52 protein-coding genes and 1 tRNA gene (2 of these 53 cut by a window edge) are annotated in these 57,015 nt (G+C 70.5%); 28 read left to right on the top strand and 25 right to left on the bottom strand.

Annotated elements, in window-relative coordinates; translation table 11 throughout:
* A protein-coding gene (locus KLK06_RS19905; protein WP_214637029.1) for a sugar kinase crosses the window boundary here: on the top strand, positions 1 to 414 show its end. The gene continues 531 nt to the left of window position 1, outside the view; only the last 414 of its 945 coding nucleotides appear in the window; the start codon falls outside the window, past its left edge; it ends in the stop codon at positions 412 to 414.
* Positions 415 to 495: 81 nt separating this feature from the next.
* Here KLK06_RS19905 and KLK06_RS19900 read toward each other — a convergent pair whose 3' ends face one another.
* Both KLK06_RS19900 and KLK06_RS19895 read right to left on the bottom strand, forming a co-directional pair.
* Positions 496 to 993, bottom strand: coding sequence for a DUF4232 domain-containing protein (locus KLK06_RS19900; RefSeq protein WP_214637028.1), 498 nt, complete (start codon positions 991 to 993; stop codon positions 496 to 498).
* Positions 990 to 1,676 (bottom strand): hemerythrin domain-containing protein, encoded by a 687-nt coding sequence (locus tag KLK06_RS19895; RefSeq protein ID WP_214637027.1) that lies wholly within the window; start codon positions 1,674 to 1,676, stop codon positions 990 to 992. Before KLK06_RS19895 ends, KLK06_RS19900 begins: the two co-directional genes overlap by 4 nt.
* 66 nt (positions 1,677 to 1,742) lie before the next feature.
* Here KLK06_RS19895 and KLK06_RS19890 point away from each other — a divergent pair, with 66 nt between their 5' ends.
* Positions 1,743 to 2,117 (top strand): BlaI/MecI/CopY family transcriptional regulator, encoded by a 375-nt coding sequence (locus KLK06_RS19890; protein WP_214637026.1) that lies wholly within the window; start codon positions 1,743 to 1,745, stop codon positions 2,115 to 2,117.
* A gap of 13 nt (positions 2,118 to 2,130) precedes the next feature.
* Here KLK06_RS19890 and KLK06_RS19885 read toward each other — a convergent pair whose 3' ends face one another.
* The 5 genes from KLK06_RS19885 to KLK06_RS19865 are packed head-to-tail and all read right to left on the bottom strand — an operon-like array spanning position 2,131 to position 8,536.
* Positions 2,131 to 3,054 (bottom strand): dihydrodipicolinate synthase family protein, encoded by a 924-nt coding sequence (locus KLK06_RS19885; protein ID WP_214637025.1) that lies wholly within the window; start codon positions 3,052 to 3,054, stop codon positions 2,131 to 2,133.
* Positions 3,051 to 4,040, bottom strand: coding sequence for an ABC transporter ATP-binding protein (locus KLK06_RS19880; RefSeq protein ID WP_214637024.1), 990 nt, complete (start codon positions 4,038 to 4,040; stop codon positions 3,051 to 3,053). Before KLK06_RS19880 ends, KLK06_RS19885 begins: the two co-directional genes overlap by 4 nt.
* Positions 4,033 to 5,967: a dipeptide/oligopeptide/nickel ABC transporter permease/ATP-binding protein gene (locus KLK06_RS19875; protein WP_214637023.1), complete on the bottom strand. Its 1,935-nt coding sequence runs from the start codon at positions 5,965 to 5,967 to the stop codon at positions 4,033 to 4,035. The genes KLK06_RS19880 and KLK06_RS19875 overlap by 8 nt, the downstream gene beginning before the upstream one ends.
* The gene (locus KLK06_RS19870) at positions 5,967 to 6,908 is read right to left on the bottom strand and encodes an ABC transporter permease (protein ID WP_250905728.1); all 942 of its coding nucleotides are present in this window, start codon (positions 6,906 to 6,908) and stop codon (positions 5,967 to 5,969) included. Before KLK06_RS19870 ends, KLK06_RS19875 begins: the two co-directional genes overlap by 1 nt.
* A gap of 20 nt (positions 6,909 to 6,928) precedes the next feature.
* Positions 6,929 to 8,536, bottom strand: coding sequence for an ABC transporter substrate-binding protein (locus tag KLK06_RS19865; protein WP_214637021.1), 1,608 nt, complete (start codon positions 8,534 to 8,536; stop codon positions 6,929 to 6,931).
* Between the two features lie 139 nt (positions 8,537 to 8,675).
* On the opposite strand from KLK06_RS19865, the gene KLK06_RS19860 reads away from it, so the two are divergent.
* A complete protein-coding gene (locus KLK06_RS19860) occupies positions 8,676 to 9,392 on the top strand; it encodes a FadR/GntR family transcriptional regulator (RefSeq protein WP_214637020.1) in 717 nt (238 codons plus the stop codon).
* A 7-nt stretch (positions 9,393 to 9,399) separates the two neighbouring features.
* Here KLK06_RS19860 and KLK06_RS19855 read toward each other — a convergent pair whose 3' ends face one another.
* Complete coding sequence (locus KLK06_RS19855; RefSeq protein ID WP_308168342.1) at positions 9,400 to 9,993, bottom strand: HD domain-containing protein; 594 nt, start codon at positions 9,991 to 9,993, stop codon at positions 9,400 to 9,402.
* A 123-nt stretch (positions 9,994 to 10,116) separates the two neighbouring features.
* Between KLK06_RS19855 and KLK06_RS19850 the strand changes: the two genes are divergently transcribed.
* Positions 10,117 to 11,322 (top strand): amidohydrolase family protein, encoded by a 1,206-nt coding sequence (locus KLK06_RS19850; RefSeq protein WP_214637018.1) that lies wholly within the window; start codon positions 10,117 to 10,119, stop codon positions 11,320 to 11,322.
* A gap of 94 nt (positions 11,323 to 11,416) precedes the next feature.
* On the opposite strand, the gene KLK06_RS19845 is transcribed toward KLK06_RS19850, so the two are convergent.
* Positions 11,417 to 12,169, bottom strand: coding sequence for a TetR/AcrR family transcriptional regulator (locus tag KLK06_RS19845; protein ID WP_214637017.1), 753 nt, complete (start codon positions 12,167 to 12,169; stop codon positions 11,417 to 11,419).
* Between the two features lie 90 nt (positions 12,170 to 12,259).
* Here KLK06_RS19845 and KLK06_RS19840 point away from each other — a divergent pair, with 90 nt between their 5' ends.
* The 3 genes from KLK06_RS19840 (at position 12,260) to KLK06_RS19830 (ending at position 17,581) form a co-directional block, all read left to right on the top strand.
* Positions 12,260 to 13,798, top strand: a complete 1,539-nt coding sequence (locus KLK06_RS19840; RefSeq protein ID WP_214637016.1) for an MFS transporter — start codon at positions 12,260 to 12,262, stop codon at positions 13,796 to 13,798.
* 30 nt (positions 13,799 to 13,828) lie between these two features.
* Positions 13,829 to 16,732, top strand: coding sequence for a BTAD domain-containing putative transcriptional regulator (locus tag KLK06_RS19835; protein ID WP_214637015.1), 2,904 nt, complete (start codon positions 13,829 to 13,831; stop codon positions 16,730 to 16,732).
* A gap of 84 nt (positions 16,733 to 16,816) precedes the next feature.
* Positions 16,817 to 17,581, top strand: a complete 765-nt coding sequence (locus KLK06_RS19830) for an SDR family NAD(P)-dependent oxidoreductase (RefSeq protein ID WP_214637014.1) — start codon at positions 16,817 to 16,819, stop codon at positions 17,579 to 17,581.
* A gap of 68 nt (positions 17,582 to 17,649) precedes the next feature.
* Here the strand turns inward: KLK06_RS19830 and KLK06_RS19825 are convergent.
* The 3 genes from KLK06_RS19825 to KLK06_RS19815 form a co-directional block, all read right to left on the bottom strand.
* Positions 17,650 to 17,723, bottom strand: a tRNA-Lys gene (locus tag KLK06_RS19825).
* Between the two features lie 46 nt (positions 17,724 to 17,769).
* Complete coding sequence (locus KLK06_RS19820) at positions 17,770 to 18,693, bottom strand: nucleoside hydrolase (protein WP_214637013.1); 924 nt, start codon at positions 18,691 to 18,693, stop codon at positions 17,770 to 17,772.
* Positions 18,694 to 18,941: 248 nt separating this feature from the next.
* Complete coding sequence (locus KLK06_RS19815; RefSeq protein WP_214637012.1) at positions 18,942 to 19,334, bottom strand: OsmC family protein; 393 nt, start codon at positions 19,332 to 19,334, stop codon at positions 18,942 to 18,944.
* 52 nt (positions 19,335 to 19,386) lie between these two features.
* Between KLK06_RS19815 and KLK06_RS19810 the strand changes: the two genes are divergently transcribed.
* On the top strand, positions 19,387 to 20,100 hold the full coding sequence (locus KLK06_RS19810; protein ID WP_214637011.1) for a hypothetical protein: 714 nt from the start codon (positions 19,387 to 19,389) through the stop codon (positions 20,098 to 20,100).
* 49 nt (positions 20,101 to 20,149) lie between these two features.
* Positions 20,150 to 20,926, top strand: coding sequence for an FAD:protein FMN transferase (locus tag KLK06_RS19805; RefSeq protein WP_214637010.1), 777 nt, complete (start codon positions 20,150 to 20,152; stop codon positions 20,924 to 20,926).
* Between the two features lie 20 nt (positions 20,927 to 20,946).
* Here the strand turns inward: KLK06_RS19805 and KLK06_RS19800 are convergent, their stop codons facing one another.
* Complete coding sequence (locus tag KLK06_RS19800) at positions 20,947 to 21,222, bottom strand: hypothetical protein (RefSeq protein WP_214637009.1); 276 nt, start codon at positions 21,220 to 21,222, stop codon at positions 20,947 to 20,949.
* Positions 21,223 to 21,363: 141 nt separating this feature from the next.
* Here KLK06_RS19800 and KLK06_RS19795 point away from each other — a divergent pair, with 141 nt between their 5' ends.
* Together KLK06_RS19795 and KLK06_RS19790 are read left to right on the top strand one after the other, a co-directional pair.
* Positions 21,364 to 21,744 (top strand): phage holin family protein, encoded by a 381-nt coding sequence (locus KLK06_RS19795; protein WP_214637008.1) that lies wholly within the window; start codon positions 21,364 to 21,366, stop codon positions 21,742 to 21,744.
* Between the two features lie 5 nt (positions 21,745 to 21,749).
* Entirely contained in the window at positions 21,750 to 23,108 is a 1,359-nt protein-coding gene (locus KLK06_RS19790) for an aromatic amino acid ammonia-lyase (RefSeq protein WP_214637007.1), read from the top strand.
* Positions 23,109 to 23,170: 62 nt separating this feature from the next.
* Here the strand turns inward: KLK06_RS19790 and KLK06_RS19785 are convergent, their stop codons facing one another.
* Positions 23,171 to 24,163: a LacI family DNA-binding transcriptional regulator gene (locus KLK06_RS19785; protein ID WP_214637006.1), complete on the bottom strand. Its 993-nt coding sequence runs from the start codon at positions 24,161 to 24,163 to the stop codon at positions 23,171 to 23,173.
* A 213-nt stretch (positions 24,164 to 24,376) separates the two neighbouring features.
* Between KLK06_RS19785 and KLK06_RS19780 the strand changes: the two genes are divergently transcribed.
* Both KLK06_RS19780 and KLK06_RS19775 read left to right on the top strand, forming a co-directional pair.
* The gene (locus KLK06_RS19780; protein ID WP_308168339.1) at positions 24,377 to 25,237 is read left to right on the top strand and encodes an amidohydrolase; all 861 of its coding nucleotides are present in this window, start codon (positions 24,377 to 24,379) and stop codon (positions 25,235 to 25,237) included.
* Positions 25,234 to 25,791 (top strand): cysteine dioxygenase family protein, encoded by a 558-nt coding sequence (locus KLK06_RS19775; protein ID WP_308168338.1) that lies wholly within the window; start codon positions 25,234 to 25,236, stop codon positions 25,789 to 25,791. Before KLK06_RS19780 ends, KLK06_RS19775 begins: the two co-directional genes overlap by 4 nt.
* Here KLK06_RS19775 and KLK06_RS19770 read toward each other — a convergent pair.
* Complete coding sequence (locus KLK06_RS19770; RefSeq protein WP_214637004.1) at positions 25,788 to 26,450, bottom strand: hypothetical protein; 663 nt, start codon at positions 26,448 to 26,450, stop codon at positions 25,788 to 25,790. The genes KLK06_RS19775 and KLK06_RS19770 overlap by 4 nt on opposite strands.
* Before the next feature lie 13 nt (positions 26,451 to 26,463).
* A complete protein-coding gene (locus KLK06_RS19765) occupies positions 26,464 to 27,636 on the bottom strand; it encodes an MFS transporter (protein ID WP_214637003.1) in 1,173 nt (390 codons plus the stop codon).
* 69 nt (positions 27,637 to 27,705) lie between these two features.
* Between KLK06_RS19765 and KLK06_RS19760 the strand changes: the two genes are divergently transcribed.
* Positions 27,706 to 28,686 carry a LacI family DNA-binding transcriptional regulator gene (locus KLK06_RS19760; protein ID WP_374197131.1) on the top strand — a complete coding sequence of 327 codons (981 nt, stop codon included), beginning with the start codon at positions 27,706 to 27,708 and terminating at the stop codon, positions 28,684 to 28,686.
* Here KLK06_RS19760 and KLK06_RS19755 read toward each other — a convergent pair.
* Positions 28,652 to 30,136, bottom strand: coding sequence for an MFS transporter (locus tag KLK06_RS19755; RefSeq protein WP_250905724.1), 1,485 nt, complete (start codon positions 30,134 to 30,136; stop codon positions 28,652 to 28,654). The two genes, KLK06_RS19760 and KLK06_RS19755, sit on opposite strands and share 35 nt — an antisense overlap.
* A gap of 111 nt (positions 30,137 to 30,247) precedes the next feature.
* Here KLK06_RS19755 and KLK06_RS19750 point away from each other — a divergent pair, with 111 nt between their 5' ends.
* The 9 genes from KLK06_RS19750 to KLK06_RS19710 all read left to right on the top strand — a co-directional run bounded on the left by KLK06_RS19750 (position 30,248) and on the right by KLK06_RS19710 (position 40,555).
* Entirely contained in the window at positions 30,248 to 31,231 is a 984-nt protein-coding gene (locus KLK06_RS19750; protein ID WP_214637001.1) for a helix-turn-helix transcriptional regulator, read from the top strand.
* A gap of 289 nt (positions 31,232 to 31,520) precedes the next feature.
* The gene (locus KLK06_RS19745) at positions 31,521 to 32,486 is read left to right on the top strand and encodes a sugar-binding transcriptional regulator (protein WP_214637000.1); all 966 of its coding nucleotides are present in this window, start codon (positions 31,521 to 31,523) and stop codon (positions 32,484 to 32,486) included.
* Positions 32,487 to 32,706: 220 nt separating this feature from the next.
* A complete protein-coding gene (locus tag KLK06_RS19740; RefSeq protein WP_214636999.1) occupies positions 32,707 to 33,804 on the top strand; it encodes a sugar ABC transporter substrate-binding protein in 1,098 nt (365 codons plus the stop codon).
* Between the two features lie 48 nt (positions 33,805 to 33,852).
* Positions 33,853 to 34,644: an ATP-binding cassette domain-containing protein gene (locus tag KLK06_RS19735; RefSeq protein WP_250905723.1), complete on the top strand. Its 792-nt coding sequence runs from the start codon at positions 33,853 to 33,855 to the stop codon at positions 34,642 to 34,644.
* Entirely contained in the window at positions 34,641 to 35,876 is a 1,236-nt protein-coding gene (locus tag KLK06_RS19730) for a sugar ABC transporter permease (protein ID WP_214636998.1), read from the top strand. Before KLK06_RS19735 ends, KLK06_RS19730 begins: the two co-directional genes overlap by 4 nt.
* Positions 35,876 to 37,351 (top strand): FGGY-family carbohydrate kinase, encoded by a 1,476-nt coding sequence (locus KLK06_RS19725; RefSeq protein ID WP_214636997.1) that lies wholly within the window; start codon positions 35,876 to 35,878, stop codon positions 37,349 to 37,351. Before KLK06_RS19730 ends, KLK06_RS19725 begins: the two co-directional genes overlap by 1 nt.
* Entirely contained in the window at positions 37,348 to 38,928 is a 1,581-nt protein-coding gene (locus KLK06_RS19720; RefSeq protein WP_308168337.1) for an FGGY family carbohydrate kinase, read from the top strand. Before KLK06_RS19725 ends, KLK06_RS19720 begins: the two co-directional genes overlap by 4 nt.
* A complete protein-coding gene (locus KLK06_RS19715; RefSeq protein WP_214636996.1) occupies positions 38,925 to 39,539 on the top strand; it encodes a histidine phosphatase family protein in 615 nt (204 codons plus the stop codon). Before KLK06_RS19720 ends, KLK06_RS19715 begins: the two co-directional genes overlap by 4 nt.
* Entirely contained in the window at positions 39,536 to 40,555 is a 1,020-nt protein-coding gene (locus tag KLK06_RS19710; protein ID WP_214636995.1) for a 2-hydroxyacid dehydrogenase, read from the top strand. Before KLK06_RS19715 ends, KLK06_RS19710 begins: the two co-directional genes overlap by 4 nt.
* On the opposite strand, the gene KLK06_RS19705 is transcribed toward KLK06_RS19710, so the two are convergent.
* Genes KLK06_RS19705 through KLK06_RS19695 form a run of 3 tightly spaced genes read right to left on the bottom strand, consistent with a single transcriptional unit; the run spans position 40,545 to position 43,635 of the window.
* Positions 40,545 to 41,402: a carbohydrate ABC transporter permease gene (locus tag KLK06_RS19705; RefSeq protein ID WP_214636994.1), complete on the bottom strand. Its 858-nt coding sequence runs from the start codon at positions 41,400 to 41,402 to the stop codon at positions 40,545 to 40,547. The two genes, KLK06_RS19710 and KLK06_RS19705, sit on opposite strands and share 11 nt — an antisense overlap.
* Positions 41,399 to 42,280, bottom strand: a complete 882-nt coding sequence (locus KLK06_RS19700; RefSeq protein WP_214636993.1) for a carbohydrate ABC transporter permease — start codon at positions 42,278 to 42,280, stop codon at positions 41,399 to 41,401. The genes KLK06_RS19705 and KLK06_RS19700 overlap by 4 nt, the downstream gene beginning before the upstream one ends.
* A gap of 59 nt (positions 42,281 to 42,339) precedes the next feature.
* Positions 42,340 to 43,635, bottom strand: a complete 1,296-nt coding sequence (locus tag KLK06_RS19695) for an ABC transporter substrate-binding protein (protein ID WP_214636992.1) — start codon at positions 43,633 to 43,635, stop codon at positions 42,340 to 42,342.
* Between the two features lie 494 nt (positions 43,636 to 44,129).
* On the opposite strand from KLK06_RS19695, the gene KLK06_RS19690 reads away from it, so the two are divergent.
* Positions 44,130 to 45,992, top strand: a complete 1,863-nt coding sequence (locus KLK06_RS19690) for an ABC transporter ATP-binding protein (RefSeq protein ID WP_214636991.1) — start codon at positions 44,130 to 44,132, stop codon at positions 45,990 to 45,992.
* Between the two features lie 7 nt (positions 45,993 to 45,999).
* Here the strand turns inward: KLK06_RS19690 and KLK06_RS19685 are convergent, their stop codons facing one another.
* A complete protein-coding gene (locus KLK06_RS19685; protein ID WP_214636990.1) occupies positions 46,000 to 47,430 on the bottom strand; it encodes a penicillin-binding transpeptidase domain-containing protein in 1,431 nt (476 codons plus the stop codon).
* A 35-nt stretch (positions 47,431 to 47,465) separates the two neighbouring features.
* Positions 47,466 to 47,825, bottom strand: coding sequence for a MerR family transcriptional regulator (locus KLK06_RS19680; protein WP_214636989.1), 360 nt, complete (start codon positions 47,823 to 47,825; stop codon positions 47,466 to 47,468).
* 88 nt (positions 47,826 to 47,913) lie between these two features.
* Here KLK06_RS19680 and KLK06_RS19675 point away from each other — a divergent pair, with 88 nt between their 5' ends.
* Positions 47,914 to 48,351: a hypothetical protein gene (locus tag KLK06_RS19675; RefSeq protein ID WP_214636988.1), complete on the top strand. Its 438-nt coding sequence runs from the start codon at positions 47,914 to 47,916 to the stop codon at positions 48,349 to 48,351.
* Positions 48,352 to 48,555: 204 nt separating this feature from the next.
* On the opposite strand, the gene KLK06_RS19670 is transcribed toward KLK06_RS19675, so the two are convergent.
* Positions 48,556 to 49,206: a TetR family transcriptional regulator gene (locus KLK06_RS19670; protein ID WP_214636987.1), complete on the bottom strand. Its 651-nt coding sequence runs from the start codon at positions 49,204 to 49,206 to the stop codon at positions 48,556 to 48,558.
* 93 nt (positions 49,207 to 49,299) lie between these two features.
* On the opposite strand from KLK06_RS19670, the gene KLK06_RS19665 reads away from it, so the two are divergent.
* Entirely contained in the window at positions 49,300 to 50,616 is a 1,317-nt protein-coding gene (locus KLK06_RS19665) for a GH1 family beta-glucosidase (protein ID WP_214636986.1), read from the top strand.
* Here KLK06_RS19665 and KLK06_RS19660 read toward each other — a convergent pair.
* The gene (locus KLK06_RS19660; protein ID WP_214636985.1) at positions 50,613 to 51,503 is read right to left on the bottom strand and encodes a DUF5082 domain-containing protein; all 891 of its coding nucleotides are present in this window, start codon (positions 51,501 to 51,503) and stop codon (positions 50,613 to 50,615) included. The genes KLK06_RS19665 and KLK06_RS19660 overlap by 4 nt on opposite strands.
* Before the next feature lie 201 nt (positions 51,504 to 51,704).
* Here KLK06_RS19660 and KLK06_RS19655 point away from each other — a divergent pair, with 201 nt between their 5' ends.
* On the top strand, positions 51,705 to 54,722 hold the full coding sequence (locus tag KLK06_RS19655; protein ID WP_308168336.1) for a M14 family zinc carboxypeptidase: 3,018 nt from the start codon (positions 51,705 to 51,707) through the stop codon (positions 54,720 to 54,722).
* 129 nt (positions 54,723 to 54,851) lie between these two features.
* Positions 54,852 to 56,285, top strand: coding sequence for an aldehyde dehydrogenase (locus KLK06_RS19650; RefSeq protein WP_214637444.1), 1,434 nt, complete (start codon positions 54,852 to 54,854; stop codon positions 56,283 to 56,285).
* 192 nt (positions 56,286 to 56,477) lie between these two features.
* On the opposite strand, the gene KLK06_RS19645 is transcribed toward KLK06_RS19650, so the two are convergent.
* Positions 56,478 to 57,015, bottom strand: the 3' portion of a protein-coding gene (locus KLK06_RS19645; protein ID WP_250905722.1) for an alpha/beta hydrolase. The gene runs 215 nt beyond the window's last position; 538 of the gene's 753 nt are visible here — the last part of the coding sequence; its start codon lies off the right edge, out of view — the gene reads right to left on this strand; the stop codon is at positions 56,478 to 56,480.

Raw genomic sequence — 57,015 nt, 5'->3', positions numbered from 1 at the left:
ACCTGGCTGCGCGAGACGATCGGCGATGTGGACGTGCTGTTCGCGACCGTGCCGGAAGGCCGGCTGATCATCGACGTCGAAGAGGCCGCCGACCTGGCCAAGGCGCTGGCCTCGCTCGGCCCCGAGCACGTGCTGGTCAAGTCGGGTGCCGAGGGGGCGCTGGAGTTCTCCGGCGGCTCGGTGCGGCAGGCTCGGCCGTACCAGGTGACGGAGGTCGACCCGGTCGGCGCCGGGGACGCGTTCGCGGCCGGGTGGCTGGCCGACTGGCTGGCCGGCGCGGACGCCGAGCAGCGGCTGCGCACGGCGTGCGCGGCGGGGGCGTTCGCGGTGACCTCGCAGGGCGACTGGGAGAGCCTGCCCAGCCGGGCCGACCTGAACCTGCTCCAGCGCCCCGCCGACGGCGTCAGCCGCTAGCCACCCCACCCCACCCCGGCACGGCCGCGCCTGCGCCGGTCGGTCACCTGACCGGCGTGACGACGAGCCGCCGCCGGTCGGTCACTTGATCGGTGTGACGTCGAGTCGGCCCTGGTCGCACACGCGGTCGACGGCGAACGCGATCTCCGTGTGCGCACGCTCGTCCGGCGGGATGACCATGAGCCGGGCCGCACCGGGACAGGCGGTCTCGGTGCCGGTCTCCACGACCGTCCAGTGGAGGGCGGCGCGGGCGCTGCCGCCGGGCCTGAGCGTCACCTTCGGCCGCGCTCCCGGCGTCCGGCGGACGCGGGTCCGCAGGGCGTCACCCTGCTTGTCGAACATCACCAGCCCCGGATAGCCCTGCAGGGTGCACGCGGCCCGCGACCGGTTGGTGAACACCAGCGGCGCGTTGCGGTTGCCCGCCCCGGCATCCACCCTGCCCAGCCGCACCTGGAGCTGCGGCGCGGAGCAGCGCCCCGGGGCCCCGGCCTGCTGCGCGGTCTCCTGCGCCAGCGCGGGGGCGGCACCGCCGGCCAGCAGCAGCCCGCCCACGAGTACGGCGATCCTGAACGTCATCATGTGTGCTTCGACGCGTGAAACACCCCAATAGTTCTCCGCCGAACCTTCTGGCATTCACGCCGGTATTGCCGTTGCCCGACCAGCCTCCACAGGACCCGGGCGGCCATCGGCATCAGGGCGAGAAACGCCTCCCGCTCCCACGGGGTGGCATCCTCCAGCAGCGCGCCGAGCTGGATCAGCATCCGGTCCTTGGGCAACTGCGCGCGGGCGTACTCCGAGAGCGTGTCCCACTCGGCCTTGGTCAGGTGCTCGGCCACGAGCGGCAGGATGCGCTCCTCCTCCTGGTCAAGGTGGACGAGCAGCTCCTCGTGCAGCTCGAGCAGCGTGTCGGCGAGCCGGTCCCTGCGGTCGGCGTCGGCCTCGGCGCGCCAGGCGGGCAGCAGCTCCTCCAGCGCGGAGATGTGCCCGGCGACGCGCTCGTGCTGCTCCTCCATCGTGTGGATGAGGTCGCTCTCCAGGCGTACCCGGCCGAGCAGCACCGGCCAGAGCAGTTTGTCCTCGGCCTCATGGTGGTGGTGCAGGCCGGTCAGCATCTCGCTCAGGTATGCGGCCAGCGTGGCGGCCCGCTCGGTGTCGCCGGGGGCCACCTGCCGGATGAGCTCGGGGGCCAGCCTGAACTCGCGGCGGAACACGCGGTGGACGACCACCATCTCCCAGATGGCAGGACTGCTGTCAGTATTCACGATGCCAGGATGCGAGACGCCGATTGCCAAACGATTGACCGCTGATCCAAGCCGTAGCATGTGCTCATGAACCGCGGCCTGGGAGAGCTCGAGTCCACCATCATGGACAGGATGTGGTCCTACCGCAGGCCCGCCTCCGTCCGGGAGGTGCTCGAAGATCTGCGCGGAGAGCGGGAGATCGCCTACACCACGGTGATGACCGTGATGGACAAGCTCCACACCAAGGGCCTGCTCAAGCGCAAGCCCGTCGGCCGGGCCTACGTCTACGAGCCGGTCGCCTCCAAGGAGGCCTACACCGCCGACCTGATGCGCCGCGCCCTGGCCGGCAGCGGCAACCAGGCCGCCACGCTCGTGCACTTCCTCGAACGCCTCACCCCGGAGGAGGCCACCGCGCTGGAGGCGGCGCTCCAGGTCTTCCCGCCCAAAGACCGGCGCGCGTAGGCCTACCGGATCGTCACAGCAGGCCCGCGGTGGCCAGGTGCTTGCCGATGCGGCCGGTCTCCTCGTCATTCAGCGGGACCTGCGGCAGCGCGGTGGCCGGGTGGTCGATGACGCCGCGCAGGTGCAGCGCGGCCTTGAAGGCGCCGAGCCCCGACGAGCTCCCGCCCATCCGGTCGCCGCCGACCGTGACGATCTCGAACAGCCGCACCAGCCGCTCCTGCTCCAGCCGGGCCGCCTCCCAGTCGCCCTGCCGGGCCGCCTGATAGAGCCGGACGTACCCGTGGGGATCCACATTGCCCAAGCCGGGCACCACACCGTCGGCGCCCATCCACAGGGCGGAGTCCACCGTCACCTCGGACCCGGTCAGCACGCTGAACGGCGCCTCGCGGCCGAGGATCACCTGCCGCAGGCCGCCGTCGTCCCCGCTCGAATCCTTGACCCCGGCCAGCACCCCCTCAGCGGCCAGCCCCAGCAGCAGGTCGGCGGTCAACTTGGTGTGTACGGCAACCGGCAGATCATAGGCATAGACCGGCAATCCACTCTCAGCACTGATGGTCCGGAAATGGGTCCGGATCTCGGTGGGATGGGTGCGCGTGTAGAACGGCGCCGTCGCCACCAACCCCGAGACCCCGGCCTCGACGGCGACCCGCACGTGTTCGAGGACCCGCGGCGTCGTCATGTCGATCACCCCCGCCAGCACCGGCACCCGCCCGCCCACATGGCCGACCACGGTGTCGAGCACCACCCGGCGCTGGGCGTCGGTCAAGTAGGCCACCTCCGACGACGACCCGAGCACGAACAGCCCGTCCACCCCACCCTCGAGCAGGTGGTCGACCAGCCGGATGAGCGACGCGGCGTCCACCTGACGGTCGGGGGTCAGCGGGGTGCAGACCGGAGGTATCACACCGGTCAGCTTCGTCACGGACTCTTTCGTCATGCACGCTCCTGGATCAGTTCGAGGTCGGTGGCTCCCGCCGCCACCGGGTGGTGGCAGTGGTAGAGGTGGTCGGCATCGCTCCGCGCCGCGGGCCAGGCGGCGCCGCACTCCTCGTCGGCCCGCCAGCACCGGGTGCGGAACGGGCAGCCGCTCGGCGGCCTGGTGGCCGAGGGCACGACGCCGACCAGCGGGATCGGGTTGATCGGCGAGATCAGCCCCGGCGTGGCGGAGAACAGCGCCCGCGTGTAGGGATGCCGGGCGTTCAGGGGTACGGCGTGCGCGGGTGTCTGCTCGACGATCCTGCCCAGGTACATGGTCACCACCCGGTCGCTCATCCGCCGGACGGTTTGGATGTCGTGCGAGACGAACACCAGCGCCAGCCCGAGCCGCTCCTTCAGATCGAGCAGCAGGTTGAGTATCTGCGCCCGCACCGAGACGTCAAGGGCGCTGGTCGGCTCGTCGGCGATGAGCAGGTCGGGTTCGAGGGCGAGCGCCCTGGCGATGGCCACGCGCTGCCGCTGCCCGCCAGAGAGCTGGCCCGGCAGCAGGTCCGCCGCGCCGGCGGGCAGGCCGACGAGGTCGAGGAGCTCGCGCACGCGGGCGTCCCGCTCGGCCGGGGTGCCGCGGCCGTGCACGTTGAGCGGGTCGCGGAGCACCTGCCTGATGGGCAGCCGCCGGTTGAGCGCCGTGGACGGGTCCTGAAATATCATCCCGACGCTCGACCCGATCATGCCCCGCCGCTCGGCGTCCTTGAGCGCCCACAGGTCCTTGCCGCGGAAGGTCACGGTGCCCGAGGTCGGCCGCTGCAGCGCCACCAGCACCTTGGCCAGCGTGGACTTGCCGCAGCCCGACTCCCCCACGACGCCGACCGTCTCGCCGGCGCTGATCGTGAGGTTCGCCGCGGTCAGCGCGTAGACGCGGTCCCGTGAGAACATCCCGCCCGAGCGGGCCTTGTGCACGACGTGCACGTCCTTGAGCTCAAGCATGCTGATCACTCCCCACGAGGACGACAGCGGGATGGTGACACGCCACGGCGTGCTGCCGGGCGTCCCCCTCCAACTCCGGTACGTCGGTACGGCACACGTCCGTGACCATCGGGCACCGGTCGGCGAAGCGGCAGCCGGCCGGGAAGTCCGCCGGCGCGGGCACCACGCCGGGAATCTGGGTGAGCCGCTCGGCCCCCGACTCCAGCGACAGCACGGAGCCGAGCAGCCCACGGGCGTAGTGGTGGGCGGGCGCGCCGACCAGCGTCGCCGTGGCGCCGGTCTCCACGATCTGCCCGCCGTACATGACGACCACGCGGTCGGTGACATCGGCGATCAGCGCGAGGTCGTGGGAGACGAGGATCAGCGCGAACCCGAGCTCCTCGCGCAGCTTCAGCAGCAGCTCGATGACCTGTGCCTGGACGGTCACGTCGAGCGCGGCGGTGGGCTCGTCGGCGACGATCAGCTTGGGCTCGCGCGACAGCGCCATCGCGATCAGCACCCGCTGCCGCTGCCCGCCGGACAGCTCGTGCGGGTAGGAGGACAGGGTACGGCGGGCGTCCAGGCCGACCAGTTCGAGCAGTTCGGCCGGTGTCCGGCGGCCACCACGGCGGGTGACCTGCTTGAGCTGGGACTTGATGGTCATGGCCGGGTTCAGCGAGGAGAGCGCGTCCTGGTAGATCATCGCCATCTCGTGGCCGAGCAGGCGGCGGCGGGCGCGGCGCGGCAGCGAGAGGAGCTCCTGCTGGTCGAAGCGGACCTGGCCGCTGACGCGGGCGTCGCGGGGCTGCAGGCCCATGATGGTCAGCGCGGTCAGCGACTTGCCGCAGCCGGACTCGCCGACCAGCCCGAGCACCTCGCCCGGCCGTACCTCGAAGGCGATGCCGTCGACGATGTCCACGCCCTCGGCGAAGCCGATCCGCAGCCGTTCCACCGAGAGGATCGGCGGGCCCTCGGGCAGCGGGCGGGCCCGTTCGGCCAGTCTGAGGGCAGCCTCGGCCAGTCCTGGCAGCTCGACGATCTCACCGGAGCCCGGCCGGGCCGCCTCGAACGCGTCGTCCTTCTTGATCACGGCCTTGCGGGCGGCAGGCGAAGCCCAGGCGTCGGAGATGCCCTCGGACAGGATGTTCAGGGCGAGCACGGTGATCAGGATGAGCAGGCCGGGGAAGACCGTGGCCCACCAGCCGCCGAGCAGCACCATGTTCTTGCCGTCGGCGATGACGCTGCCCCACGACGGGTTCGGCGGCCGTACCCCGGCGCCGATGAACGACAGCGACGCCTCGAAGACGATCGCGTCGGCCACCATCACCGTGCAGAACACCAGCACCGGCGCGGCGCAGTTGATGGCGATGTGCCGGATCAGGATGTGCGGGGTGCGCGCGCCGATGATCCGCTCGGCCGCGACGTAGTCCTCGCCGTACTGGGCGATCACGTTGGCCCGCACGACACGGGCCACCGACGGCATGTAGAGGAAGGCCATCGCCATCACCAGCACCGGGATGCTGCCACCGAACACCGCCACCAGCACGGCGGCCAGCGCGATGCCGGGGAAGGCCATGATCACGTCGAGCAGGCGCATGATCGTCTCGTCGACGGCCCGGCGGGAGGTGGCCGCGGCGGCGCCGATGACGGCCCCCACGACCAGGGCCAGGCCGGTCGCGCCGAGGCCGATGATCAGCGACCAGCGGGCGCCGTACAGGAGCCTGGACAGGATGTCGCGGTTGGCGCTGTCGAGTCCCATCCAGTGGCTCGCGGACGGGCCGCCGCCGGTGGCCTCCTGGAAGAGCGGCGAGTGCGGCGCGATCAGCGGCGCGAGCAGCGCGGCCAGGACGACCACGGCGACGACGCCCACGGCGACCCACGACATCGGCCGCAGCCGCTTGAAGGCGACGCCCGGCTTGGACAGGCGTTCCGTCAGTCCACGTCTCATCAGGCGGTGCTCCTGAGCCTGGGGTTGACCAGCAGGTACAGGACGTCGACCAGCAGGTTGACGACCATGAAGCCGACCGCGACGGTCAGCACGACGCCCTGCACGACCGCGGGGTCACCGTCGCGTACCGCGTTGATCATGAGCTGACCCATGCCCGGCAGGCCGTAGATCTGCTCGATGACCACCGCGCCGCCGATCAGGTAGCCGATGCGCAGGCCGAGCACGGTCAGCGGGTTGATCAGCGCGTTACGCAGCACGTTGCGGCCCACCACGACGATCGGCGGCAGCCCGCTGCCTATCGCGGTGCGTACGTAGTCGCGGTCGAGCTCCTCGACCATCGACGTGCGGATGATCCTGGTGAGCTGGGCCGCGACCGGCAGCGACAGCGACAGGGCGGGCAGCGTCATCGAGCGCAGCCAGCCGCTCGTCGAGTCGGCCGGATTGATGTAGCCGCCGGTCGGGAACAGGCCCTGCCCCACGGCCAGCCACTGGATCATCAGCAGCGCCAGCCAGAACGCCGGAGCCGCCACCCCGACCAGCGAGACGATGCGGATAACCTGGTCGGGCCAGCGGTCGCGGAACAGCGCCCCGGTGACGCCGAAGATCAGCGCCAGCACGACCGCGATGAGCAGGCCGAGCAGCGTGAGCTGGAGCGTCAGCGGCAGCGCGGTCGTGACCGATTCGAGCACCGGCTTCTTGGTGAGCACGCTGGTGCCCAGGTCGCCCCTGGCCAGGTCGCCGATGAAGCGCAGGTAGCGCAGCGGCAGCGGGTCGAGCAGGCCGTTCTCGACCTGGAACTGGTGGATCTGCTCGGGGGTCGGGTTCGCGCCCTGGAAGTAGGCGTACTCCGGCTTGCTGTTGGAGAAACGCATCACGATGAACACGAACGCGGCGACCCCGAGCACCAGCGGGACCAGGACGAGAATCCGCCGGAGGAGCATTCTGGCGATGAAGACCATGATCAGGTGCGCTTGGCCTGGAGCAGGTTGATGCCCGGGTAAGCCTGCGCGCGGATGCCGGACAGCTTCTTGGGGTCCCAGGCGGTCATCAGCTCGGTGTGGACGACGGGGTAGAGCACCGCCTGCTCGGCGATGAGATCCAGATATTTCTGGACCTTAGCGGCCTTGGCCGCCTTGTCGGGCTCTTTGGTGGCCTCGTCCATCTGGGCGAACAGCGACTTGGCGTCCTTGCTCTCGCCCCAGTGGCTGTACTTCATCCACAGGCCGCCGGCCACGAAGTTGTAGCGCAGGATCAGGTCGGCGTCCATGCCGAACTGGTTGGGGTTCGAGGCCGCCGCGACCACCTGGTAGTCCTGGAACTGGTCCATCTTGGCGAACAGCGCGGCCGTGTCCTGCGGCTCCAGCGTCGTCTTGACGCCGATCGCCTCCCAGGAGGCGGCGATGGTCGGCAGGCAGTCGGCGATCCAGCTCACGTTGACGGCCATCAGGTTGATCGTCAGGTTGCTCACGCCCGCCTCTTTGAGCAGGGCCTTGGCCTTCTCCTGGTCGTAGTCGTAGACGACCGAGGCCCGCTTGTGGTCGGGGTGGCCCTCGTTGAGGAAGGAGCTGGAGGCGGTGCCGTGCCCCTTGAGGGCCACGTCGATCAGCTTCTTCTTGTCGATCGCGTAGTGCAGCGCCTGCCGTACGCGGACGTCGTCGAACGGCTTGGTGCCGGTGTTGAACATCAGGAACATGTGGTTCATGCCCGCGCCGCCCTCGACGGTCAGCCCCTGCTGCTTGAGCTGCTCGACGTTGGCGTACGGGATGTTGTCGGCGATCTGCGCCTCGGCCGAGCCGCCGGAGATCTTCGCGACGCGGGCCGCCGCGTCCACGATCGTCAGCCAGTTCATCTTCTTGACGGTCGCCGGGCGCGGCCCGTTGTAGTCGGCGAACGCCTCGAAGGTGGTGTTGCTCTTGGGGTTGTGCGCCGTCTGCTTGTACGGTCCCGAGCCGACGGCCTTGCCGGTCTTGGCCGCGTCCCAGGCGCCGGCCTGGCTGAAGACGTGCTTGGGCATGATCTTGGCGATGGTCAGCCGGGGCGCCGCGTCGGGGAAGGCGAACTTGAAGACCAGCTCGACGTTCTTGTCGTCGATCTTCTTCACTTCCTGGAGCCAGGACTTGAAGAAGTTGCCCGTCAGCACGTTCGCCTGCGGGTCGAGGATGCGCTCGAAGGTGAAGACCACGTCGTCGGCGGTCACCGGCTGGCCGTCGTGCCACTTCGCGCCGTCGCGGAGGGTGAACTTCCACGAGGTGGCGTTCAGGTCCGTGGGCAGCGCGGTCGCCAGGGCCGGGAACGGCTCACGGGTGATCGGATCGGTGTCGAGCAGGCCCTCGTACACGTGCTGGATGCCGGCCATCGCGAAGGCGGAGGCCGTCTGCGTCGGATCCCAGCTCTGGTCGTTGCCATAGCCGATGACCGCGGTGATCAGGTCTTTGTTGGATCCGGCGCCGACCGAACCGGTCGAAGCCGGCCCGCCCGAGCAGGCGGACAGGGTGGACGCGATTAACGCCGCCGCACCCGTGGCCCCGCTGTAGCGCAGGAAGTCACGGCGGCTGAACTCAGAGCTCACGGATGCCTCCTGGAACTGGAACGTAGGACGTCCCATGTCCTATGTTGTGCGTAGGGTGGACGCTATGGGCCGGGCCCGGTTGAGGTCAACAGGAGATTTCCGGAATGTTACCTAAGCGCATACTTAGAAGGGATCCTTCATGACCACTGTCCCGCGCTCGCGGCCCAGCCGCGCCGTCGAGGCCCAGGAGGGCGTCAAAGAGCTCATCCTCCAGCGCGGGCTCGTGGCGGGTGATCCTCTGCCCACCGAATCCGAGCTCATGGAAGAGCTCCAGGTCAGCCGCAACTCCGTCCGGGAGGCGCTCAAGGCGCTGCAGGCGGTCGGGATCGTCGACATCCGCCACGGCTTCGGCATGTTCGTGGGCCGGATGTCGCTGGCCGGGCTGGTCGACGAGCTGGCCTTCCACAGCCGCATCACGCTCCAGGACGGCAAGAACCACCTCGCCCACCTCACCGAGATCCGCGAGATCCTGGAGGCCGGCCTGGTCCAGCGGCTCATCGACCTGGGCCCGGAGGCCGACCTGACGCCGGTCGCCGACGTGATGGCCCGCATGGAGAGCGAGGCGCTGGTCGGCGACGTGTCACCGGAGACGGACCGGCTCTTCCACGACCTGCTCTACCGGCCGCTCGGCAACCCGCTGGTCAGCCAGTTACTCGGGGCGTTCTGGGATGTGTACCACCAGCTTCGCGACCAGCTCGGCGCGCCGGACGAGCCGCCGGCGGACGTGGCGAAGCGGCACCGCGACATCTACGCGGCCGTACAGGCCGGGGACAAGAGCGCGGCGGTCGCGGCGGTCTTCGCCCACTTCGACGGCGTCCGCAACCGCCTGGCCCGCCTGCCTACCCGCTTCTCTTGACCGGCCTTTATTCGAACGCCCGATAGTCGTCCCTCCATCCGGCGAACCAGCGGGCGAACCACGGTGACGACGCCGCCAGCGGCACAATGTGCTCCACCGTCTCCCGGTGGTATCGCCGCTGGAACTCCACCGGCATCCGGTGCAGCTCCTGTACGTTGCTCACCCGGTCGGCCAGCTTGACCAGCACGGCCTGCGGCGGCGCGCTCGCCAGCGCCCGCAGGTAGGCCGCCTTCACCGCCGCTTTGCCCTGCCCGGCGGCCACGCCGGGCTTGGTCACCCACGCGACCAGCTCGGCGACGTGCTCCCCGAACCGCTCGGCGATCTCCGCGCGCGTGCACGGGGTGTCCTCGACCACGTCGTGCAGCACGATCGCCACCAGGACGTCGGGGTCGCGCACCTGCGCCCCGACCACCGCGATCTCCAGCGCCTCCAGCAGATGCTCCAGGTACGGCACACCGGTCGGCCGCAGCTGATCACCGTGCTGCAGTACGGCGAAGGCCACGGCCTCCTCCAGCACCTCGACCGCCTCCCCCGGCAGCGCCGCGGCGAGCGGCCGCGCGGCGTCCTGCCAGGACTTCCAGCTCGTGAAGACCTCAGTCACGCCCCAGATGCTAGTGGACATTGATAGTTAGACGTCGTACTATCCGATGGTGAATCATCGCTCCGGGGCCGTGCGGCTTTCCGCCCCGAGATAGTTCGACGTCAAATCAAATTCAGGAGTGACATGCGTACCCTGATCCATAACGTCCGCGTCTTCGACGGCGAGCGGACCCTTCCCGGCGCCGACGTCCTGATCGACGGCGACCGCATCGGCGAGCCGGGCGGCCCCGCCGACCTCGAACTCGACGGCACCGGGAAGACCCTGCTCCCCGGCCTGATCGACGCGCACGCGCACGCCTTCGACGGGGACCTCGCCGAGGCGCTGCGGTTCGGCGTGACCACCGAGCTCGACCTGAACAACCTGCCGCCCCTCCTGGCCGCCCAGCGCCGGCTGGCCGCCGACCGCGACGACGTCGCCGACCTGCGTAGCTCCAGCGTCATCGCCACCGCGCCCGGCGGGCACCCGACCCAGATCATGACCCCCGACGTGCTGAAGGTCCTGGGCACGGACGCCACGATCGACACCGTCGCCGACTCCGGCCAGGCCAAGGCGTTCGTCGAGGCCCGGCTGGCGGAGGGCGCCGACTACCTGAAGATCGCGGTCGACGACGGCGCGTCGGGCGGGACGCGGCTGCCCGTGCTCAGCCCGGAGCTGGCCGCCGTCCTGGTCGAAGCCGCGCACGCCGCCGGGCTCAAGGCCATCGCGCACACAATCACCGCGCGGGAGGCCATGATCGCCCTGGACGTGGGTGTCGACGGGCTGGCGCACCTGTACGCCGACACCGATCCCGCCGGGGCCGAGGAGATGGCCGCCCGGATCGCCGCGTACGACGCGTTCGTCATCAGCACGATCACGTACATGGAGGCCGTCACCGGCGATCCCGGCGGCACGGAGCTCCTGCGTGACCCGCGGGTCGCGGGCCGGATGTCGGAGCGGTCGAAGGCCACCTTCAACCGGGAGTTCAGCGACATCCCCCTGCATTCCGCAGGCGTGACGAACGCCTCGCACGCGGCCCTGGCCCTCTTCCGCGCCGGGGTTCCGCTGCTGGCAGGCACCGACTGCACCCCCTTCGGGCCGCCGCACGGCGCCGGCCTGCACCACGAGCTGTTGCTGCTGACCGAGGCCGGGCTGACGCCGGCGGAGGCGCTCGCGGCGGCCACCAGCCTCCCGGCCCGCCACTTCGGGCTCTCCGACCGCGGCCGGATCGCCCCGGGCCTCCGCGCGGACCTGCTCCTCGTCGACGGCGACCCGACCCGGGACATCACCGCCACCCGCGCCATCGCCGACATCTGGCGGCGCGGCGTACGCCAGACCCACACCCCGGCCTGACCCGGCCTGACCTGACCTGGTCCGATCTGACCCGGTCCGACCTGACCTGGCCTCGCTGACCGGACCGAGTCGGCCAACCCGGTGGAGCGCCCGGTTACTTCGAGCGGGCGGCGATCAGGAGCTCCAGGCCGTCGAAGATGCGGTTCAGCCCGAAGTCGAGCGCGTCGTCCTGGGCGGAGCCCGCGGCGGCGGACGCGACAGCAGTCGTGAGGGCGGGGAATCGCTCGCCATGCCGCACCAGCAGCCCGGCCAGAACCGAGATCAGCTCCCCCTCCGTGCTGCCCGCCCGCACCCCCGCCGGCGTCACCGTGGTCAGCACCTGCTGTGCGAGGTTGCGAACGTGACCCGTCACGAGGACGACCGCGTCCAGTTGCTCGGCCCCGTCGAGCCCGGTCGGGGCGAGCGCCTCGACGGCGCACTCCATCCAGCCGAGCTCGTTGGGGCCGACCGCCCTCTGGCCCACGGTGACCTGGAGCAGCCAGGGGTGTCGCTGGTAGACCACCCAGCACTGCCGCGCCCACTCCCCCAGCTTGGCCCGCCAGCCCCCCTCGCCCAGGGCGGGCGGCTCCCCCAGAGCCGTGTCGATCATGAAGGCGATCAGCTCGGTCTTGCCGGGAAAATACCGGTACAGCGACATCTTCGTGAAGTCGAGGTCGGCGGCGACCCGTTGCATGGAGACCATCGCGAGCCCTTCGGCGTCGGCGATGTCGATGGCCGCCCGGGCGATGCGCTCGGTGCTGAGAGCGGGCTTGGGCCCCCGGGTCGGCCGGCCGACCGCCCCCCACAGCAGCTCCATGGCGCTCGCCTGATCCTTGGGCCCGAACTCGCCGTCCTTCTTCGCCGCCATCTGAGCTCCCGTTCGCATTGCGCCACTCTGAAACTGCGTCTATCGTACACCAAGTGTCCGCCGGATACAGTTATCGAAAGGCGCCCCCCTATGCCCATCTCGAACGCCCGAAAGTGGGGCACGCTGGTCATCGCCTGCCTTGTCGCGGTGATCCCCAATATCGACATGACCGCCCTGAACCTGGCCATCCCCAACCTCAACCGCGCCCTGCACCCTTCGGCCACCCAGATCCTGTGGATCGCCGACGCGTACGGCTTCGCGCTGGCCGCCCTGCTGGTCACGATGGGCGGGATCGGCGACCGCATCGGCCACAAGAAGTTGCTGCTCATCGGCGCCGTGGGGTTCGCCGCCGCCTCCGCGCTGACCGCGTTCACCCCGAACGCGGAGCTGCTGATCGCGGCGCGGGCGCTGCTCGGCGTCGCGGGAGCCACGCTCATGCCGTCCGCGCTGTCCCTCATCCGCCGGGTGTTCACCGAGCCGAAGGAGCGTACGTCGGCGATCGGGATCTTCAGCGCGGTCGGCGGGCTCGCGGTCGGGCTCGGCCCGGTGCTCGGCGGCGCGCTGCTGACCCACTTCTGGTGGGGTGCGGTGTTCCTGATCAACGTGCCGATCATGGCCGTCGCGTTCGTCGCCGGGCTCGTCGTGCTGCCCGAGGCGCGCGGCCCCCGGCCCGGCCACCTCGACCTGCTCAGCGTGCCGCTGTCCGCCGTCGGCGTGCTGGGCATCGTGTACGGGGTCAAGGAGGCCGCCCAGCACGGCCTCGCCGAGGCGCATGTGGTGATCTCCGTCGTCGTGGGCGTCGCCGGGCTGGTCCTGTTCCTGGTGCGGCAGGCCAGGGTGGCGGACCCGCTCATCGATGTCAGCCTCTTCAGGCGGGCCGCGTTCACCGGTTCGATCAGCACGAACCTCTTCGCGATGTTCGCCCTGGTCGCCCAGTCGCTGATCTTCTCCCAGTACTTCCAGCTCGTCCTCGGCTGGACGCCGCTGGCCTCGGGCCTGGCCGGGCTGCCCGCCGCACTTGGCGCGATGGTCGGCGGGGGCGTGCTCGCGCCCGTCCTGATCAACGCGCTCGGCCGGGCCCGCGCCGTCGCCACCGGCCTGATCGTCGCCGCGGTGGCCTACGCGCTGTTCCTGCTGGCCGGCCTCGAGTCGAACTACCCGGTGCTGCTGATCCCGATGATCCTCTCCGGCAGCGCCATGGGCCTGGCCCTGACCATCACCGGTGACACGGTGCTGGCCTCGGTGCCGAAGGAACGTTCCGGAGCCGCCTCGGCCATCTCCGAGACCGCCACCGAGCTCGGCGGCGCGCTGGGCATGGCCGTACTCGGCAGCATCCTCAACGCCGTCTACCGCGGCACCCTCGAAGCGCCCGCCGGACTCACCGCCGGCGCCCGGAGCGCGGCCGGCGACTCCCTCGGCGCGGCGATGCAGGTCGCCACCGAGCTGCCCGGAGCGCTCGCCGGCCGGCTCACCACCGCCGCCAGGGACGCCTTCGTGAACGGCATGCACGTCGCCCTGCTCGGCAGCGCCGGCTTCGCCGCCCTGGTGGCGGTCGCGGCCCTCGTGACCCTGCGCCACGTACCCAAGGTCATCCCTACGGACGACGACCGCGAACTGGCCGCCGTCTGACCTCGTACAGAACAGTCGATAATCACTGCCATGTGGTTCGGTGTCCTGGGCGCGGTGGAGGTGCGGTCCGACGACGGCGGGCTGATAGCCGTCGGCGGCCCGCGCGTACGTTCGCTGCTGGCGATGCTGCTGCTGGACGCGGGCCAGGAGGTGAGCGTGCGGCTGCTCGTCGAGGGCCTGTACGGCCGGAGCGATTCCGCGCACGCGCTGCAGACCCAGGTGTCCCGCCTGCGCCGCGGGCTCCGGGCGGCGGGTGGCGAGCTTGTCGAGTTCGGTCCCGCCGGGTATCGGTTGGCGGTCGATCCCGAGGACGTCGACGTGCACCGGTTCGAGCGGCTCGCCGTCGAAGGACGGCGGGCGCTCGCGGCCGGGGACCATGTCAAGGCCGCGCCGTTGACGCGGGCGGCCCTGGACCTGTGGCGGGGACCGGCGTTGAACGACGTCATGACAGCGCCCTTCGCCGAACCGCAGGCCGCCCGCCTGGAGGAACTGCGGATCGCCACACTCGAAGATCACATCGAGGCGCGGCTGGGCCTGGGTGAGCACCACCACCTGGTGGCGGAGCTGCCGGGGATCATGGCCGCGCATCCGTTGCGGGAGCGCCTGCGCGGGCAGCTCATGCGTGCGCTGTACGGGAGCGGTCGCCAGGCCGAGGCGCTCGACGTGTACGAGGACGCACGGCGAACACTGGCCGGCGAGCTCGGCGTCGATCCTTCCCCGGAGCTCCAGAACGTCCACCTGGCGGTCCTCCGCGCCGAACGCACGCTCGCCGAGGTGCCACGAGCCAGAGTCCCCGCCCAGCTCACCAGCTTCGTCGGGCGCGGCGAAGATCTCGGACGGGTCGGCGAGCTCCTCAAGAAGGGCCGGCTGGTCACGCTCACCGGGCCCGGCGGAGTCGGGAAGACCCGGCTGGCGATCGAGGCGGCCGCGCGGGAGCCGGGAGAGGTCCGCTTCGTCGACCTGGCCCCGGTCGCCGACGTCCCGCAAGCCCTGATCGGCGCGCTGGGCCTGCGGGAAGCCGGGCTGGTGCCGTCGCTGTCCGGCCCGCTCGACGCCATCGACCGGCTGGTCGCGGGGTTGACCGGGCGGCCGCTGCTGCTCATTCTGGACAACTGCGAGCACGTCCTGGACGAAGTCGCCCGGCTCGCCCGCCACCTGCTGGCCGCCTGCCGTGGCCTGCGGATCCTGGTCACCAGCCGGGAGCGGCTCGATGTCACCGGTGAGACCCTGTGCCCGGTCGCGCCTCTCGCGACCCTGCGGCCCGAAACCGCGGCCTCGGAGGGGTTCGGCCTTCCGGCGGTGCGGCTGTTCGCCGACCGGGCCGTCGCCGTCCGTCCCGGTTTCGCGGTCGGCGACGCCAACATCTCCCTGGTGCTCCGCGTCTGCCGGACGCTCGACGGGCTGCCGCTGGCGATCGAGCTGGCCGCCGCGCGGCTCCGTTCGCTGACACTCGACGACGTCGCTGAACGGCTCGACGACCGGTTCGGGCTGCTGTCCCGCGGCGACCGTACGGCGGCGCCCCGGCATCAGACCCTCCGCTCGGTCGTGGCCTGGAGCTGGGACCTGCTGAGCCGGGACGAGCAGGCGCTGGCGGCGCGGCTCACGGTGTTCGGCGGCGGTGCCACCCTCCACGCGGCCTCGCGGGTCTGCGGGCTGCCCGATGCCGAGGTCGTCGAACGGCTGGCCGACCTCGTCGACAAATCCCTGGTCGAGACCGGCGACGGGCGCTACCGCATGCTGGAGACGGTCCGCGAGTTCTGCGCCGAACGGCTCGCGGGCACCGGGGAAGGCGAGCGGCTGCGGGCGGCGCACGCGGCGTACTTCCTCGACCTGGCCCGGACCGCCGAACCCCACCTGCGCGGCCCGGACCAGCTCCACTGGCTGGCCAGGCTCGACGCCGAACGCGGCAACCTCGACGCCGCGCTGCGCTGGGCCGTACGCGCCGACCCGATGCTCGCCGTCAAGCTGATCACCGCCCTGTCGTGGCACGGCCAACTGCGGGGACTGAGCGGCGGACGCGGCCCGATCGCCGCCGAACTCCTCAAGGCGATCGGCCCCGAGCCACCCGCCGGCCTGGAGGAGGAGTACACCCTGTGCCTCGCGCACGCGGCGGCGTCGAGCGCCGGCTACGACCGCGAACTACGCCTATGGCTGGAACGCCTGCCGTCGACCCTGACCGCGGCCGGGCCGCGCTACCCCTTCCTGGCCGTGCTCCGGCTCATGGTGCTCGGACCCCGCGAGGACAAGGTGTTCGGGGCCGATCCGTGGTCCCGGGCCTTCGCCCAGTTGGCAGTGGGCACCAGAGGGCTGCTCGACGGAGATCCGGCAGGGGCGGAGCGGGCGTTCCGCGCGGCGCTCGACGGCTTCCGCGCGGTCGGCGACCGGTGGGGAATCGCGACGGCACTGGACCACCTGGCCTGGCTCACCGGCGCGCAAGGGGACGAAGCGGCCTTCGTACCGCTGATGGCAGAGGCCCTCGACTTGGCGGGCCAGTTGGGAGCGGTGGAGGACATGACGCGGATGCTCGTCAGGAAGGCCGACGCGCTGGCCACCGCCGGCCGGCCCGCCGCCGCGCGGGCGGACTACGAGCGCGCCGCCGAGCTCGCCCGCGGAACCGGGCTGCCCGAGGCGCAGGCCGACGCGCACCGAGGGCTCGCCGACCTCGCCCGCCTGGACGGCGATCTCGCCCACGCCCGCGAGCTGTACGAACGGGCGCTGGGTGGGTGCGAGCGCGAGTCGATGAGCACCCGATGGACGCGGTGGCAGATCCTCATCGGCCTGAGCCGGATCGCCCAGAGCGAGAACGACGCCCGCCTGGCGCAGTCCTACTGCCACCAGGCCCTCATCGTCGCACTCGGTCACGGGAACCTGCCGGCCGCGACCATCGCGGCGGAGGGCATGGCCGCGGCCCTTCTCGGTCCGCCGCGAGCGTGACTGCCAGCGGTTGGTAAGCGTTTGGTGAGCGGCCGCATCGAGGGTTGGGGCACACACCCGATCACTGACTGACTGGAGTCCACCGTGCCGAACCTCACCGGAAAGACCGCACTGGTCACGGGCGCATCGCGAGGCATGGGCCGCGCCATCGCCCAGCGCCTGGCCGCCGACGGCGCGCGGGTGGCCGTCCACTACGCCACCAGCGTCGGCGCGGCCAAGGAGACGGTGTCCGCGATCGAACAGTCCGGCGGCAGTGCCTTCGCGATCCAGGCCGAGTTCGGCGTGGCGGGCGACGTGGACGCGCTCGTGACGGGCCTGGGCGGGCAGCCGCTGGACATCCTGGTCAACAACGCCGCCTGCGGGAACCTGGACACGCTGTTCGCCGGCTCGATCGACCGGCTGACGCCGCAGCAGTTCGACGAGGTCTTCGCGATCAACGTGAAGGCGCCCTTCTTCCTCGTCCAGGCCGTACTGCCGCTGCTGCGCGACGGCGGGCGCATCATCAACATCTCCTCGCTGTCCGCCCGGATCGCGCTATCCACCCAGATCGCCTACGCGATGAGCAAGGGCGCCGTGGAGATCATGACCCGAACCCTGGCCAACAACCTCGGCGCGCGCGGCATCACGGTGAACGCGGTGGCCCCGGGCGCGACCGACACCAACGTGAACGGCGTCCTGCACGCCCCGGAGACCAGGGCCGCCATAACCTCGGGCACCGCACTCGGCCGAATCGGCCAACCGGCCGACATCGCCGACGCCGTCGCCTTCCTCGCCTCGGACGACGCCCGCTGGATCACCGCGAACGTCCTGGACGCCACCGGCGGCATGTTCCTCGGCCCGCTCGGATAGCTCACGCATCGACATTTAACAAGAGAAAGCCCCAGCTCACAGGCGTGAGCTGAGGCTTCCTATCGAGGTGCGCCGCCAGGGACTCGAACCCCGGACCCGCTGATTAAGAGTCAGCTGCTCTAACCAACTGAGCTAGCGGCGCCCGCAACAGGTGTAACTGTAGCAGCCGCCGCACACCCCCCAGCACATCATCCGAGTCGCCCACCCAGCCCCTCATACGCCCCCAGCACCATCTCCCAGAACCGCTTCACGTCCAGCGAAGTCGCTACCAGGGCGTTGGGGCGGCCGTCGCGGAGTTTGAAGTCGGTGACGGTCATCCCCGACGTGTGCCGGCCGACCGTCTCCACGTTCACCCGGGCCGGTACGCAGGTGAACAGCGACGGGTCGATCACGTACGCCACAGCGCACGCGTCATGGATGGCCGGTCCGTCGTCCGCCGTGACCTTGCCATAGAACTGCGCGGCGGGCACCAGGAGCTCCGACAGCCGGCCGAGCGGGCGCATCCGGTCCAGGAGTTCGCTGGTCACCATGGCCGTCAGCGTCACGTCGAGGCCGAGCATCTTCACCGTCCAGCCGGCGTCGAAGGCGATCGCGGCCGCCTCCGGGTCGGCGAAGATGTTGAACTCCGCCGCGGGAGTGGTGTTGCCGCGGGTGAAGGCGCCGCCCATGATCACAAAATCGCGGGCCCATTCCACGACGCGTGGCTCCCGGCGTACGGCCAGCGCGATGTTGGTCAGTGGGCCGATGGCGACCAGCGTGATCTCACCCGGGGCGGCCCGCAACGTCTCCACGATGAAGTCCACCGCGTGGCCGTCGGAAACGGGGCGGGTGGCCGGTGGGAGGACGGCGTCACCCAGGCCGGACAGGCCGTGGATGTCGGCGGCGCGGACCGTGGGGCGTACCAGCGCGCCCGCGCTGCCCGGAATGACCGGAACGTCGCCGAGGTCGAGGAACTCCCTGAGCGCCAGCGCGTTGGCCGTGGTCAGCGCGAGGTCGACGTTGCCGCCGACCGTGGTTATGCCGACCAGTTCCAGGGCCGGGGTGCCCGCTACCAGCGCCAGGGCGAGCGCGTCGTCGATGCCGGGATCGCAGTCAATGAGGACCTTTGTCACAGAACCGAACAATACGCATGAATCGGGGCCGGACAGTCCCCCAACTGTCCGGCCCCGACCGAGGGCGGTCCAGGCCGACGATTTCCCCCAAAAACGTCGGCGGTCCCGCACTGCGAACGGCGGTCCCCCTCCGCGTCCGCTTCGGTAAAAGTCTGCAAGTCAGTCGCAGGACTCTTGACCTGCCTCGACACTACCGAGGCGAATGCAACGAACGTGCCATCGCGGGGTCGAATGTCCGCCTATTCCGGCTAAGGGATCTCCAAACGGACCTCCGTCCCCTCCTGGAGGGAACGACTGACCGTGCAGTACTTCGCGTGCACCCGCTCCGCCACCGCCCGAAAGACCTCGTCCGCCTGCTCGGAGGGCACTTCGACGTCGTAGGTCACCGTGACGGGACCCAGCAGGTTCGGCTCGATCTTCTCCGATTCGACGGTCATCGCCAGGCGGATCAGCCTTTGCCCGCGCTTGGCGGTAAGCGGCTCCACTGTCACGATGTTGCACCCGCCCACCGCCGCGAGCAGCAACTCGACGGGCGTGAACACGCCCTCCTCGTCGCCACCCCCGATCCGCACCTCCGCGCCACGGGCGTTCGTAGCCCGGAATCCGCCATCTTCGGTCCGCTCAACACGTACGTTAGCCATGTTTCAGACACTACTCAGATGGCTCTCATGTTCGGCGCGCATCGTCTATCCCATGGCTAGCGAGGCAAAGGCGAATCAGCCTCTCATCGTGTTCTGGTGCGGTGTCGCGGTCGCCGAGTTCGGTGCGATCCAGCCGGGGTTCGGGTACCCATGGCGTCCTTCCGCGTGGGCCGTCGCCGGGTTGCTGGTGGCGCTCGGGCTGCTGTCGGTCAAGGCGCCGGAACTCCTCCGGTCGGAGCAGGCCAGGCAGCGCCTGCGGCTGGCCGGGTACCTGGCGGGCACGCTGCTGGTGACCCACCAGCTCAGCTCCACCGCGTACGTGACCACGTCGAGCCGCACCGGCTCCCTCCTCCTGTACGGCATCGCGGCCGTGATGGCCGTCTGGCACTACGGCGTCCGGGCCACGACCAGAGGGTCCCTGCTCATCGTCGCCGACCTCGAACCCGCCGGGCTGCGCGACCTGCTCGCCACCCACACGGGCGACACGGTGACCGTCTACCGGACCGACCGGGTGACCGACGAGCTACGCGAGCTGGCGGCCGAGCACGGCCTGGTGGTCGTCGCCGGCCAGGAACACGACCCCCGGGCCAAGGAGCGGCTCAGCGCCTCGGGGCTGAGCCGTCAGGTGCCCGACATCGCCGAACGCACGGTGATCGTCGCCGGCCCGCGCCCCTTCCAGCGGTACGTCCGGGGCGCCCTGACCCGTCTGTCCGTACCGAAGGCGCAGGTCAAGACAACCAATTTCAAACGTAAGCCGTTGGTTTAACAAGGCATTACGCGCGCCGTGGGACGGTTGCTGCGAACAAGGAGGCAAGGTGACGACTTTCCCCGGAAGCGCCCGTGTCGAGATGGTCATGGGCATACCCGTCAGCGTGGATATCCGTACGGCCCTGCCGCGGCGGGAACTGGCTCCCGTACTCGACGACGCCTTCGCCTGGCTGCGCTGGGTGGACGAGACGTTCAACCCCGCCAGGGAGGACAGCCAGATCAGCCGGCTGAACCGCGGCGGGACCATCAGGCAGATCCCGGAGCTCATCGAGGTGCTGCACCGCTGCGACGAGCTCAGCGAGGCCACCGGCGGCTGGTTCGAATCCCGGATCAACGGCGTCATCGACACCTCGGGCTACATCAAGGGCTGGGCGCTCGAACGGCTCTCCCGCGCGCTGGCCAGTGCGGGTGCCGTCGATCACCGCATCACCGCCGGCGGGGACATCAGGGTGCGCGGCTCGGCCGCCCCCGGCAAGCGCTGGCACATCGGCGTCCGTGACCCGCGCACCGGCCTGGTGCGTAAAGTCGTCTTCACCCACGACATGGGCATCGCCACCTCGGGCGGCGCGAACGTCGTCGACCCGCGCACCGGCGTCAAGCAGGACAAGCTCGGCTCGGTCACCGTGCTCGGCCCCGACCTGGGCGCCGCCGACGCGTACGCCACCGGGATGTACGCCATGGGCCCGGTGCTGGCCAGGCGCTTCGCCATGGAACTCGCGGAGGCCGAGCAGTACCAGACCATGATCATCAGCCGTGACGGGCAGGAGATCAGCACGCCCGGCTTCGCCCACTACGGCGGCGCCGAAGCTCGACTGGCGGGCTGAAGCGCGGGGTCGGACGCGGGTCAGGCGTCGGGATGTTTGCTCAGGTATTCCAGGTAGACCGGTCGCAGCGCCTCGCCGAGCTCGCCTTCGCCCGCTGCGAGGGCATCGCTGAGCAGTGCGGACACCCGGCTGAGGTCGTTGGCGGTCTCCGTGTCGTGACCGCTGGCGGCCTCCGCCGCCGGGATCACCCTCAGCAGGTTCCACAGAAAACCCAGATCGCCGTGGCGTACGGCGTAACTGACCGCGCGGTCGTGCAATTCGCTGGCCGACAGCGATTCGAAACCCTCGGACTCCATCTCGCTCCCCTCCCCCGCACGTCTCTGCCCATCGTTGCCCATCGATAACGCCTATCACAGTGCGTGCCCGGAATGCACATATCCGGTCATCACGGTGATCCCCTATCGGAGCACCGATCGGTAATGGGAGGATCAACCAGCGTGAGATTCATCATCAGAACCCTGGCGGCCGCGGTCGCCCTCTGGGTGGCCATCCAGTTCGTCGCCGGCATCCAGATCACCGGCCCCCAGAACACCCCCACCTACTGGGGCACCCTGCTCGTCGTCGCCCTGATCTTCGGCATCATCAACGCCATCGTGAAGCCGATCATCAAGGGACTCGGCTGTGCCCTGATCGTCCTGACGCTGGGGCTGTTCCTCCTCGTCATCAACGCGGCCATGCTGCTGCTGACGAGCTGGATCTCCGATCAGCTCGACATCCCCTTCCACGTCAGCAACTTCTATCCGGCCGCCTTCTGGGGCGCCATCATCATCAGTGTCGTCAGCTGGCTGCTCGGCCTGTTCATCCCCGACAACGATTGAGCTCGATGGAACTCGACGGTGCCGGTCTGACCTGCGCGCAGGTCCATGCGGTGGCGTACGGCGCGGCCCGGGTCACGATCTCCTCACTGGATCGGGCCCGGGCGGCGTGGGGGGCGGCCCAGGAGCTGACCGGGCCCGTCTACGGGCGGAGCACCGGAGTCGGGGCCAACAAGGACGTGATTGTCGAGGGGGGCGGGCTCGACCTGCTGCGCAGTCACGCGGGCGGCGCGGGGCCACTCGTCGCGCCCGAACAGGCCAGGGCGATGCTGGTGGTGCGGCTCAACCAGTTGCTGGCGGGCGGCTCGGGCATCGATCCGGGCGTGCTGCCGGTGCTGGCGGAGGCGATCAACGACGGCTTCACTCCCCCGATCCGCACCTATGGCGCCATCGGCACCGGCGATCTGACCGCGCTCTCGGCCACCGCGCTCTGCCTGCTGGGGGAGATGCCCTGGCAGGGGCCGACGGCAAGCGGGCCCCGATATCCGCTGGCGTCCGGTGACGCGGTGCCATTCGTCAGCTCGGGGGCCGCGACGCTGGCCGACGCCGCCATCGCCGTACACCGGCTGCGCGTCCTGCTGGACGCCACCGTCGACGTGGCGGCGTTCAGCTTCGTCGCGGTGTCCGCCTCGGCCGAGCCGCTGGCCGCGGCCGTACAGGCGGCCCGACCGCACCACGGTCAGGCCGCCACGGCCGCCCGCCTGCGGGGGCTGCTCTCGCGGGAGTTCGCCGCCCGCATCCAGGACCCGTACGGCTACCGCGCCTTCGCCCAGGTGCACGGTGCCGCGCTGGACGCACTCGACCGCGCCGAGCGCGTCGTCGAGACCGACCTGAACGCCGCCGCCGAGAACCCGCTCATCGCCGACTCGCTGGCCTGGCACAACGGCAACTTCCACTCGGCCCCGGTCGCGCTGGCCCTCGACGCGCTGCGCGCGGCGCTGGTGCCGACGGCCCAGCTCAGCACGGCCCGGCTGGCCACGCTCATGGAGCCCGCCTACACGGGGCGGCTGCCGTTCCTGGCGGCGCGACCGGGCGGGTCGGGGGCGATGATCCTGGAGTACGTGGCCCAGGACGCGCTGGCCGAGCTACGCCACCTCGCGAACCCGGTCACGGCCGGGACCGCCGTCATCTCCCGGGGGACCGAGGACCACGCGGGGTTCGCGACGCAGGCCGCGCGCTATGCGCTGCGCTGCGTGGAGCCGCTGGAGATCGTGCTCGCCTGCGAGCGCCTCGCCGCCACCAGGGCCCCCGACGTCCCCGACCGTCCCCTCTCGGATGATCTCGACGCCGCGCGTGCGCTGATCTCCAAACAATTTCCTTCTTGTACGGCAAGCCGTGGGCACCCGCCACCCGCCGCACAGGGCTGAGGGCCTCCAGGAGGACGGCCGCTGACCCGCACGGGGATCCCGCCGCTACGGCCCGCCGGGCCTCACTTGGGCGCCCTGCCCACCGAGCCGCGTTCGCGGAGCGTCGGCTGTTGCACGACCCGGCGGCGCCGTGCCCCTCCGTCGGCCGCCGCCGACATGAGGCGTACGGCCGCCCGCACGATGCCGTCGATGTCCCAGTCCACCGTCGTGAGCCCGGGCGTGAGCAGGCCCGACATCGGGTGGTTGTCGTAGCCCATGACCGATACGTCGCCCGGGATCGACAACCCCAGCTCGGCCGCCGCCGCGTAGACGCCATAGGCGATCGAGTCGGCGAAGCAGAACACCGCGCTCGGCCGGTCGGCGTCCAGGGTGCGGTGGGCCGCCTCGGTGGCCGCCGCCAGGCTGTGGGGCGCGGTGGCCACCACGATGTCGAGGCCGAGGCGGTCGGCTTCGGAGGTGACGAGCACGTCGGCCGGACGGTCGGGGGTGCTGGTCATGGTCGGCGTCAGAACGGTGATCCGCCGGTGGCCCATGGCGTGCAGGTGTTCGAGGGCGAGGCTGACGCCGCGGCGGTTGTCGAAGACCACTTCGCCGGCCGTGCCGGCGAGTGAGTCGCCGATCGCCACCACCGGCAGCGACTCGCACAGGTCCGCCCAGAACGGCGCCGCCGGATCGACGGGCTGCACGATCATGCCGTCGACCCGCTGGTCGCGTAGTTGCTGGGCGAGGGCCCGCTCACGGGCCGGGTCGCCGACCGCGTCGAGGATCAGCGCGTAGCGGTCCTTCTCCCGCAGGCCCCTGCTGATGCCGACGGCCAGCGACTGCTGCCAGAGGTCTTCGAGGGAGCCGCAGAGCAGCCCGATCATGTTGGTGCGCCCGCTGGCCAGAGCCCTGGCGATGGGGTCGGCCTCGTAGCCCAGCTCGGCTGCGGCGGCGCGTACGCGCTCCATGGTCTCCTCCGAGACCTGCATGCCACGCAGCGCGTAGGACACAGCGGCCGGCGACAGACCGGTCGCCTGGGCCACTTCCCGGATTGTCGCTCTCTTCCGCGGCATCCAGCCAGCCTATTGCGTGCCACCGACAGAAGCTCGCATGCCGAAGGGGCCGCTGGCGTGGTTCATCCAGATCCGGGGGCTAGCGGCCTGCCGTTGACATTTGTCTTGTGAAGCGGTTCACTGAACCGTATCACTGAATCGCTTCACAAGCTCGTATCACCAGCGTGATAGGTTTACCCGTAATACTAGTAGGAAATAGAGGGAGGTGTGGTCGTGAGCATCGACATTCATCAGCATCTGTGGACCCGTTCGTTCGTCGAAGCGCTCCGCGGCCGGACCGTCCCTCCGTACCTCGACGGCTGGACATTGATCCTCGACGGCGAACCGCCCTACGAGGTCGACCCCGCCGACCACGAGAACCGGAACGTCACAGGGCTGGAGCTGGCCCTGGTCTCGCTGTCCAGCCCGCTCGGCATCGAGTTCCTGCCTCCGGAGGAGGCGTGGCCGCTGCTCGAGGCCTATCACGAGGGCGCGCTCGCGCTGCCCGCGCCGTTCGGCGCGTGGGCCTCGACCTGCCACAGCGAGCCCGACCCCGAGCGCCTGGCCAAGGACCTCGACCGCGGGTTCGCCGGGCTGCAGATCCCGGCGACGGCCCTGCCCGACGACCGCCTGCTGGACGTGCTCACGGAGCGGGACCTGCCGCTGTTCATCCATCCGGGCCCGGCCGCGCCCGAGCCCGGCACGCCGTCCTGGTGGCCCGCGCTGGTGCCGTACGTCCAGCAGATGCACGCTTCCTGGCACTACTTCCACGCGGTCGTCAGGCCGCGCCACCCCCGGCTGCGCGTGTGCTTCGCGCTGCTGGCCGGGCTGGCCCCGCTCCACTCGGAGCGACTGATCGCGAGGGGCGGCACGGGCCGGGGCCTGGTGGACCCCGGCTGCTTCGTGGAGACCTCCTCGTACGGCCCGCGCGCGATCGACGCGATCGTCCGCGAGCTCGGCGTCGACGTCGTCGTCAACGGCTCCGACGCCCCCTATGCCACCGCACCCGACCCGGGCCTCGGCGAGGCAGCCGCCCACGCCATCCGGGTCACCAATCCCCGTCGTCTACTCGGCCGAAAGGAGACCCGTAAGTGAGCGAGCAAATCCTCGAACACACCGGCACGAATCAAACCCAGGACGGGGGTGCCTGTGCTCGGCTCCCGGAACGCACACTGGACCGGCGAGAGCTGCGCGAGCTGGTGAACGAGCTGGCCGCCAACCCGGCCGAGTGGCGGGACCAGGTGGAGTTCCCCGCCGACGGCGGGCGGCACTACGCCTCGCTCTACCGTGACGCGTACGTCGACGTCTGGCTCCTGTGCTGGCGGCCCGAGGACGACACGGGCTGGCACGACCACGACATCTCCTCCGGCGCGGTCCACGTGGTGCAGGGCGCGCTGGCCGAATGCAACCCGCGCATCGGCGGCGAGCACCTGGAGACCGTGGTGACGGAGGGCCAGTCGTTCTCGTTCGGCCCGGACCACATCCACCGGCTCAACGGCGCCGTGGACAACAGCGTCTCGATCCACGCCTACTCGCCGCCGCTGTGGCGGCTGGGCCAGTACTCCATCGACGACACCGGCGTCATGCGCCGCGTCTCGGTCAGTTACGCCGACGAGCTGCGTCCCATGGACGACGCCGTGGTGGCCTAGGAACGGTGTGGTGGGGGCCTGAGCACGCAGCAGCTCGCGCAGGGCTCCACGTCGGGCAGCGCGATCCACAAGCAGCAGGTCCGGCGGAAGTAGCCGTCGTCGGCGGGCTCGATCAGCCCGTCGACCGGCTTGCCGATCTCGGCCAGCAGCGCCATGTAGTCACCCGCCACGAACTGCGTCAACGGGTGGGCGAACGCCTCCGCGGTCGAACCCCAGAGCGTCCGCTCACCCACCTTGACCATCCGGCTGATCACCCGTACGAGCGGCTCCTGCGACTCGGCCAGCGCGTCCCTGATCGGCGCGGCGCCGGACCCCCAGCTCACCCGCGTGGCCGCGATCGTCACGCCCGCCCCGGACACCTTGAAGTACGTGTCGGCCAGCCGCATGGTCGGCACCCGCCCGTCGAGCGCCCAGCCGAGCGCCATCGGCATCGTGTGCCAGTAGCCGTAGGTCTTCCAGAACAACGCGGCGCCGACGTGGCGAGGGGCCTTCCAGCGCGCCGCCGTCTCGTCGACCAGCTCCCCCAGCAGGGTGTACGGCGGGCGCAGCAGCTCCGAGGCGGCCGTCCAGGTCTCGTCGGGCTCGATGACCAGGCCCGGTTCGACCCCGATCACCCCGCCGCGCCCGTCGGCCAGACGCTGGAGCGCCTCGGTCAGCACGTGAGTCCCTCCGCTACAGGCAAGCCTTACTCAACGTAGCAGGACGCCCGGCGAACCAGCCAGCCAGCAGCTGCGCCCCCAGCGCGCCGAGCCCCGCCAGCAAGGGCACCGTCCACCCGCCGGACGCCTGCCTGAGCAGCCCGAACAGCACCGGCCCCAACGCGGCCACCGCGTACCCCACCGACTGCGCGACCGACGAGAGCGCGGTCACCGACGCCGGGTCGGGCGCACGCAGCGCGATCAGCAGCAGCGCCAGCGCGAACGAGGCGCCCTGCCCGATACCGAGCACGACCATCCACAGCCACGGCGCGGCGACCGGGGCCAGCAACATGCCGAGGTATCCGGCCACGGTCATCAGCCCGGCCCCGATCACGAACGGCACCTGCGACGGCCGCCGCCCGGCCAGGATCGGCACGGCGAGCGTGGCGCCCACCTGGACCAGGTTCGTCACGCTGAGCAGGTAGCCGCCCTGGTCGGCGGGGAGCCCGGCGTCGTGGAAGATCGTCGGCAGCCAGGCCAGCATCACGTAGAAGGTGAACGACTGCAGGCCCATCAACGCGGTCACGTACCAGGTCACCCGGCTGCGCAGCACCACCCCGAACGGCCGCGGCCCGTTCTGCGGCCCCGCCTGCCCGCGCAGCGCCTGCGGCAGCCACAGCAAAGCGGCCAGCAGCGCGGGTACGGCCAGCAGCGCCGAGACGCCGCGCCAGCCGTAGCCCGTGGCGTGCTCGATGGGGATCACCAGTGCCGAGGCGGTCGCGGCGCCGCCCACGATCGCGGAGCTGTAGACGCCGGTCATCAGGTTGACCCGGTCGGGGAAGTACTGCTTGGTGATACCGGGCATGGCCACGTTCATCACGGCGATGGCGATGGCCGCGATCGCCGCGCCCGCGTACAGGGTGGGGACGCCGTCCAGGCCGCGCAGCACCACGCCGGCGGCCAGCACGAGGAGCCCGGCGAGTAGCGTACGGTCCAGCCCGATCCGGCGCGCGAGCAGCGGCGCGATCGGCCCGAACACGCCCAGGCAGACCACCATGACCGTGGTGATCCCGCCGCCGCCGGCGGGCGTGAGGCCGACGTCCTTCATGATCTCGTCGAGGAGCGGGGAGATGCCGGCGATCGCGGGCCGCAGGTTCAGCGCGGCCAGCACGAACCCGGCGACGAGCAGTGCGGATCTCAGCGACATAGAACCCCTACTCTCGCATAACGCTCTGACAACGTTGTCTGGCCGTCCTACTTGGGAAAGGATCCAAGAGTGAGACCGACGATGAAGGACGTGGCCTTGGCCGCCGGCGTGGCGCTCAAGACGGTCTCGCGCGTCGTGAACGGCGAGCCGGGCGTCAATCCGGCGACGGCCGCACGGGTGCGCGAGGCCATCGAGCGGCTGGGCTACAGCCGCAACGAGAGCGCCAGAGTGCTGCGCAGGGGCCGCACCTCGACCGTCGGGCTGGTCATCGAGGACGTCGCCGACCCGTTCTACGCGGGGCTGACCCGGGCGGTCGAGGACGTGGTCATCGTTGAGGGCTGCCTGCTGCTGAGCGGCTCGTCCGGCGAGAAGCCGGCCAGGGAGCGCGAGCTGGTGCGCACGTTCTGCGCCCGCCGGGTCGACGGTCTGATCGTGGTGCCCGCCGGTGACGACCACTCCTACCTGCGGCCCGAGCTCGACGCCGGGACGCCCGCGGTGTTCGCGGACCGGCCGCCCGGGCCCGGGCTGGACGTCGACACCGTGCTCAGCGACAACGCGGGCGGCGCCAGGGAGGCCGTCGGCCACCTCCTGGCGCACGGCCACCGCCGGATCGCCATGCTCGGCGACCACCCGTCGATCTTCACCGCGGCCGAGCGGCTGGCGGGTTACCGTTCGGCCCTCGGCCCGCTCTTCGACCCCCGGCTGGTGGCGATGCGCGCCCCCACGCCCGAGACGGTCCGCACGGACCTGGAGCGCATGCTGGCACTCGACTCGCCGCCGACCGCCCTGTTCACCGGCAACGGCCGTCTCACCGTGACCGCGCTGCGGGCGCTCGGCGGGCGGCGGATGGGGCTGGTCGGGTTCGACGACTTCGAACTGGCCGACCTGCTGACGCCCGGGGTGACGGTGGTGGCCCAGGACCCGACCGGGATGGGCCGGGTGGCCGCCGAACTGCTGTTCCGCCGCCTGGCCGGGGACGGCGGCCCGTCGGAGCACGTCCAGTTGCCGGTGCGCCTCATCCCCCGCGGCTCGGGCGAACTACCTCCGTAACCTCTGGGGCGGCATCCGGACGAACGTCTCCCGCGAAAGGGCGGCCGTCTCCACCAGAGGAGGGGCGGGCGTCGCCGGCAGAGGTGGGGTCGGTCTCCGGGCGTAGTACGCCGGACAGGGCCAGGGCGACGAGGACGCCCGCGAGGCCCGCCGCGGCGATGGCCGGGCCCGGGCCGATCGCCTCGCCCAGGGCACCGATCGCCGCCGCGCCGATCGCCTGCCCGGTCATCAGCCCGGCCGACAGCAGCCCGAACGCCTGCCCGCGCACCTCCTCCGGCACCGACTCGACGAAGCGCCGCTGCAACCCAAGCTGGTAGGACAGCCCAGCGGCGGCCACGGCAGCGATCACCGCCGCCCACGCCACGCCAGGCGCCGCCAGAAAGGCCAGCCACGGCAGCCCGATCAGCACCGCCAGCGGCAGCGACAACCGCTCCCTGAGCGCCGGAGCCGCGAACCGCCCCACGCTGAACTCACCGACCGCCATCCCACCCGCCGCCAATGCCAGCACCACCCCCGCCTGCCCCCGCCCACCCAGATAGGGCACGATCATCGCCTCGGCCCCCGCCAGGCACATACTCGGCAACCAACTCGCCAACAGCAGCCCCCGCACCCGCCGATCGACCAACAGCAACCGATTCACCCGCAATGTCACCCGCACAGCCCCGCCTCGGACCACCGCACTCCCAGGCGCCTCCCGAGCGACCGTGTCGTCCACGACCGTCCCGTACGGAGGCGCGCCATCTGAGAGCGCGCCATCCAGGCGTGCGCCGCCTGAGGGCGTGTCGTCTGAGGGCGTGTCGTCTGAGGGCGTGTCGTCTGAGGGCGTGCCACGGGCAGCCGTGCCGTACGTAGCCGTGCCTCGGGCGGGCCGGTACGGCAGGCCGTACCGGAGTACCAAGGCGGCCACCGCCGAGAGCGCCGCCGTGACCGCCAGCGCCCCGCGCGGCCCCGCCATCGCCAGGAAGGCGCCCCCGACGGCGAGCCCCGCGATCTGGGCGCTCGCCGACGTGACCCCCATCAGCGACCTGGCCAGCACGAACGCGTCCCCAGGCAGCACGTCAGGCAGCAACGCACTCCGCGCCGCCCCGAACACCGGCGAGAACAGCCCCGTCACCAGCACCAGCCCGAGCATCACCGGAACCGGCAACCCGGCGAAGGCCAGCAGCAGGCACACCACCACCCTGACCAGCTCCCCCACGACCATCACCGCCCGAGGCGGCAGCCGGTCGGCCAGGGAGAGCAGGAACATCCCGCCCACGATGTACGGCAGCCACCCGACCATGTAAGCCGCGGCCGAGAGCCCGGGCGACCCCGTCTCCGCGTACACCAGCACCGACAGCGCCAGCATCTTGATCGAGTCCCCGGAGATCAGCAGCGCGAAGCTGCCGAACAGCACCCGGAACTCCCGCACCGCGAACACCTGCCCAAAGGTGGCTCCACGCTCCGTCAACCCACACCCCCACGTCGAAAGGGCGATCCCGGAGGGAGGTCTCGAGACCGCCGGACACGATGCTGCGGGAACACTCCCGGCGGAGGCGACACTTTCGGATATAACCGAAAGGTGTTCAGGATCGAAGTCACGCCGCAGGACGTGGTGGCCAGCAGGTTCGCCATCTCGCCGCTGATCGAGACCATGCACGCGCAGTGGGTGATCGAAGGCCGCACCGCGCCGGGCGCGCATCGGCGCTGGGCCGAAAAGTGGCGCGAACCGTACAAGAAGCTGGCCGCCCGCCACCCGGCACTGCGCGCCCTGGTGGCGATCACCGGCAACAAGGGCAGCGACAACGTCGACTTCATCGCCCCGCCGCCCGCCGGGATGAGCGTGCCGTTCGAGACCGAGCTGGCCGCCATGCGCACCACGCCGGTCGGGCAGGCGCACGCGGAGATCGCCGCCGCCCTGGCCGGCCGGCCGCCCGTGCCGCAGTGGACCAGGGCGTTGCTGCTCGGCCCCGACGTCGTCCAGGTGCTGGCCGACGCCTACGAGGCGCTGTGGACGGAGATCCTGTCCAAGGACTGGCCGCGCTTCCAGGCGATCCTGGAACGCGACGTGGTGCAGCGGGCGGGCCGGCTGGCGGCGTACGGGTGGGCGGCGGCGCTCGACGACCTGAGCGAGCAGGTCCGGTGGCACGGCGACGGGTACATCGAGGTCCGGATGGGCAAGGGCGAGGAACTGCACCGGCTGGGCGGCAAGGGGCTGCTGTTCCTGCCGTCGGCGTTCGTGCCCGCCGTGGGCGCCTACCTGGAGGACGCCTGGCCGTACGCGCTCACGTACCCGGCCCGTGGCACGGCCGCCGAAACGCCCGCGACGGGAGCGGGCCTGGCGGTGCTGATCGGCCGCACCCGCGCCCGCATCCTCGCCGAGCTCGCCGTGCCCGCCACCACGACCCACCTCGCCGCCCTGCTCGGGCACAGCCTCGGCACCACCGGCGGCCACCTGGCCGCCCTACGCGGCACCGGCCTCATCGCGGGCACCCGCACAGGCCGCACCGTCCTGTACGCCCGCACGCCACTCGGCGACGCGCTGGTCACCGGCCAGGCGCCGTAACCGCCCGTTCCAACCCCCACCATCCTGTACGGCAAGCACGGGAAGCCCAACCCGCCGTCACCCCCATTGGTCGGACGGCCCCCAACCAGTCGGAAACGGGCGCGGTCCCATTCGCCGGACGGCCCCCAACCGTTCAGGGGCAGGCGGGCCGATCGGTGGGACGGCCGGCCGGTGAGCGGTCGCGCATGGGCGATTATTGTTCGGCGGGCTTGTTAGCGGTCCGGCCGGAGGGTGCGGAGGTATAGTCACATCCGTCCAGCACAAGTGTTCAGGCCGAGGGAGTGCGCGCATGAAGGCCGCCGAGGCCGCGCCGGAGGCGCAGGCCCGTTTCCCGCACGATCTGATGTACGCGGCAGCGTCGCAGTACTACCTCGAAGACGCCACCCAAGCCGACATCGCCAAACGGCTGGGCGTCAGCAGGGCGACCGTGAGCCGGCTGCTCACCGAGGCCCGCAGGCAGGGCATCGTCGAGATCAGGGTGCACCGGCCCGCCACCCTCGAGGAGGGCCCCCTGGCCGCCGAGGTGGCCGAGGCGCTCCAGTTGAAGCGCGTGCACCTGGTCCCCAAGGTCAGCGGCCCGGCACTGGGTCCCTGGCTGGCCCCCGGGCTGGCCCGCGCCCTGGCCGGGGTCGGGCTGGAGTCGGGCGACGTGGTGCTGGTCTCGTCCGGCAGCACGGTGTACGAGTGCGCGCGCGAGGGCCTCGGGCAGTTCCCCGGCGTCACCATCGCGCCGGCCGTGGGCGGCCAGGAGGAGCCACAGCCGTGGTTCCAGACCAACGAGACCACCCGCATCCTGGCCGAACGCGTCAGCGGCGTGCCCAGCTACCTGTACGCGCCCGCGCTGCCGGGGCCCGAGCTGTTCTATTCCCTCCAGCACGAGCCGTCGGTGCGCAAGGTCATGGACCTGTGGGCGCACGCCAAGTGCGCCATCGTCGGCGTCGGCTCCGCGCCGCTGATGCGGCAGGTCGTGCCCGCGTTCATGCCGCGCGACGCGGAGAGCCTGCGCGAGGCCGTGGGCGACGTCTGCATGCGGGTGTACAACCGCGCCGGGGAGCCGGTCTCCTACCCGGGCAGCGAGCGCCTGGTGGCCCCCGGCCTGCACGAACTACGCCGCATCCCCTCGTCGATCGCGGTCGCGGTGGGCGCCGAGAAGGTGCTGTCCATCATCGCGGGCGCCCGGGGCGGCTACTTCAACCAGTTGGTCACCGACGTCCTGACCGCCGAGGGACTCCTCGCGGCGGCCCGCCGTTCCTGACGAACACCCCCCAAACCGCAGACGAACGGCAGACGCCCAGTTCTTGACCAAACCCAGGCGAAGGCCCTGAACACTTTTGCTGGACAATTATTCTGCACTCGCGCTAGCGTGAGCCGCACCACAGGCGTGGCCGGTTGTGAGCGGCATGTCTCCCGTGGCGTTTCGGGGGAGCGACGCGATCAGCGAGTCCGTGAGGACGTAGTGAGTGAGGAAAGAACCCGTGAAGAGAGTTCAGATGCGGACCTCCGCGTTCGCCGCGGTTGTCGTCATCGCAGGGTCGGCGCTGGCCGCCTGCGGCTCCGGTTCCACCGGCGGTGACAGCGGCTCCAGCAGCAGCAACAGCGGTGGCGGCGCGGAGAACGCCAAGGTGGCCTTCCTCATGCCCGACCTCGCCTCCACCAGGTACGAGCTGGCCGACAAGCCGCTCTTCGAGGCCAAGATGAAGCAGCTCTGCCCGAGCTGCACGGTCATCTACCAGAACGCCGACTCCGACGCCGCCAAGCAGCAGCAACAGGCCAACTCGGCGATGGCTCAGGGCGTCAAGGCCATCGTGATCGACCCGGTCGACTCGGCCGCCGCGGCCACGATCGTCAAGACGGCGCAGTCACAGAAGATCCCGGTCATCGCCTACGACCGGCCGGTCCCGGCCACGCCCGCCGACTACTACATCTCGTTCGACAACGAGAAGATCGGCAACATGATCGCCCAGTCCCTGGTCGACCACCTCAAGAAGGAGAACGCCAAGGGCGGCATCCTCGAGGTCAACGGCTCGCCCACGGACGCGGCGGCCGGCCTGATCAAGAAGGGCATCCACAGCGCGATCGACCCGAGCGGCTTCAAGCTGCTGGCCGAGTACGACACCCCCGACTGGCAGCCGGAGAAGGCGCAGACCTGGGTCAGCGGCCAGATCACGCAGTTCAAGGACCAGATCGTCGGCGTGGTCGCGGCCAACGACGGCACCGGCGGCGGCGCGATCGCCGCGTTCAAGGCGGCCGGTGTGAAGGTGCCGCCGGTCACGGGCAACGACGCCGAGCTGGCCGCCGCTCAGCGAATCATCGCCGGCGACCAGTACAACACGATCTCCAAGCCGATCAAGATCGTGGCGGAGGCGTCGGCCGACGTCGCCTACCAGTTCATGCAGGGCAAGAAGCCCGAGGGCAAGACCACGCTCTACAACACCCCGTCGCAGCTGTTCGTCCCCACGGTCGTGACCAAGGAGAACATCAATGAGGTGCTGTTCCAGAGCGGCATCATGAAGGCCGCCGACGCGTGCACCGCCGAATACGCCAAGGGCTGCGCCGAGCTCGGCATCAAGTAGCTCGGCATCAAGTAGAGGCTCATCGAGTAGGGCGAGGGAGGAGCCGTCTTGTCGCCTACAGAGCAAGCGGACAGCGTTCTGTCCCTGCGGGGGATCAGCAAGACGTTCGGCGCGGTCGCCGCGCTGACCGACATCGAGCTCGATGTCGCGGCGGGCCAGGTCATGGCCATCGTCGGCGACAACGGCGCGGGCAAGTCGACGCTGGTCAAGATCCTTTCGGGGGTGCACCCGCCCGATTCGGGGACGATCACCTTCGAGTCGCGGGACGTCGAGATCCCGACGCCGGCGGCGGCGCACAAGCTCGGCATCGCCACCGTCTTCCAGGACCTCGCGCTGTGCGAGAACCTCAACGTGATCCAGAACCTGTTCCTGGGACAGGAGGTCCGCCCGCTCCGGCTGAACGACGTGGCGATGGAGACCCGCTCCTGGGAGCTGCTCCGCCAGCTCTCGGCGAAGATCCCGAGCGTCCGCGTGCCGGTCGCCGCGCTCTCCGGCGGCCAGCGGCAGACGGTGGCCATCGCCAGGTCGCTGCTCGGCGACCCCAAGGTGATCATCCTCGACGAGCCGACCGCCGCCCTGGGCGTCGCCCAGACGGCGGAGGTGCTCAACCTGGTCGAGCGGCTCCGCGAGAACGGCCTCGGCGTCATCATGATCAGCCACAACATGGCCGACGTGCAGGCCGTGGCCGACACCGTGGCGGTGCTCCGGCTCGGCCGCAACAACGGGGTGTTCGACGTGGGCGCGGTCTCCACCGAAGAGATCATCGCCGCCATCACCGGCGCCACCGACAATGCGGTCTCCCAGCGCCAGGCGCGCCGCAAGGAAGGGCTCCCCTCATGAACAGCACGCTCACCACGGATCGCCAGGACGAGCGGCTGAGCGGGCGCGAAGGGCTGCGCGGCGCGATCGCCGACGTGGTCGAGCGGGCCCGCGGCGGCGACCTCGGCGTGATCCCCGTCGTGGTGGGGCTCATCGTCATCTGGACGGTGCTGCAGATCCTCAACCCGATCTTCCTGTCCAGCGCGAACCTGGTGAACCTCACGCTGGAGTCGGCCGCGGTCGGCATCATCGCGCTGGGCATCGTCTGCGTGCTGCTGGTCGGCCAGATCGACCTGTCGGTCGGCTCGGTCAGCGGCCTGTCGGGAGCCGTGCTCGCCGTCCTGTTCGTCAGCAACGGGCTGCCGGTGTGGCTGGCCATCCTGGCCGCGGTCATCATGGGCGCGGCCATCGGCTGGGTGTACGCGCAGTTGTTCAACCGGTTCGGGGTGCCGAGCTTCGTCATCACGATGGCCGGGCTGCTGGCCTTCCTCGGGCTGCAGCTCTACGTGCTGGGCAGCAAGGGCTCGATCAACCTGCCGTTCGACTCGGCCCTGGTGAACTTCGCGCAGCTCGACTTCGTGCCGCCGTGGCTGTCGTACTGCTTCGCGGTGATCGCGGCCATCTGGCTGTTCGCCAGCGGCTACCTGCACGCCCAGGAGCGGCGGCGCGCCGGGCTGTCGTCCAGGAACCTGTCCACGCTGATCATCAGGAGCGTGGCGCTGCTGGCCGTGCTGGCCTTCGTGGTCTACTACCTCGGGCAGACCCGCGGCGTGGGCTGGATGTTCGTCTTCTTCGTGGCCCTCGTGCTGATCATGCACTACATGCTCTCGCGTACCAAGTGGGGCCGGGCCGTCTACGCGGTCGGCGGCAACGTGGAGGCCGCGCGCCGGGCGGGCATCAACGTCAAGGCCGTCTACACCTCGGTCTTCGTGCTCTGCTCGTCGTTCGCGGCGGTGGGCGGCATCCTGGCCGCGGCCCGGCTGGCGGCGGCGAACCAGAGCAGCGGCGCGGGCGACGTCAACCTCAACGCCATCGCCGCGGCCGTGATCGGCGGGACGAGCCTGTTCGGCGGGCGCGGCACGGCCTTCGGCGCGCTGCTCGGCATCATCGTCATCCAGTCGATCTCCAGCGGGCTGACGCTGCTCAACCTCGACTCCTCCATCCGGTTCATGGTCACGGGCATCGTCCTGCTGCTCGCGGTCGTCGTCGACTCGATCGCCCGCAAGTCGCGGACCTCCCACGGACGAGCCTGATGGCGGTCATCTGCGTCGACGCGGGGACCACGGTCATCAAGGCCGTGGGGTACGACGAGACGGGCGCCGAGGCGGCCGTCGTCCGGCACGCGACCAGCGTCTCCCGGCCCGCACCCGGCCAGGCCGAGCAGGACATGGACTCCGTCTGGGACGCGGTCGCGCACACGGTCCGCGGCGTCGCGTCCCAGCTCGGCTCCGCGCCCGACTTCGTCGCCATAACCGCGCAGGGCGACGGCTGCTGGCTGGTCGACGCCTCGGGCCGGCCCACCGGTCCGGCGATCCTGTGGAACGACGGCAGGGCCGCCGCGACGGTCGACGGCTGGAACCGCTCGGGACTGGCCGCCGACGCCTTCCGTATCAACGGCTCCTCCGCCGCATCCGGGCTCCCCCACGCGATCCTGACCTGGCTGAACAAGCACGACCCCGAACGGCTGGCCCGCTCGGCCGCGAACCTGTCGTGCGGCGGCTGGATCTTCTCCCGGATGACCGGAGAGTTCGCCGCCGACGAGTCCGACGGCTCGGCCCCCTTCATGGACCTGCGTACGCGTGCCTACTCCCCCGCCCTGCTGGCCATGTTCGGCCTGGAATGGGCCGAGCACCTGCTGCCCGAGCTCCGCGACGACACCCGCCGGGTGGGCGGGCTGACGCGCGAGGCCGCCGAACTGCTCGGGCTGCCCGCCGGGACGCCGGTGGTGATGGCGCCCTACGACATCGCCTCCACCGCGCTCGGCGCCGGCACCGTGGGCGCCGGCCAGGCGTGCAGCATCCTGGGCACCACGCTCTGCACGGAGACCGTCGTCGAACGGCCCGACCTGGACGGCGAACCCGTCGGCATCACGATCGCGATGCCCGGCGGCTACCTGCGTGCCTTCCCCACCTTCGCCGGAACCGAGGTCCTCCAGTGGGCCTGCCGCCTGCTCGGCCTGGACGGCCCGGCCGAGCTGGGCGAACTCGCCGCCACCGGCCCGCCTGGCGCGGGCGGGCTGTCGTTCCAGCCGTACTTCTCCCCCGCCGGCGAGCGCGCGCCGTTCTCCGATCCGCTGGCCAGGGGCGCCTTCCTCGGCCTGTCCTTCGAGCACGGGCGCGAGCACGTCGCCCGCGCCGTGCTCGAAGGACTCACGCTCGTCATCCAGGACTGTCTGACCGCCTCCGGTGACCGGCCGCACGAGCTGCGGGTGTGCGGCGGCGGCTCGGCCAGCGCGCTCTGGCTGCGGATGATCTCCGACGTCACCGGCCTGCCGGTCTTCAGATCGAGCGACGCCGAGGTCGGCGCCAGGGGCGCCTACCTGGTCGGCCTGGTCGCCACGGGTGCGGCCACCGGGATCGAGGCCGCGGCCGAGCAGCATGTACGCCTGCGCGACGCCGTACGACCCGAGCCCGGCGCGTACGGCACGGCCTACCGGGACTTCCTCGCCCTGCGCGAGACCAGCGCCCGATCGTGGCCGCTGCTCGCGGAGATGCGGGGTCGTACGTGAGCGTCTGGATCGGAGTGGACCTGGGCACGCAGAGCGTCCGGGCGATGGCCGTCACGGACGGCGGTGAGCTGCTCGGCTCAGCCAGCAGGCCGCTGACCAGCCACCGTGACGGGCCCCGGCACGAGCAGGACCCGGAGCAGTGGTGGCGCGAGCTCGCCGCCGCCACCACCGAGGCGCTGCGCGACGTGCCGCCGGAGCGGATCCGCGGGGTCGCCGTGGCCGCGACCTCCGGCACGATCCTGCTCACCGGCCCTGACGGGCAGGCGCTGACCCCCGGCCTGATGTACGACGACCGGCGGGCGACGGCCGAGGTGGAGCGGGTCAACGCGGTCGGAGCGGCCGTCTGGGAACGGCTGGGCTACCAGCGCATGCAGGCGAACTGGGCGCTCCCCAAGCTGCTGTGGCTGCTGCGTGACGCCCCGCCCGGTGCGCGGCCGGCCCATCAGAACGACTTCGTGAACCGGCGCCTGGTCGGGCGCGAGGTGGCCACCGACCTGGGCAACGCGCTCAAGACGGGCGTGGACCTGATCGACGAGCGGTGGCCGTACGAGGTGTTCGACGCGCTGGGCGTGCCCACCGGGACGCTGCCCGACGTCGTACGGCCGGGCACCACGCTCGGCACGGTCTGCGCCGAGGCGGCCGCGATCACCGGCATCCCGGCCGGCACCCCGGTGATCGCCGGGACCACCGACGGGTGCGCGGCGCAGCTCGGCGCGGGAGCCATGACGCCGGGTAGCTGGAACTCCGTCATGGGTACCACCCTGGTGCTCAAGGGCGTGACCAGAGAGCTGATCCACGACCCGCTGGGCGTGGTCTACTCGCACCGCGCGCCGGACGGCTCGTGGCTGCCGGGTGGCGCGTCGAGCACGGGCGCGGGGGTGCTGACCCGCGAGTTCGCGGGCCGCGACCTCGACGCGCTGAGCACCCAGGCCGCCGCCCGCTACGGCCGCACCGCCCGCGACACCTCCCTCGCCACCACCGCCCGCGACGCCTCCCTCGCCACCGCCTCACGCGACGCCTTTCTCGCCACCACCGGCCGTGCCATCCCCGGCATCCCGGACACCCCCAGGACCCTTGGCGCCCCTGGCGCCGAGCTGACCGTCACCTATCCGCTCGTGTCGCGCGGGGAGCGGTTCCCGTTCGTCGCGCCCGAGGCCGAGGGGTTCACGCTCGGCCATCCCGCCGACGACGTCGAGCGCTACGTGGCGATCCTGCGCGGCGCGGCGTTCGTCGAGCGGCTCTGCTTCGACTACCTCGACCTGCTGGGTGCCCCGGTGGACGGCGAGATCGTGCTGACCGGCGGGGCCACCAAGAGCGCCTACTGGACCCAGCTCCGCGCCGACGTCCTGGGGCGTCCCGTCACGCTGCGGGAGAACGCCGAGCCAGCGCTCGGCATGGCCGTACTCGCGGCGGGAGAAACGGGCGACCCGGCCCGGATGATCCGCACCCGCGAGGTCGTGGACCCCGCCGGGCCCCGCCTGGACGAGGCCTATCTACGCTTTGTCGCCGAACTGGAAGGACGCGGCTGGCTGCCCGAGAGCGCCGCCGGCCACGCCCGTGAGAGGACCGCACCATGACCGACATCGCACTGGTGCGCCACGGCGAGTCCGTCTGGCACGCCGAGAACCGTTACGCCGGGGTCAGCGACATCGAGCTGACCCCGCGCGGCTACGACCAGGCCGGTCAGCTGGCCTCCTGGGCCGGCCGGGCCGGACTGGCGGCCGTCTGGGCGTCCACGCTGAGCCGGGCGAGGCTCACCGCCGCCGCGAGCGCCAAGGCGGCCGGCGTCGAGCTACGGGTGGACGAGCGGCTGCGGGAGCTCGACTTCGGCCAGGGCGAGGGGTTGACCGCCGCGGAGATGCGCGAGTTGTTCCCCGAGGCCCGTGCCGCCTTCGAGGCCGACCCCGCCGCGAGCCCGCTGCCGGGCGGTGAGGACCCGAAGCAGGCGGCCGACCGGTTCACCGAGTGCCTGCGGGACATCGCCGCGGCCCATCCGGACGGCCGGGTGATGGTCGTCGCGCACACGACCGTCATCAGGATCGCGCTGTGCCGGCTCATGGGCGTGCCGCTGGGCGAGTACCGGCGGCTCTTCCCGCGCCTGGACAACTGCGCCATCACAGAGATCCGCCCGCGGGACGGCCAGGTGGCGATCCTGCGGTACAACTCCCCGATTGGAGCTCTTCGTTGACCATCCGAGTCCTCGCCGCCGGCGACCACTTCGTCCAGAACCGCCTCTTCATCGACGCCATCAGGCGCGAGGTTCCCGGTGACGTGGAGATCCGCGAGCTGACGCTGCCGTGGCCGGAGGTGCCGTTCGGCCGGGTGGGCGAGGTCGATGAGGCCTCCGACGTGGAGGACGAGCTGATCGAGGCGCTGCGCGGTGTCGAGGTCTGCGTGACCCAGATGGCCCCCCTGACGAAGCGGGTGCTGGACGCGTGCCCGGAGCTCAAGCTGTTCTGCGTGAGCCGGGGCGGCCCGGTCAACGCCAACCTGGACGCGGCCTCCGAGGCCGGGGTCGCGGTCACGTTCGCGCCGGGACGCAACGCCGTGGCCACCGCCGAGCACACGCTGGCCATGCTCCTCGCCGCCACCCGCCGCATCCCCCAGACGCACGCCGACCTGGCGGGAGGCGTCTGGCGGGGCGACTACTACACCTACGACAACGTCGGGCCCGAACTGGAGGGCTCCACAGCGGGCCTGATCGGCTACGGCGCGATCGGCCGCCGGGTGGCCCGCATGCTGGAGGGCTTCGGGGCGGAGGTCCTGGTCTACGACCCTTACGTGGAAATTTCAGGACAGGTGGAGTTGGCCGAGCTGCTCGAACGCTCCCGCTTCCTCTCCCTGCACGCACGCGCCACGCCCGAGACCATCGGCATGATCGGCGCACCGCAGATCGCCGCGATGCCCGCCGGGTCCGTCATCGTCAACTGCGCGCGCGGCTCGCTGCTCGACTACGACGCCCTGTGCGACGCGCTGGACTCGGGCCACCTGTTCGGGGCGGCGACGGACGTCTTCCCCGAGGAGCCCATCCCGGCGGGGTCGCGGCTCCTCACGACCCCGAACCTGGTCATGACCCCGCACCTGGCCGGCGCCAGCAAGGAGACGGCCATGAACGCCGCCACCATCGTCGCCGGGGACGTGGCCCGCTATGTCCGCAAGGAGCCGCTCAGGCACTGGGCGAACCCGGCCGCGCTCATCCCTTGAGCGCGCCGGCCATCAGCCCGCGCATGAAGAACCGGCCGAGCAGCACGTAGATCAGCATCGTCGGCACCGACGCCAGGATGGCCGCCGCCATCTGCTGGCTGTACGGGGTGGCCTGGGCGCCGGCGATGTTGTTGAGCATGACGGTCGTCGGCCAGCTCGTCGGCCCGGTGAGGAAGACGGCGAACAGGAAGTCGTTCCACATCGAGGTGAACTGCCAGATGATCACCACCGCGATCGCCGGCGCGGACACCGGCAGCACCACCGACCAGTACGTACGCAGCATCCCCGCGCCGTCCACCCGCGACGCCTCGATGAGCTCGTCGGGGATGGTGACGTAGTAGTTCCGGAAGATCAGCGTGCAGATCGGGATGCCGTAGACCACGTGCGCCAGCGTCAGCCCCGGGATGCCGCCGTAGAAGACGCCCTGCAGCCCGGTCAGCTCGTTGAGGTTCACCAGGAGCTGCACCAGCGGGATCATCACCCCCTGGTACGGGATGAACATGCCGAACAGGAACAGCGTGAACAGCAGGTCCGCGCCCGGGAAGCGCCACTTCGACAGCACGTAGCCGTTCAGGGAGCCGAGCACGCAGGACAGCAGCGAGCCCGGCACGGCCAGCAGGACGGAGTTCCACAGGCCGGGGGCCAGCTTCTCCCACGCCACGCGCCACGCCTCGAAGGTCCAGGTCCGCGGCAGGTTCCACGCCTGGCCCGGATCCGCCTCGGTGAGCGGCTTGAAGCTGGTGACCAGGAGGACGTAGATCGGGATCAGGAAGATCACCACGAAGGCGATCAGCAGGGCGAGGCGCACCCCGGTGGACGCCCGCCTGCGCCCGATGACCGCGGTCATGAACGCCTCTCCTTACGTACGGACCAGATCAGGTACGGGATGACGAAGATGGCCACGCTGAGCACGATGTACGAGGCGATCGTGGCGCCCTTGGCCGGATCGTGGGAGTCGAAGACCGCCACCCACATGAACACGGCGGGCACGTCGGTGATGATCTGCTTGCCCGAAACCGCCACGATCAGGTCGAACACCTTGAGCGAGATGTGCCCGAGGATGATCAGCGCCGACAGCGTCACGGGCCGGAGCATCGGCAGCACGACGTACCGGTAGACGCCCCACTCGTTGCACCCGTCGACGCGCGCCGCCTCGCGCAGTTCCTCCGGCACGCCGCGGAACCCCGCCAGGAACAGTGCCATGACATATCCGGACATTTGCCAGACTGCCGGGAGGGCCATCGCGGCCATCCCCCAGTCCGGATCCCGGAACCACTGCCACTGCGGCAGCCCGATCCAGTCGAACAGCCGGTTCAGCCCGACCGCCCGCTGCTCCATCCCCGAGTTCATCAGCCACCGCCACACGATGCCGGTCGCCACGAAGGAGATGGCCATCGGGAACAGGTAGATGGCCCGGAAGGTGCCCTCGCCCCTGACCCCCTTCTCCATGAGAAACGCCAGGAACCAGCCGAGCACCAGCGCGCCCAGCACGAACACGAGCGTGAACATGATCGTGTGCTGCACCGAGAGGTGCCATCGCGGCAGGTCCCAGATGTCGACGAAGTTCTTCAGCCCGACGAACTTGCCTTCGGACACCTCGTCGTGCTTGTCGGTCATGGCCAGCCGGAAGTTCCAGCCCAGCATGCCGTACACGAACACGCCGATCGCGACGATGGACGGCGTGACGAGGAGTAACCCAGGCAGCCAGGTGCGTGCCCGCCTCACAACATTCCCTCCAAGAAATACGGCAGGCGCGAACGCCTGCCGTATCCAGGTGACTGAACTTACTGCGCGTTGGCCGTCGCGGCGTCCGCGAGTCCCTTCTGCAGGGCCGTGACGTCCTTGCTGCCGATGAACAGGCCGACCGCCTCGGTGATCGAGGCCAGCCACGGCTGGTTCACCGACACTCCGTGCTGGATGGAGCCGGCCAGCTTGTTGCTCGACCAGTCCTTCAGCGCGTCGGCCAGGTAGTCGGTGTAGAGCGACTGGTCGGCGTCCTTGCGGGCGGGGATGGAGCCCTTCTTCGGGTTGAAGGCGTCCTGCCCCTCCTTGCTGGCCGCGACCTTGAGCCAGGCGAGGGCCCCGTCACGGTTCTTCGCGCCCTTGGGGAGCGTGAAGCTGTCCGACAGCCACAGGTAGGTGCCCTCGGTGCCGGGAGAGGGCGCCCAGTCGAAGTCCTCCTTCGACTTCTTGCCCAGGCCGCCGTCCGGCGGGTTGTGGAAGTAGCCGTAGGCCCAGTCGCCCATGATGTTGAACGCGGCCTCGCCGTCGGCCACCTGCTTGGCCGCGGGCTGCCAGTCGTCCTGCGGGTCGCCCGCGTACGTCATGATCGTCTTGAAGCTCTCCAGCGCCTTCTTCACCTCGGGGCTGCCCCAGTTGGCGCCCGGCTTGAACAGGGCGTTGTAGGCGTCGGTGCCGAGCGAGCCGAGCAGCACGCTCTCCATGAGGTGCACCACGGTCCACTCCGAACCGATGGACAGCGGGATCTTGCCCTTGGCCTTGACCTTGCCGAGGTCGGCGATGAACTCGTCGACCGACTTGGGCGCGGCCGCGATCCCCGCGTCCTTCAGCACCTTGGGGTTGAACCACAGCACGTTCGACCGGTGGATGTTGACCGGCACCGAGTAGATCTTGCCGTCCACGCTGATCTGGTCGATGAGCTGGGAGGGGAAGACGTCCTTCAGTTTCAGCTCGTCGTAGAGGGCGTTGAGGTCCTCCAGGTCACCCGCCTTGATGTAGCCCTGCAGCTCGGCACCCGCGTGACCCTGGAAGGTGTCCGGCGGGGTGTCCGCCTGAAGCTTCGACTGCAGCAACGCCTTGGCCTTGTCGCCGGAGCCACCCGCGACCGCCGCGTCGAAGAAGGTGTAGTTCGGGTTCTCCTTCTCGAAGATCGCCCGCATGGCCTTCAGGCCGTCGGCCTCACCCGGCCCTGTCCACCAGGAGAACACCTCGACCTGCTTCTTCTCGCCGCCACCCGTGGCCTGCGGGCTGGCCGTTCCGCCGCCGCTACCACCGCAGCCGGACAGGCCGAGCACGCTCGCCATAGTGATCGCGACGGCCGCCAACCACCGTCGTCGCATCGCACACCGTCCCTTCGAAAACCCCGAGTGGTGAAGGTTGACAACGTTGTCAGTAGGGCCATCAACCCACTTCGCACTTGGAGCCGTCAAGGCATGTGCTGATAACAGGTCCGCATACGCACCCGACGAGCGCGCGGCGATCGGCCGACGGTGGGCGGGCCCGAGCCCTGCGCGGCTCGAGCCCGCTGTCACGCGTCCGGAACCGGCCCCCACCCCTCCGAGGAGGCCAAGCTCCGCATGGACACGCGACGCCCCGGCGGATCCGGCCACCACACTAAGTGGCCGATCACATGCAGAACGTTAGACAAACGGACCGGACGCCGCATGCGTCGAGATGGCCATTCGAGGATGTAATCGCGTGAAGGCAGTGATGTGTAGAGAGGCAGGTGCAGCCCTGTATGCAGACGTAGAAGAGTGCTCAGGTCATCAACCACCCCGCGCCCGGACAGCAAAATGAGGCGAGAACTGTCGTACCCGGCGGGCACACTCTCTGTATGGCCGACGAGCCCCTCGAACTCGGCGAGGTCTCCGCCTCCGACTGGCATGCCCACACCGACAAGATGGCCGAGGTCGGCTTCCTCGCCATCGCGAAGCGGCTGCCGTCCCTCGTGGTCCAGGCGATGCGGATGGCCTGGGCGGCCAGCCCGCGCGACACCGTGGCGACGGTCACACTCAACCTGCTCGGCGGCGTGTTCACCGCGTTCGGGCTGCTGGCGACGACGGGCGTGCTGGGCGCGCTCTTCCAGGAAGGGCCGACGCCCGACCGGGTGATGGCCGCCGTGCCCAGCCTGATCATGGTGGCCACCGCCGCGGGGCTGGGCACCGCGGTGCGGGCGGGCGCCGGCTGGGCGCAGGCCCGCCTCGACCCGCAGGTGACGCGGCAGACCGAGGAGCGCCTCTACGGCCTGACCAGCCGGGTCGACCTGGTGGCCTTCGACGATCCGGAGTTCCACGACGCGCTCCAGCGGGCCCGGCTGCGCGGCGTGGCCATGGCCGACTCCGTGGTCTCCTCGGCCATCAATGTGGTCACGGCCGCGGTCGGCATCGCCGCCGTGGCCGGGGTGCTGAGCGTGCTCCACCCGGTGCTGCTGCCGCTGCTCCTGCTGGCCGTGCTGCCCGACGCGGGGGCCGCCGTACGCAGCGCCAAGATGCGCTACACGACGCTCTACTCGCTCATCCCGGCCGTCCGGCGCAAGTGGATCATCGCCGAGTTACTGGCCGACCGCGAGCCCGCCGCCGAGGTGCGCTCCTTCACCATGCGCGGCTTCCTGCTGCGCATGTACGACGCGGTGGCGCGGGCCGAGCAGCAGGTGATGCTCAGCCTGGCCAAGCGGCAGATGTGGGCCCGGGTCGTGGGCGAGGCGCTGGGCGGGCTCGGCAGCGGCCTGGTCTACCTGGCGCTCGGCATCCTGCTCGCGATCGCCGCGATCCCGCTCGCCGTGGCGGGCACCGCCGTCCTGGCGATCAGGTCGGGCCAGGGTTCGCTGTCCAGCCTGATGTTCGCCACCAACCACCTCTACGAGGAGGGCCTCTACTTCACCGACTTCCTGGAGTTCTGCGCCGACGCCGAACGCCGTCTCCCCGGCCCCCGGCCGGCCGCCGCCCCGCTGAGCTTCCAGCGGATCTCCGTCTCGGACGCCACGTTCACCTACCCCGGCGCCGACGATCCCGCGCTGCGCGGCGTCTCCATCGAGATCAAGCAGGGCGAGGTCATCGCGTTCGTCGGCGAGAACGGCTCGGGCAAGACCACCCTCGCCAAGATCCTGTCCGGCCTGTACGAGCCCGACAGCGGCTCGGTCTTCTGGGACGACCTCGACCTGCGCGACGTCGACCCCGAGGAGCTCCGGCTGCGCACCGCGGTCATCGCGCAGGACCACACCCGCTGGCCGCTCACCGCCCGCTACAACATCACGATGGGCACCGACAAGGGCGAGCCCGCCCTGCACGCGGCGGCCTCGGTGGCCGGCGCCGACGAGGTCGTCGCCGAGCTGCCCCACGGTTACCGCACGCTGCTCGACCGGCGCTTCAAGGACGGCCATGAGCTGTCGGGCGGCCAGTGGCAGCGCATCGCGGTGGCCCGCGGCTTCCACCGCGACGCGGTCCTGCTCATCTGCGACGAGCCCACGGCCGCCCTCGACGCCCGCGCCGAGCACGCCCTGTTCGAACGCATCCGCGGTCACTCCGACGGACGCACGGTCCTGCTGATCACCCACCGGCTGGCCAGCGTCCGCTACGCCGACCGCATCTACGTGCTCGACCACGGCAAGGTCATCGAGCACGGCGACCACGCGGCCCTGATGTCGCTCAACGGCCTGTACGCCGACCTCTACACCCTGCAAGCCTCGGCCTATCGATAGCGACCCGCTAGGAAAGAGCCGCCTCCAGGACGGCGCGGGCGATGGGGCCGGCGGCTGACGGAGCGGCGTGTTCCACGACCACGCCCACGGCCACCTCCGGCCGGTCCGCCGGGGCGAACCCCGTGAAGAGCGCGTGCTCCTCCCCCGCCCCCGTCTTGGCCGCCACCGCCACCCCCAGGATCGAGGCCGCCGTCCCGGAGCCGCCGGCGCCGGGCGCTGTGAGCATCATCGACGTGAGCTGCCTGGCCAGGGTGGCCGGCATGGTCACCCGGTACGGCGTCGGGTTGGCCCGGTCGATGAGCGAGCCGTCCGGCAGCCGTACGTCCTCCACCAGGTACGGGCGCATGAGGACGCCGTGGTTGGCGACGGCGGCCGACAGCATGGCGATCATCAGCGGAGTGGCCCGGTCGTGGTACCGGCCGATGGCCGACAGGGCGGTCTGGGCCCGGTCCATGTTCAGGGGATAGGTGCTGGCGGTGACCCGCAACGGGATGGTGAGGTCGCCGGCGTTGAAGCCGAACGCCTCCGCCTGGTCACGCAGGATGTCCTGCCCCAACTGAAGGCCGATCCCGGCGAAGGCGGCGTCGCAGGAGGCCCGGAAGGCGTCCGGCAGCGTCGGATGCGCCTGTCCGCAGAGCCCGGAGCCGGGCAGGCCGGCCACCGTGCCGCCGGGGAACCGCAGCCGGCCAGGGGCGTCGACCCGCGAGGAGGGTGTGTACTCGCCCGACGACAGCGCGGCGGCCGCGGTGACCAGCCTGAACGCCGAGCCCGGCGGGTAGCTCTGGTTCACCGCCCGGTTGAGCAGCGGCCTGCCGGGGTCACCGCGCAGCCGCCGGTCCGTCTCGGCCAGTTCGGCGGGGTCGGTGGTGGTGTAGGCGTTCGGGTCGTACGACGGGTAGCTGGCCAGGGCGAGGATCGCGCCGGTCGCCGGGTTGATGGCGACCGCGGCGCCCGGCCGGCCCGCCGCCCTGAGTCCCTCGTACGCGGCCCACTGCGCGCGCTCACTGATCGTGAGCCGGACGGCGGCGCCCTGGGCACTGCCGTGCCTGACCAGCGAGCGGACCTGGATCCTCGGGTCGTCGCCGGACAGCACACCGTCCGCGGCCTGCTCGATGCCTGTGGTCCGGTTGAGCGACGCCTCCCCGGTCACGGGCGCGTACAGCTCGCCGTCAGTGTAGACGCGGCGATACGCGTACGACTCGCCGTCCGTCTTCCGGTTCGTGGCGATGATCGCGCCCTCGTACGTGAGGATGTCGCCGCGCGGATGGTCGAACCTGGCGATGACCGAGCGCTGGTTGCGCGGATCGGCGTTGAGCCCCCGCGCCCCGAACCCCTGGATGAGCGTGACGTCGGCCAGCAGCACGAACAGCAGCGCCGCGCACATCCTGGCGACGCGGCGCAGCGGGATATTGATCCGTTTCGCCCTGGGTCCGGCCATGGTCCCGGTCTAACAACCGGACCCCCAAGGCAGGGCTAGACGACTCTGCGGTAGTAGGAAATCTTGTTCTGGATGTAGCGCTGCCGCTCGGTGAGGTTGGCGATCTGCTCCCGGACGCGGCCGTCATGCTCCTCCAGGAGCTTGATCCGGTCCGGGATCGTGTGATCGCCCGCGCGGACCAGATCGGCGAAGCGGAGCATCTCGGCGATCGGCATGCCGGTGTCGCGCAGGCACCGGATCGTGCCGAGCCAGCCCACGTCCTGCTCGCTGAACCTGCGCTGCCCGGCCGCGTTACGGCCGACGGGTTCGAGCAGGCCGATCTTCTCGTAATAGCGCAACGTGTCCAGGGTGAAGCCGGTCTCCTCGACCACCTCGGCGGGTGTGTAGACGCTCACGGCAGAAGCATCGCACCTGGAGCCCACTCCAGGTCAACCGATCCCACGGCTTGACATGGACCGCACTCCAGCTTCCACAGTCGTGGCCATGAACATCGCACTCGGCACGATCGCGAAGGACACCTTCGCCATCCTGGACTGGTTCGCCAAGGCCGGAGGCAGCCTGCAGAGATTAAGGACGGACTACATCCCTGTGTATTGGTCGCACATCGAGGACCGTTCCGTCCCCTTGGAGCTGTCTGCGGCGCGGGGCTGGCTGCCGTACACATGTCTGCAGCTCCGCCACACCTACCTGCGCCCGCGACCGCTCACGCGGCTCGCCGAGGCGGGCCACGTGCTGGCGACGGACGAGACGCTGGAGTATGTACGCGCCAAGCCCGATGTGACGCTGTGGGCCTACAACACGCTGACGGCGGGCGCCTGCACACAGACCGACCGCCCACCGGAGATCTACCACCATCCGGGCACGACCCGGCGGCTGGCCGTGCCGCGCGAGGTGGCGGCGGAGGTGGGCGCGGCGTGCTGAGCCCGAGCCCGGCCCCCCGGCCCGACGATCGGCCGCGCTTGTCGCCGAGACGATCACTGTTGTGGTGGTTTCGGGAGCGCTCCCGTGGACGGCCGCAGGGACGACTGATGCTGGCGGGCGGCGGTCTGTGGCTGGTCGAGGACATCCCCCAGACCACCCGCCGCTCCCGCTAGCGGCCCGGCGCCCGCCCGGCGAGCAGGACGGTCAGGGCAGGTGGTTGGCCAGATAGCGGTGGACCAGCTGTTTGCACTCGACGATCAGGTCGGGATCGCCGTCGGGGCACACCCGGAACGCCAGCTTGAGCACCGCGTCCGCCGCCTCGACCGCCACCAGCAGGGCCCGGTCGAACCCCGGCCCGGTAGGCGTGTCGAGCAGGTCGAGCGTGAGCGCCCGCAGCCGGTCGGCGACGACGACGTTGTTCTCCAGCGCCGCGTCGAGCATCCGGTTGGTGCCCTCGATCGCCGGCCCGCCCGGCGCCACCAGCACCTCCCCGAAGTCGACCACCGCGAACCCCGGCACGGTCCGCTTCATCTCGACGAACTCGTCGATGGACAGGTCGACCAGGTCGGTCCAGTGATCGAGATCGGCCTCGGCGATCCGTTCGGTGAGGCGTTCGGTGATGCGGTGGAGGAAGGCGTCGAGGTTGCGCAGGGCCAGCGCTCGCACCAGGCCCTGCTTGTCGGAGAAGAACTGGTAGAACGTGCCTATCGGCACCTCGGCCCGGCGCGCGACCTCTTTGGTGGTCAGCGCCTCGTAACCGACCTCGTCGAGCAAATGTGCGCACTCGTCGAGCATCCGTTCGACTCGCTCCACGCTGCGGCGTTGGGCTGGACGCCGGCGCAGGGTACTCGTCATGCCCCCCATCTTGGCGTATTACCGCCAGGTAGGGTTCCGGAGTCCTCCGCCAGTTAACATGAGTGGCACTCGGATGATCGCTAAGGAGCGGGTATGTTCCTGTGGGGTACGGCCACTGCCGCCTACCAGATCGAGGGCGCCGTCACGGATGACGGAAGGGGCGCCTCCATCTGGGACACCTTCTCCCATGAGCCGGGCCGCATCCGCGACGGGCACACCGGTGACGCCGCGTGCGACCACTACCACCGCTGGCCCGAGGACGTCGCGCTCATGGCGGACCTCGGTGTCAACGCCTACCGCTTCTCGATCGCCTGGTCACGGGTGCTGCCGCTCGGCACGGGCCGGGTGGAGCCGAGGGGCCTGGACTTCTACGACCGGCTGGTCGACGGGCTGCTGGCGGCGGGGATCGCGCCGGTGCCGACCCTGTTCCACTGGGACCTGCCGCAGGCGCTGCAGGACCTCGGCGGGTGGATGAACCGCGATATTTCCCATCACTTCGCTGAATACGCGGCGGTAGCGGCCGAGCGCCTCGCCGACCGCGTCCCCATGTGGATCACGCTGAACGAGCCGTTCGTGCACATGGCCTTCGGGTACGGCATGGGGGTCCACGCCCCCGGCCAGGCCCTGCTGTTCGACGCCCTGCCCGTCGCCCATCACCAGCTCCTCGGCCACGGCCTGGCCGTACAGGCGCTGCGCGCGGCCGGGGCGCGGCAGGTGCTGATCACGAACAACTGCACCCCGGTCTGGCCCGCCTCCGGGTCGGCCGAGGACCTGGCCGCGGCCGACGCGTACGACACCCTGCACAACCGCCTGTTCAACGACCCGATCCTGCTGGGCGAGTACCCGGACCTGAAGGCCATCGGCACCCTGGACGACGTGGTCCGCGAGGGCGACCTGGCCGTCATCTCCACACCCCTGGACGGCTTGGGCATCAACTACTACAACCCCACCCGCATCGGCGCGCCCGCGGACGACGGCCTGCCCTTCACCGATCTCGGCGTCACCGGCTACCCCACGACCGCCTTCGGCTGGCCGGTCGTCCCCGACGGCCTGCGCGAGCTCCTGACGGGCCTGCACGCCAGGTACGGCGCCGCGCTCCCGCCGGTGTACGTCACCGAGAACGGCTGCTCCCAGGAGGACGTCCCCGGCCCGGACGGCACGATCGACGACCAGGGCCGCATCGCCTTCCTCGACGGCCACATCACGGCGGTCGAGCAGGCGGCGGCGGAGGGCGTCGACGTGCGGGGCTACTTCGTCTGGTCGCTGCTGGACAACTTCGAGTGGGCCGAGGGCTACCACCAGCGCTTCGGCCTGGTGCACGTGGACTTCGACACGCTGCGCCGCACCCCGAAGGCGTCGTACGCCTGGCTGCGCGACCGCCTGACCGCCGCGAAGCCCCAGAACCCCTAGAAGACCGACACGTGCACGTGGTCGTAGTGGTTGGCGGTGACGCCGCCCCGGTCCGACATGGGATCCCAGCCGCCGCCTGACCGGATGTCGTAGTAGCGCTGCTTCCAGATGATGTACATCACCCCGATCCGGGGCCCGTTCTTGATCAGCCACTCGGCCAGCGCGTCGCCCCGGTCGGCGTCGGCCCCGGAGGCCGCCCTGCCGCCGCTCGACATCATGAAGTCGCAGGCCCGGCCCTTGCCGTGCTCGCCGGGGTCACCGGGACGCAGGCAGCCGACGCCGTACGGCATGGGGAAGTTCTGCATGATCTGCGCACGTACCGCGATCATGCGCGGCGTGAGCCCCGAGGAGCCACCCGGCTGCTGGAAGCCGAACTTGGCGAGCAGCCGCTCGATCTCGCGGCGCTTGCCCTGCATCTCCTTGATCTCTTTTCGGAGCTTTTCGATCTTGTTGGCGGCGGCCCGCTTGGCATCCTTCGACTTGTCGATCAACGTCTGGATGCCCCGCATCTTGCTGATGCGCTCGTTGGCCAGGTAGGTCATGTTGGCCGCCTGGCCGAGCGCGGTGTACGGGTCGACCGTCGGGCTGAAGAGCTGGGTGCCGTCGATCGGGCCCATGATGTAGGTGTTCTGGGCGATCGACGTCACGTCGGCCTTGGCGTCGGCGAGCCGGGCTTCCAGGTCGCCGGAGTTGTCGGTGGCCTTCTTCGCCTGGATCCGGACCTCTTCCAGGCTCTGGATCTGGCCTCGATAGAGCTCGTTGAGCTGGGACGCCTGCTTGGTCAGCTTACGCAGCTCGGCCGGGTTGGGATCGCCGAAGGCCGGGAGAGGGAACGCGAACAGCCCCGCCAAGACGATGGCGAATAGGGCGAAGCGACTGATTTTCACGTCCGTCCTCCCCTCATAGACGGAGCGAAACTATAGAAGATGATCTTGAAGATTGTCACCTGAACGCCACAAGTCACGCCCTCTTGGCGAACTATCTGTAGATTTGTCCGATCTAAGGCCGAAATAAGGATTGGGCCTTGCCGGGGGCGACGGATCGGTTTGAGATGGCGACGAAACTCGTCTCTGCGAAGGGGCAGACCCGTGTCTCGATTACTGGCCCTGTCCATGGCCGTCATCCTCGGCCTCGGCACCTCCCTCGTCGCCCTGGAAGCCCAGGCCACGGTGGACCCATTACCTCCCCGTGACAGGATCGAGCTCTACCAGCTCGAGAGCACTCCCGGCACCGGCCAGGCGCTCAGGGAGAAGGGCTTCGACGTCGTACAACAGGACACGCGGGGCGGCACGGAACACGTCGAGGTGACCGCCGCCCAGACCGACCTCGACGGTCTGCGCAAGCTCGGCTACCAGCCGGAGCCTGTACGCAACCCGCAGGGCCAGAGCCAGTTGGAGGCGGCCAAGGCGCAGGCCGCCGGCGGCTACACCGTCTGGAAGTCCTACTCCGCGCCCGGCGGGATCGCCGACCAGCTCAAGGCCATCGCCAACGCGAACAAGGACCTCGTGAAGATCGAGTCCCTCGGCAAGTCGCTGAAGGGCCAGGACATCCTCGCCGTCAAGGTCAGCACGCTGGCCAGGGTGCTGCCCGACGGCGTCAAGCCGGCGACGCTGTACTCGGCGACGCAGCACGCCCGCGAGTGGATCTCCACCGAGGTGGACATGCGGCTGCTGAAGTACGTGATCGCCAACAGATCCTCGCTCAGGGACCTGCTGAACAGGACCGAGCTCTGGTTCGTGCCGGTCGCCAACCCCGACGGCTACGACTTCACCTTCACCGAGGGCAACCGCCTGTGGCGCAAGAACCTGCGCGACAACAACGGCGACGGGCAGATCAGCACCGGCGACGGCGTCGACCCGAACCGGAACTACGCCACCAACTTCCACTACGACGAGGAGGGCTCCTCCTCGATCCCGAGCAGCGAGACCTACCGCGGCACGGGGCCCGCCAGCGAGCCCGAGACCAGGGCGCTCGACGGGCTGCTCCGGCGGATCAGGTTCAAGGCCCAGGTGAACTACCACTCCTTCGGCCCGCTCCTGCTCTACCCGATGGGCTGGCAGATCGCCACCAAGACCGCGGACAACCCGATCTACGAGGCCATCTCCGGTAACGACGCCAACCCGGCCATCCCGGGCTTCGACCCCGATCTGGGCGCCGAGCTGTACACGACCAACGGCGAGACCACCGACCACGCGCACAGCACGTACGGCACCTTGGCCTGGACGCCGGAGCTCGACGAGGGCTGCGACGGCTGCGGATTCGTCTTCCCCGACGACGAGGCGCTGGTGCAGGCGGAGTTCGCGAAGAACATCCCGTTCGCCATGGACGTGGCCAAGTCGGCCACCAACTGGTGCGAGCCGGTCAACCACCTCGGCAACGCGACGGCCGACTTCGTGCTCGACCCGTTCGAGGTCAGCTACGGCAGGGACCAGGTGGTCCAGGTGGACGCCAAGCGCAAGCTCGGCCCGGTCTTCCTGAACTACCAGGTCAACGGCGGCAGGACCAAGACCGTGCCGACCGGCGAGTGGCGGGGCGGCGAGCGCTACGGCAAGGGCTACAACGCCTACTACCACTGGCTGCGCGGCACGATCACCGGCACCCGGCCGGGTGACAAGGTCAAGGTCTGGTTCAGCTCGATCGGCAAGAAGAGCGCGGACTTCACCTACCAGGTCGCCGCCGACATCGGCGGCAAGGTGCTGGTGCTGGCCACCGAGGACGTCACGGGCCTCAGCCCCGTCCAGGGCGTGACCGAGGCCAAGTACGCCGACGACTACGTCAAGGCGCTCGACGAGGCGGGTTACAGCTCCGACGTCTACGACATGGACACGATGGGCCGCAAGGCTCCCCACCCGCTCGGCGTGCTCAGCCACTACAAGGCGGTGGTCTGGGAGACGGGCGACGACATCATCCCCAGATCCGCCGGCCAGGTGCCCGGCACCACCTCCAAGGGCGGCGTCGACACCGAGCTGGCCGTGCGCGACTACCTGAACGAGGGCGGCAAGCTCCTGCACGCGGGCAAGTACCCGTCGTACGCGGCCAACAACAACGGCGCGTACTACTACGAGCCCGACCAACCGGCCCAGCCCGAGTGCGCGGATCCCGACGACCCGCCGTGCATCCAGGTGTTCAACGACTTCCAGCAGTACTGGCTGGGCGCGTACGTCTTCTTCGACGACTCGGGCACCGACCCGGCCACGGGGCTCCCGTTCGCGCTCGACGGCGCGAGCGGCCGGTTCCAGGGCTTCCACGGCACGCTGGAGCCGAGCCACACCAACTCGTTCGTGGCGACGTCGGCGATCCTGCCGGCCGCCCGGTTCCCGCGGTTCGCGAGCTCCGCCCCCGTCAAGTGGGCCCGGCCCGGCGGGCCGTTCGACCCGCACACCGGTTCCTGGGACGTCTACAGCGGCATCGCCGACGTCTCCTGGAAGCGGCTGACCAAGACCGTCGACCTGACCGGCAGGACCAGCGGCGACCTGTCGTTCTGGACCTCCTACGACACCGAGGCCGGCTGGGACTTCTTCACGGTCGAGGCGCACACCGTGGGCGGGGACGACTGGACCACGCTGCCGGACGTCAACGGCCACACCACGCAGAGCACCGGCAGCAGTTGCGACCCGCCCAGCGGCGGCGCGGGCTGGCGCGCGATCCACCCGTTCACCCAGCGCTACCAGGGGCTGGGCTGCGAGCCGACCGGCACCTCCGGCTCGTGGAACGCGGCCACGGGCAACTCGGCCGGCTGGCAGCAGTGGAAGGTCGATCTGACCCCCTATGCGGGCAAACAGGTGGAGCTGTCTATCTCGTACGTCAGCGACTGGAGCACCCAGGGCGCGGGCGTCTTCCTCGACGACCTCACCGTCACGCTGAACGGCGCGACGGCGGAGCAGACCTCGTTCGAGTCCGACCTGGGCGGCTGGACCGTGGCGCCGCCGCCCGCCGGCACCTCGCCCTCGATCAACAACTGGGCCCGTACGGACCAGGCGTTCGAGGAGGGCGGCGGCATCACCACCAAGGACACCGTCTACCTCGGGTTCGGCGTCGAGAGCCTGACGACCCAGGCCATGCGCACGGACCTGGTCAAGCGGTCCCTGCGGCACCTGCTCGGCTGATCCGCCGGAGGGGTCCGGCCCGCGTGCGCGCGTGCCGGACCCCTCTTGCGCGCGTGGACAGAACATGGTTCGGTCAGCTTGAGGCAGTCTGTGACAAGCAAGCATTCGGTCAAGCAGGAGGCTCACGACATGCGCCAGCACGACACGCTGTTCATCGGGGGCGAATGGGTGGCCCCGGCGGGGACCGGAACCATCGATGTCATCTCCCCCCACACGGAAGAGGTCGTCGGCCGCGTGCCCGACGGCACCGCCGCGGACATGGATCGCGCGGTGGCCGCGGCGCGGCAGGCGTTCGACCACGGCCCGTGGCCGCGCATGACGTTCGCCGAGCGGGCCGAGGTGATCGGCAGGCTGGCCGAGATCTACGCCACCCGGCAGGGCGAGATGGCCGCGCTCATCACGGAGGAGATGGGCTCGCCGATCACCTTCTCCCAACTGGCGCAGGCGCCGCAGCCCCTCGGCATGCTGCAGTACTACGCCGACTACGGCAAGACGTTCGCCCAGGAGGAGCAGCGGCCCGGCCTGTTCGGGCCGACGACCGTGCGGCGGGAGCCGGTGGGCGTGGTGGCGGCCGTGGTGCCGTGGAACGTGCCGCAGTTCGTCGCGATGACCAAGATCGCGCCCGCGCTGCTGGCCGGGTGCACGATCGTGCTCAAGCCCGCGCCGGAGACGCCGCTCGACGCGTACCTGCTCGCCGAGATGGTGATCGAGGCCGGGATCCCGGCCGGCGTGCTCAACATCGTGCCCGCGGGCCGTGAGGCCGGCGAGCACCTGGTCTCCCACCTGGGCGTGGACAAGGTGGCCTTCACCGGCTCGACCGCCGCGGGCCGCCGCATCGCCGCCATCTGCGGCGAGCAGCTCAAGCGGGTCAGCCTGGAGCTCGGCGGCAAGTCGGCGGCGATCATCCTCGACGACGCGGACCTGCCGGCCAGCATGGGCATGCTGGCGATCGCCTCGCTGATGAACAACGGCCAGGCGTGCGTCGCCCAGACCCGCATCCTGGCCTCCCGGAACCGCTACGACGAGGTCGTGGACGCGGTCGCGAACATGGTCACCTCCCAGCCCGTCGGCGACCCCGCCGACCCCGGCACCGGCATCGGCCCGCTGGTCGCCAAGCGGCAGCAGGACCGCGTCGAGGGCTACATCAAGGCCGGCATGGACGAGGGCGCCAAGGTCGTCGTCGGCGGCCTGGACCGGCCGATGGACCACGGCTGGTACGTCGCCCCGACCGTCTTCGCGGGCGTCACCAACGACATGCGCATCGCCCGCGAGGAGATCTTCGGCCCGGTGCTGGCGGTGATCCCGTACGAGGACGAGGCGGACGCGATCCGCATCGCCAACGACAGCGACTACGGCCTGGCCGGCACCGTCTGGACCGCCGACGCCGACCATGGCATGGAGGTGGCCCGCCAGGTCCGCACCGGCACCTACGGGATCAACTGCTTCATGCTGGAGTCGAACGCGCCCTTCGGCGGCTACAAGGCCAGCGGCGTGGGCCGCGAGCTTGGGCCCGAGGGCCTCAACAGCTACCTGGAGTACAAGACGATCGCGCGCCTGGGCTGAGAAAAGGGGCTCCGGTACGACGTACCGGAGCCCCTTCTCACGGGATGTACACCCAGCGCGCCCCCGCAACGCTAGGTGCGAAACCCGCTACTCCACGAAGTATGTCCTAAGGTCACCGCCTCGGCGGTTTCCTTCCCCAAGGACTTTCTCCCGGCGGATTTCTTCCATCCGCCCTAGATAGACGTCTATTACTCAGAAAAGGTTCGAACCGATCCACTTTCCGATGCGACGAATGAGTTCCGGGCCGGCCGCGGACTCCGCGTGGCCGTACCCCTGCTCGATCCAGAGCCGCTTGGGCTCGCGCGCGCCCTCGTAGAGCTGGTACGCGTGCTCGAGTGGGAAGAACGCGTCGGAGTCGCCGTGGACGATCAGCAGCGGCGTCGGGGAGATCAGGGCCGCGGCCTCGTGCGGCGGCACCGGGATCGGCTCCCACCGGCCGCGGGCGATCCTGGTGTGCTTGGCCATCCTGGCCGTCCATCTGCCGATCGGCTGCTCGATGGCCCAGTGCACCTGGCGCATCGGCTTGGTGCCACGGTAGTGCCAGCGCGCCGGGCCGCTCACCGAGACCACCGCGTCGACACCGCCGAGCAGCCCGGCGTGCCGTACGGCCACGGCGGCGCCCATGGAGAAGCCGACCACGGCGACCTTGGGATAGCCGATCACCCGCGCGTGCCGCACGGCGGCCTCGACGTCGAGGATCTCCTTGTCGCCCACGGTGGACTCGCCACCG

Source organism: Nonomuraea sp. NEAU-A123, assembly GCF_018603905.1.
Taxonomy (GTDB): Bacteria; Actinomycetota; Actinomycetes; order Streptosporangiales; family Streptosporangiaceae; genus Nonomuraea.
The sequence above is the reverse complement of the archived record's forward strand: the minus strand, read 5'-3'. Positions and strand labels throughout refer to the sequence as shown.

Excerpts from the sequence above, each read along its gene's own strand:
- KLK06_RS19900 (WP_214637028.1), bottom strand. The coding sequence starts at position 993 with ATGATGACGTTCAGGATCGCCGTACTCGTGGGCGGGCTGCTGCTGGCC.
- KLK06_RS19890 (WP_214637026.1), top strand. The coding sequence starts at position 1,743 with ATGAACCGCGGCCTGGGAGAGCTCGAGTCCACCATCATGGACAGGATG.
- KLK06_RS19885 (WP_214637025.1), bottom strand. The coding sequence starts at position 3,054 with ATGACGAAAGAGTCCGTGACGAAGCTGACCGGTGTGATACCTCCGGTC.
- KLK06_RS19880 (WP_214637024.1), bottom strand. The coding sequence starts at position 4,040 with ATGCTTGAGCTCAAGGACGTGCACGTCGTGCACAAGGCCCGCTCGGGC.
- KLK06_RS19875 (WP_214637023.1), bottom strand. The coding sequence starts at position 5,967 with ATGAGACGTGGACTGACGGAACGCCTGTCCAAGCCGGGCGTCGCCTTC.
- KLK06_RS19870 (WP_250905728.1), bottom strand. The coding sequence starts at position 6,908 with ATGCTCCTCCGGCGGATTCTCGTCCTGGTCCCGCTGGTGCTCGGGGTC.
- KLK06_RS19860 (WP_214637020.1), top strand. The coding sequence starts at position 8,676 with ATGACCACTGTCCCGCGCTCGCGGCCCAGCCGCGCCGTCGAGGCCCAG.
- KLK06_RS19850 (WP_214637018.1), top strand. The coding sequence starts at position 10,117 with ATGCGTACCCTGATCCATAACGTCCGCGTCTTCGACGGCGAGCGGACC.
- KLK06_RS19845 (WP_214637017.1), bottom strand. The coding sequence starts at position 12,169 with ATGGCGGCGAAGAAGGACGGCGAGTTCGGGCCCAAGGATCAGGCGAGC.
- KLK06_RS19840 (WP_214637016.1), top strand. The coding sequence starts at position 12,260 with ATGCCCATCTCGAACGCCCGAAAGTGGGGCACGCTGGTCATCGCCTGC.
- KLK06_RS19835 (WP_214637015.1), top strand. The coding sequence starts at position 13,829 with ATGTGGTTCGGTGTCCTGGGCGCGGTGGAGGTGCGGTCCGACGACGGC.
- KLK06_RS19815 (WP_214637012.1), bottom strand. The coding sequence starts at position 19,334 with ATGGCTAACGTACGTGTTGAGCGGACCGAAGATGGCGGATTCCGGGCT.
- KLK06_RS19810 (WP_214637011.1), top strand. The coding sequence starts at position 19,387 with ATGGCTAGCGAGGCAAAGGCGAATCAGCCTCTCATCGTGTTCTGGTGC.
- KLK06_RS19800 (WP_214637009.1), bottom strand. The coding sequence starts at position 21,222 with ATGGAGTCCGAGGGTTTCGAATCGCTGTCGGCCAGCGAATTGCACGAC.
- KLK06_RS19790 (WP_214637007.1), top strand. The coding sequence starts at position 21,750 with ATGGAACTCGACGGTGCCGGTCTGACCTGCGCGCAGGTCCATGCGGTG.
- KLK06_RS19785 (WP_214637006.1), bottom strand. The coding sequence starts at position 24,163 with ATGCCGCGGAAGAGAGCGACAATCCGGGAAGTGGCCCAGGCGACCGGT.
- KLK06_RS19765 (WP_214637003.1), bottom strand. The coding sequence starts at position 27,636 with ATGTCGCTGAGATCCGCACTGCTCGTCGCCGGGTTCGTGCTGGCCGCG.
- KLK06_RS19745 (WP_214637000.1), top strand. The coding sequence starts at position 31,521 with ATGAAGGCCGCCGAGGCCGCGCCGGAGGCGCAGGCCCGTTTCCCGCAC.
- KLK06_RS19730 (WP_214636998.1), top strand. The coding sequence starts at position 34,641 with ATGAACAGCACGCTCACCACGGATCGCCAGGACGAGCGGCTGAGCGGG.
- KLK06_RS19725 (WP_214636997.1), top strand. The coding sequence starts at position 35,876 with ATGGCGGTCATCTGCGTCGACGCGGGGACCACGGTCATCAAGGCCGTG.
- KLK06_RS19715 (WP_214636996.1), top strand. The coding sequence starts at position 38,925 with ATGACCGACATCGCACTGGTGCGCCACGGCGAGTCCGTCTGGCACGCC.
- KLK06_RS19705 (WP_214636994.1), bottom strand. The coding sequence starts at position 41,402 with ATGACCGCGGTCATCGGGCGCAGGCGGGCGTCCACCGGGGTGCGCCTC.
- KLK06_RS19695 (WP_214636992.1), bottom strand. The coding sequence starts at position 43,635 with ATGCGACGACGGTGGTTGGCGGCCGTCGCGATCACTATGGCGAGCGTG.
- KLK06_RS19690 (WP_214636991.1), top strand. The coding sequence starts at position 44,130 with ATGGCCGACGAGCCCCTCGAACTCGGCGAGGTCTCCGCCTCCGACTGG.
- KLK06_RS19685 (WP_214636990.1), bottom strand. The coding sequence starts at position 47,430 with ATGGCCGGACCCAGGGCGAAACGGATCAATATCCCGCTGCGCCGCGTC.
- KLK06_RS19675 (WP_214636988.1), top strand. The coding sequence starts at position 47,914 with ATGAACATCGCACTCGGCACGATCGCGAAGGACACCTTCGCCATCCTG.
- KLK06_RS19670 (WP_214636987.1), bottom strand. The coding sequence starts at position 49,206 with ATGACGAGTACCCTGCGCCGGCGTCCAGCCCAACGCCGCAGCGTGGAG.
- KLK06_RS19665 (WP_214636986.1), top strand. The coding sequence starts at position 49,300 with ATGTTCCTGTGGGGTACGGCCACTGCCGCCTACCAGATCGAGGGCGCC.
- KLK06_RS19650 (WP_214637444.1), top strand. The coding sequence starts at position 54,852 with ATGCGCCAGCACGACACGCTGTTCATCGGGGGCGAATGGGTGGCCCCG.